We start from the raw sequence: 55567 nt of genomic DNA, 5'->3' as shown, positions 1-55567 counted from the left end.
CAACTTCCACAACAAGAGGAGTTTGACATTTACCGCTGTCTAGAACAAAAGTCCATTTTTGGGACGGATGTTTAACAAAACTTTAACTGGATCAAGCGCCCGTGAGCACTGACCTGCCAGGTGGCAAGCACGCCCTGAACAGAAGCTCTGCTACAGAGCGCCGTCCGGATCTGTCACGGCGCAACGCGTTGCGCGGGTAAGCAACTGTAAATGAAGGCCGAATAAACCGAGGCTTCGTAATTTGCTGTTATTTGCTGCCGTGCGGCAGGCCGGACGAATGCCGCTCCCGGCTCCTCCAAGTCATAAAGAGGGAGGAACCATGCTCAAATGACTGTTAACGATAGGTTTCGCCTTGGGCCTTTCCGGATGCGTCGTCGCACCGGCATACGGATATGCCCCCGGCTTCTACGCCGTCCCGAGTGTCAGCGTGGGTGTTGGCGTCGGCGGTTATTACGGCGGTCACGGAAGGTGGTAATTTCTGGCCGCGCTCATTCTTGGCCAAGTTCGTACCAGACAATCTCTCGGCACCGCCCGCATTAAGGGGAACCCCTCCCTCAACATCTCGCTCCCATGGTCGATATCAAGACTATCTGTGCTGTCAACACACGCCAGGGAGTCGCTCATGAAAGTCCGTACTTTAGCCGTTGCGTTGATTTGGGTTGCCGCGAGCACGGCCGTGTCATCCGCGTTTGCAGGCGCGTCGACGGCACCGTCCGACAACGATAGCGCAACGGTGTTCGGCTCGGCCACGCTGTCGAATCTGCAAGACGTAGGCGGCAGCGCGAAAGCTGGCGGGTCCGCAGCGACTGTGGGCGCGAATGCGCTGCGAGGCGCAAGCGGCAACATCGGCGTAAACCTCGCAGCCGGTGCGCTGAATGCGCAGGCCAACCAGATCGCCCTCATCACCACGCCGCAAGCCGCGATCACTTCACAACAGGATCTGCATACGGTCGCCCAGTTGACGGGCAGCACAACCGCCAAACTCGGTGCCGGCTCACTGGCGGCAGTGAGCGGCAACGTCGGCGTGAATATCGCGTCCGGTGTGGGCAATGCCCAGTTCAACGGGCTCATCATTCACTGAGGCTGCGACGCCTCGAATCCGCAGCCACGACTTAAACCAGCGCGGTCGCCTCGACCTCGACCTTCAATCCGTAGTGCAAATGAGGAACCGGCACGACGGCACGTGCCGGCCGAGCATCGCCGGCCCAACGCGCGTAAATCTGATTGAAGCTCGCCCAGTGTTCGACGTCGGCAATATAGACGCGCACCTGCACCAGTTGCGCAATACTGCTGCCGGCACCTTCGAGCGCAGCCTGCACGTTCGCCAGCACCTGCTCGGCCTGATCTTCGAACGAAGCGCTTGAGAGCTTCTCGCCCTGCGCGTTGATCGGCAACTGCCCCGAGACGAAAACAAAGCCGTTCGCGATCGCGACGTGACTGTAATGGCCGCCCGGTTTTGCCAACGCAGCGGGATTGTCCGTGTGCGGCAGATGCGGATCGTGCTGGCTAACAGCCATGTATACAACTCCAAAGTGGATGGCGCCTTCGCGGCGCATGGCAACGCGCCAGACGCCGCATGCGACTCACCGCGCGTGTCACACCGCGCATGTCACACGTTAAGCAGGCACGTCCAGCTTCTCACGCGCATCGGCGCAACGCCGATTCAGGTCGCGATGTATCAACTGGCTGTCGAGCAGCGCTGAAACATCAGACAAACCGTAATCAAAGCGCAAGACGTATTCGATGTCTGTGTAATCGTGATAGGCGCCGCTGTCTGCCAGCTTCTGCGCTTCGGCAAAGGCAGCATGTTGCCGCTCGCCGTTCATCAAATCTCTGATCGCCATGATTGCCGCTCCGAGGAACAGTGACTCCATCATAGCAATGCAATTCGAAACGCACGGTCGCGCGCGCGCAACACCTGGTGTTTTCCGTAGGCACGCTGGTTAGCGCGGGACGCAGAAGCAAGCTTGCTGCGCGTTTCGGCTAAGGAACAATGATCCGCCATTAGCGAAGGACTCCCGCCTCACAAAACGACACGCCATCTCAAACGGCAGCGACGGGCGCCTTCATTCCATGCCATTTGACGACCAGTATCCGGCCGACGTAACACAACACGCCCGCCACGCCCACGACGATGCCCATGCCCTTGGGCGAGCCATCCTGCCAGAGTCCGACGGCGAGGCTCGCCAACGCGCCGAGCGCCAACTGCACTGCGCCGAACACGGCGGCCGCGGCGCCGGCATTCATCGGATACCGATGCATCAGATCGGTCGTGCAGTTAGCGGACAATAGCCCCACCACGCCGACCACGAAGAACAACCCGAAGACGATCGACCACAAGCCGCCCCACCCCGTCAGCGAAACGAGACAAACGAACAAGGACGCGATGCAACTCACGGTCGCGGCAAAAGAAATGATCGGCAGCGAGCCGAGCCGGCCGACAAGGCGCGTATTCATCAAGTTACCGAACATGATGCCGACGATATTCAGCGCGAACAGAAAGCCGTAATGCTGCGCCGATACATGGAAATATTCGATGTACACGAACGGCGTCGCGGTGATGTAGGCGAACATCGCCGCGAACGCCATACCGCCGCACAGCATGTTGCCCCACGCCACCGGATCGCGCAGCAACTTGCCATAGGCACCGAACGATTTCAGCAGCGCCGAGTGCGCGCGCTTTTCGGGCGGCCACGTTTCCGGCACCTTGAGGAACGCGGTCACCGCGCATAGCGTGCCGAACAGCGTCAGCACGACAAAGACGACGCGCCAGCCGCCGATCAACAGCAACTGCCCGCCGATCAGCGGCGCGAGCAACGGTCCGATCGCCGTGACGATGGCAAGCATCGACAGCACGCGGGCGGCATCGGTCGGCCCATGCGCGTCGCGGGCGATCGCGCGCGCCAGCACCGAGGCCGCGCCCGCGCCGAGTGCCTGCACGAAGCGGAACGTCACCAGCGATCCGATCGAAAACGACAACGCGCAGGCCACGCTCGCCAGCGCGTACATGATGATGCCGCCGAGCAGCACAGGCCGGCGGCCATAGGTGTCGGACAGCGGACCATAGAGCAGCATGCCGATCGAAAAGCCGAACATGAAGCTGGTGAGCGTAGTTTGCGCGGCGCCGTTGCTGATGGCGAATGCCTGCGAGATGGTCGGCAGGCTCGGCAGATACATATCGATGGAAATCGGCCCGCATGCGGCAAGCGCACCGAGCAACAGAATCAGCCGGCCATCGGGCCGGCTTCTGGTGACGTGAGACATGGGAATCCAGATGAAGCGCCGCGCCGTCATCGGCAGCGAAACGCGGTGAAACCGGGAAAACAGCAGCTTGACGGCCCCAATTGTACGCGACGGTTAAACCATCCGCCGCGCTCGTGCCTGGCTGGGCGGCCCGCCCATGCTCCGCGACAAGCGCGCCGCCGATCGGTTAAGCTGCCGCCAGAACGCCCCGGCCGCCCCGGCGCGTGACGCCAGGCTGTCCGCTGCGCCCTTCCACACTACCCTGTCCCGCCCCTGACATGACTGCCTTCCTGTTGATCTGGAGCCCGAAGAAATGGCCGTGGCCCGAGCTGCCCGACGTGGCGAAGCGAGTCGCCGCAGGCGTAGCGGTGGCTGACGTGTGGGGTTGCGGATTTGCCCGCAGCATCCTGCCGGGCGATCGCGTGTTCCTGCACCGTGTCGCCCAGGAACCCAAGGGCATTTTCGGCTCGGGCTACGTCACGCGCGCGCCGTATGAAGTCCCCGACTCGGCGACGAAGCGCGGTTACCGGCTGTGCATCGACTTCGTGTACGACTGGGTGGTCGACGCACACGAGGGGGTCGTGATTCCACGGGAGATGTTGCGCACGCATCCGTTTTCCGTGCAGACGTGGGACGCGCAGAGTTCAGGCACCGTGATCAAGCCAATCGCCGAAGGCGCGCTCGAAAAGCGCTGGGCTGAACTCACTGGCAAGCGCAAACCGCCTCGGCTTGACGTACCGGGGGGCCTCATTCGCTCCAGCAAGGTAACGGCTCACAAGGCGGCGGCGGAGAAAACCGCGACAGAAGGTCGCGCGGGGACGCAGCCGGAGCTTCCGATGAAGAAATCAGCGGTAAAACGCACGCATAAGGTCTAAACGTCGGCGCGAGGTTGGTGAAGTACCGCTGCAGCGCGCGCAGCGCCGCTGGAAGTATGACTCCTTTGTCACGGGGGTTGAATGTGCGAGAAGACCGATTCCAGACGCACCACTACCGCGACTGCGCGAGGGACCCGCTTATGAGCTGGCGGTTTAAGCCGCTTTCTTTTGCCTACTTTTCTTTGCGGCAGGCAAAGAAAAGTAGGTGCCGCCCCGCACAGGGGCAACACTAATAGACCACCGGGAAATCAAGGATAGGCACAGGAAACAGCAACCCCGCCCCAGCAAGGTCAAACCCAAAACCTCTTCACGCTGACTCCGGTACAATTTCCCCACCAACCCCCAGCGCCGCGCGGAGCGCAAGAAACCGCACCCGTGCCGCTGCGCAACCCACATTCCAGCCATCGCCATGTCCAGAAATCAGACCCTCTTCGACCGCGCGCAGCGCACCATCCCGGGCGGCGTGAACTCGCCGGTCCGCGCATTCCGTTCGGTAGGCGGCACGCCGCGCTTCATCGAGCGCGCACAAGGCCCCTACTTCTGGGACGCGGACGGACAACGCTATACCGACTACATCGGCTCGTGGGGCCCGATGATCCTCGGCCACGTCCACCCGGAAGTGCTGGAAGCGGTTCAGCGCGTGCTGACCAACGGCTTCTCCTTCGGCGCGCCGACCGAATCGGAAGTGGAAATCGCCGAAGAAATCTGCAAACTCGTGCCGTCGATCGAACAGGTCCGCATGGTCTCGAGCGGCACCGAGGCGACCATGAGCGCGCTGCGCCTCGCGCGCGGCTTCACGAACCGCAGCCGCATCGTCAAGTTCGAAGGCTGCTATCACGGCCACGCGGACAGCCTGCTGGTCAAAGCCGGCTCCGGCCTGCTCACGTTCGGCAATCCGACTTCGGCGGGCGTGCCCGTCGATATCGCCAAGCACACCACGGTGCTCGAGTACAACAACGTCGTAGAACTCGAAGAAGCGTTCAAGGCGTTCGGTAATGAGATCGCTTCGGTGATCGTCGAGCCGGTGGCCGGCAACATGAACCTCGTGCGCGCCACGCCTGAATTCCTGCAAGCCTTGCGCCGCCTGTGCACCGAGTATGGCTCGGTACTGATTTTCGACGAAGTGATGTGCGGTTTCCGCGTCGCCCTGGGCGGTGCGCAAGAGGTCTACGGCATCACGCCGGATCTGACGTGTCTGGGCAAGGTGATCGGCGGCGGCATGCCGGCGGCGGCTTTCGGCGGCCGGCGCGACATCATGGCCCACCTCGCGCCGCTCGGCGGCGTCTACCAGGCGGGCACGTTGTCGGGCAATCCGATCGCGGTCGCCGCGGGCCTGAAGACGCTGCAACTGATCCAGGCGCCGGGCTTCTACGACACGCTCGCCGCCCGCACCACGCGTCTCGCGCAAGGTCTCGCGAACGTCGCGCGTGAGGCGAAGGTGCCATTCGCGGCCGATTCGCTCGGCGGCATGTTCGGCCTCTACTTCACGGAATCGGTTCCGACCAGTTTCGCCGAAGTCACGAAGAGCGATGTGCCGCGCTTCAATGCGTTCTTCCACAAGATGCTGGACGCGGGCGTGTACTTCGCGCCGTCGGCGTATGAAGCGGGCTTCGTTTCGATCGTGCACGACGACGCGATCATCGACGCCACAATCGACGCGGCGCGCGGCGCATTCGCCTCGCTCGCGGCCTGAGGCGGGCAAGACGCAGTGCCCGCCGAAAGTTGAAAATCAGGCTCAATACTGCCTAGCCACCGTACCGACCGGATACCGATGTTTTCGCAAACCGACTTCGTCCATATGGAGCGCGCGCTCGCGCTGGCCAAACGCGGCATGTATACGACCGACCCGAATCCGCGCGTCGGTTGCGTGCTCGTCAAGAACGGCGAGGTGATCGGCGAAGGCTTCACGCAACCGGCCGGCCAGGATCATGCCGAAGTGCGCGCGTTGAAGGACGCACGTTCGCGCGGCCATGATCTGCGCGGCGCCACGGCCTACGTGACGCTCGAGCCGTGCAGCCACTTCGGCCGCACGCCGCCGTGTGCGAATGCGCTGATCGAAGCGCAGGTCGAGCGTGTGGTCGCGGCAATGGAAGACCCCAATCCGCAAGTCTCGGGGCGTGGTCTCAAGATGCTGCGCGACGCCGGCATAGAGGTGCGTTGCGGGCTGCTCGCCAACGAAGCGCACGAACTGAACATCGGCTTCGTGTCGCGCATGACGCGGGGCCGCCCATGGGTACGCATGAAAGTGGCGGCCTCGCTGGACGGCCGCACCGGCTTGCCTTCGGGCGTCAGTCAATGGATTACCGGCGAAGCGGCGCGCGCCGACGGTCACGCGTGGCGCGCCCGCGCGTCGGCCATCCTGACGGGTATCGGCACCGTCCGGGAAGACAATCCGCGCATGACCGTGCGTGCCGTCGACACGCCGCGCCAGCCGCAACGCGTGCTGATCGACAACCAGCTCGACGTGCCGCCCGAAGCCCTGATTCTGGCCGGTGCACCCACACTGATCTTCTGCGGCAATCTCGATGAGCGTCACGCCGAACGCGCCAGCGCGCTGCGCGATCGCGGCGCGGAAATCGTGCAACTGGCGAACGCGGCGGGCAAAGTCGACCTGCCCGCCATGCTGAAAGTGCTCGGCGAGCGTCATGTGAACGAACTGCACGTCGAGGCAGGTTACAAGCTGAATGGCTCGCTGCTGCGCGAAGGCTGCGTCGATGAGCTGCTGGTTTATCTCGCGCCTAGCCTGCTCGGTATGGACTCGATGAGCATGTTCAATCTGAGCGCGCCGGAAACGCTCGAGGCCCGCCAGCACCTGAATTTTCACGCGGTGGATCGGATCGGCGACGATCTGCGGATTCTCGCGCGCTTTGTGCCCCATTCCGTGCCGCATCCGGCACCCGAAGCCGGGACCGAGCCCGCCCCCCAACCAACTTCGAATTAATCAAGGATTAACACGATGTTTACAGGAATCGTCGCGGCGGTGGGCCGCATCGAATCAGTCAACCCCCTCGGTACGGATGGCGACGCGGGCGTACGCCTGAACGTCGAAGCCGGCGGCCTCGATCTCGAAGACGTCCAGCTCGGCGACAGCATCACGATCCAGGGCGCCTGCATGACGGTCGTGGCAAAAACCGCGCATTCGTTCGAAGTCGACGTGTCGCGCGAAAGCCTGAACTGCACGGCGGGCCTGGGCGAGACCGGCGAGGTCAATCTCGAGAAGGCGCTGCGCGCGCATGACCGGCTCGGCGGGCATATCGTCTCCGGCCACGTGGACGGCCTCGGCACGGTCACGCATTTCGCGCCCGTAGGCGAATCGCACGAACTGCGCGTGCTGGCGCCGCGTGAGATCGGCCGCTATCTGGCCTACAAAGGTTCTATCACGGTCAACGGCGTGAGCCTGACGGTCAACTCGGTTAAAGATCGCGACGATGGCTGCGAGTTTTCGATCAACCTGATTCCGCACACGGTCGAAGTGACATCGCTAAAGAATTTGCGCGAGGGTTCGCCGGTCAATCTGGAGATCGATCTGATTGCGCGGTATGTGGAACGGATGCTGAACACGCCGAAATAACCTGCAGCAAAGCCCGCCGCGCATGGGCTGGCAGCGGCACCCTGCCGCTTTCAACCGGTTCATGCGTCCAACGTTTGATCAAGCATACCGTCGCCGGGCGGCGCAACACCAGTCGGCCAAACGGCCTATACCATTCGGCGGAAGCGACTTGGCGGCGCGCGTGGCGTAAAATACGCGCTTTCCCGAAAAACTCTCCGCCACCATGACGCTCGCCTCCACCCAAGAGATCATTGCCGAACTGAAAGCAGGCCGGATGGTGATCCTCGTCGACGAAGAAGACCGCGAAAACGAGGGCGACCTTGTAATCGCCGCCGAATTCGTTACACCGGAAGCGATCAACTTCATGGCCCGCTACGGCCGCGGCCTGATCTGTCTGACGCTCACGCAGGAACGCTGCAAGCAGCTGAACCTGCCGCTCATGACCTATCGCAACGGCACGCAGTACGGCACGGCGTTCACGGTGAGTATCGAAGCGGCCGAAGGCGTGACCACGGGCATCTCGGCGGCCGACCGTGCCCGCACGATCGCCGTTGCGGTCGCGCCGGACACCAAGGCCGAGCACATCGTGCAGCCGGGACACGTGTTCCCCATCATGGCGCAGCCCGGCGGCGTGCTGGTGCGGGCCGGCCATACCGAGGCCGGCTGCGACTTCACCGCGCTGGCAGGCCTCACGCCGGCCGCGGTGATCTGCGAAGTCATCAAGGACGACGGCACGATGGCCCGCCTGCCGGACCTGATGGAATTCGCCAAAGAGCACGATCTGAAGATCGGCACGATCGCGGATCTGATTCACTACCGCAGCCGCACCGAATCGATCGTCGAGCGCATTTGCGAGCGCACCATGCAAACCGCGCACGGCGCGTTTCGCGCGGTAATGTATCTCGACCAGCCGAGCGGCCAGCCGCATATCGCGCTGGTTCGCGGTACGCCGAACCCGGAGCACGACACGCCGGTGCGGGTGCACGAGCCGCTGTCAATGCTGGATCTGCTCGAAGTCGGCAAGTCGACTCACTCATGGACGCTTGACGCGGCCATGAAAGAGATCGCCCAGCGCGATCTCGGCGTGATCGTGCTGCTGAACTGCGGCGATTCGAAGGACCACCTGGTCGACGTCTTCAAAGCGTTCGACTCGAAAGAAAAGGCCGAGGCGCTCAAACGCCGGCCCGTTGACTTCAAAACGTACGGCATCGGCGCGCAGATTCTTCGCGAACTCGGTGTCGGCAAGATGCAGGTGCTGTCGAACCCGCGCAAGCTGGGCAGCATGTCGGGCTACGGCCTCGAAGTCACCGGCTTCGTACCGATGCCGGGCAGCGCCGCACAGGCTCCGCAACAAGGCTGATCCGACCATTCACGCGCTTAAGCGCCAACCCAAAACACTACGGAATTCACATGGAAATCGGACAATACCAACCGAATCTCGACGGCGACGGACTGCGTATCGGCATCGTGCAGGCGCGTTTTAACGAACCCGTCTGCAACGGCCTCGCGGATTCATGCATTGAAGAACTCGAACGCCTCGGCGTGACCGGCGAAGACGTGCTGCTGGTCACCGTACCGGGCGCACTGGAAATCCCGCTGGCGCTGCAAAAGCTCGCCGAAAGCGCGCAATTCGACGCACTGATCGCACTGGGCGCGGTGATTCGCGGCGAGACGTACCACTTCGAGCTGGTGTCGAACGAAAGCGGTGCGGGCATCACGCGTATCGGTCTCGACTTCGGCATTCCGGTCGCGAACGCCGTGCTGACCACGGAAACCGACGAGCAAGCCGTCGCGCGCATGACCGAGAAGGGTCGTGACGCAGCGCGCGTGGCCGTCGAAATGGCAAATCTCGCCGTCGCACTCGAACAACTCGGCGGTGACGACGAAGAAGAAGACGAAGAAGAGGAAGAGGCATGAAGAGCGCACGCCGACGCTCCCGCGAACTGGCCACGCAGGGGCTTTATCAGTGGCTGCTGTCGGGCTCGCCCGGCGGTGAAATCGACGCGCAGCTGCGCGGCGCGCAAGGCTTCGACAAGGCCGACCACGAACATCTGGACGCCATCCTGCACGGCGTGATCCGCGATTCGGAAACACTCTCCGCGGATATCGCACCGTGTCTCGACCGTCCGATCGAGCAGCTTTCACCTGTCGAACGCGCCGTGCTGCTGGTTGCCGCGTTCGAGTTGAAGAATCACGTCGATATTCCCTATCGCGTGGTCATCAACGAAGCGGTCGAACTCGCCAAGACATTTGGTGGGGCCGACGGCTACAAGTACGTGAATGGCGTGCTGGACAAGCTGTCCGCGCAACTGCGCGCTGCTGAAACGCAGGCGGCTCGCAAGCATTGAGCGTCAGGGTGCGTGACCTGTCATGCGCCTTGCGCTAACGCGGATTTGCCGGCCGCCGGATCATCCTCTGGCCGGTTGAGCCCAAAGCCGCACAATGCAGCCCCGCACTGGCGGGCGCTTGCAAGGACGCCGCCCACGCGCATGAACCTGTGCGCGAGGCGCTGTCCCGCTTTTGCTTCTGAACTGGATTGATCGTATGAACTCCGTGACCGAACCCTTGGTGCGGCTTGCTGCCCGCGTCGACGCCATCCAGCCTTTCTACGTGATGGAACTGGCCAAGGAAGCCGCGCAACTCGAGCGCGACGGGCGCGACATCATCCACATGGGAATCGGCGAACCCGATTTCACCGCGCCCGAGCCGGTCATCGAAGCAGCCGCGAACGCCCTGCGCCGCGGCGTCACGCAATACACCAATGCGCTCGGCCTGCACGCGCTGCGCGAGGCGATCTCGGCGCATTACGCCGAGGTCTACGGCGTCAGCGTCGATCCGGCGCGGATCGTGGTCACCGCCGGCGCTTCTGCCGCGCTGCTGCTGGCTTGCGCGGCGCTGGTCGATCGCGACGATGAAGTGCTGATGCCCGACCCGTGTTACCCGTGCAACCGCCACTTCGTGATTGCGGCCGAAGGCAAACCGGTGATGGTGCCAAGCGGGCCGGCCGAACGCTTCCAGCTGACCGCCGCCGACGTCGAGCGCCTATGGAACGAGCGCACCCGTGGCGTGCTGCTGGCGTCGCCGTCGAACCCGACCGGGACGTCGATCGAACCGGCTGAGCTCGAACGCATCGTCAAGACTGTGCGGGCGCGTGGCGGCTTTACGATCGTCGACGAGATCTACCAGGGCCTGAGCTACGACGCCAAGCCGGTCTCGGCGCTCTCGTTCGGTGACGATGTCATCACCGTCAACAGCTTCTCCAAGTACTTCAACATGACCGGCTGGCGTTTGGGTTGGCTGGTGGTGCCGCCCGGCATGGTCGGCGCCTTCGAAAAACTGGCGCAGAACCTGTTTATCTGCGCGTCGGCGCTCGCGCAGCACGCGGCGCTCGCCTGCTTCGAACCGGAAACGATCGCAATCTACGAAGCGCGCCGCCTCGAATTCAAGCGCCGCCGCGACTTCATTGCGCCAGCGCTCGAATCGCTGGGTTTCTCGGTGCCGGTGATGCCTGACGGCGCGTTCTATGTGTACGCCGATTGCCGCACGGTCGCGCATCAGGCGGCCGGAGACAGCGCGGCGCTCACCAAAGCGATGCTGCACGATGCGGGTGTGGTGTTGGTGCCAGGCATGGACTTCGGCACGCACGCGCCGAAGGACTACATCCGGTTGTCGTACGCAACCGCCCTGCCGAAGCTGGGAGAAGCGGTCGAGCGACTGGCGAAGCTCTTCGGACGGCACTGATCGAACGGAGGGATTAAGCATTGCGGCTTGGCGAGCCATCAAAGAACCCGTCAAGGCAGGTTGCTATGCCCGGCTCATGCGTCACAACCGCACGCGCCGCCGCAAATGCAAGCCGCAAAAGAAAAAAGGACACCAATGAGGGTGTCCTTTTTTATACCAGCCGCTCTCATGTCAGACGAGAACCGCGTTACCTGAATCTCAGGCGCCCAACTCCGCAGCCGATGCCACGTGCTTGGGCGCATTGGAACTGGCGTCGTCCTGCTCGGACACCGGCGTCTTAACCGGCGCTGCCGCGCTCAACGGATGGCCGGCATCCAGCGTCATCTGCACGCGCTTACCGTTCGCCGATGTTGCAGCAGGCGTAGCCGTATTCGACGCCGTCAGAACCGGCGCCTGCGGTGCATTGATCGGCACCTTGCGGCCACGCGCCACATCGCGCAGACGGCCACGCTCGGCCATGACCTTGGCGCCGTAGCCGCCGTCGTCCGGCGAGGTCGAGCCGACGTAGAGACGCAGGCCGCCTGGCAGCGAACCGCCGCGAACGATGCAATCCTTCAGCACCAGCGCACCCACCTTGATGTTCGCAACCGGTTCGAGCGCTGCGCTCTGGCCGCCAAAATACTGGAATTTGTCCGAGTGAACCTTGGACATCACCTGCATCAGGCCTTGCGCGCCCACGCCGCTCTCGGCGTACGGGTTGAAGCCCGATTCGATTGCCATCACGGAGAGCAGGAGAAGCGGGTCGAGACCGACTTCGCGGCCGGTGTCGAACGCTGCCTTCACGAGCTCGCCAACGGGCTCCTGGGCGACGCGATAACGCCGCGCCAAGTACGACGAAACCAGATCCTGCTCGCGGGTCGAGACCAGCACGCGATCGTCGCGCGCGTCGGCCGAGACGCGCTGCGCCGGAATCAGCCGCGCCAGCGCGGAGACGCTCTGCATGGTGCGCGGGTCGAGGCCGTTCAGCGCAGCCACGCCCATACCGGTCGTGCTCGTGCTGTCGAAGGCGCCGTCGTAGCTGGTGTTGCTGGCAGTGACGCCATTGTTCGCGCCGCTAGCGGTGTCGCTACTGGTCGGATTTGCGGCCAGCGAGTCGTCAGAGGACGCGCCAGGCGGCCCGAAAGCCGGCAGCGGGTGGCCCTGCAGCAGACGGGCGGGACCGGCTTGCACAGCGGCGGAAATGACCGGCATCAGCTTGGCGGCGAGGGTGCCGCGCAGGGCCGGCATCAGCCACAACGTGAGTGCCAGCACGACAGCGATACCGCCGACGATGCTGAACAGGTGATGACTCATTCGCGTCCCGCGACGCAACGCACCACGCACAACTTGCGCAATACGTTCATCGGGACGCCACGATAACCAGGCGTTCATTCAGATCTCCCATGTTGCATGATCCGCGAACTCCGCCAGTTGAACAGGCGGTAACACACGTTCGCAGAGTCAAGACATCGCGCGCTCTGTCTGGTTAGGGCAGCAGCGACGTCGGGAAAACGGTAAATACCGTTTGTGGGGAGCCATCTTGAAAAGATGGCCCGCGGCATGCCAAAAAAGCACGCAGGCGGTAGCTCCCACGCGAAAAACCAGCGTCAGATGGCGCTGGCGAGGACTTCAGTAAGGCCGTCAGATACCGTGCAGGGGGTCGGTAAACGGTGACGCGTTGCGTCAAAAGGGACCGGGGGCAGTGGTAAAAAGGTTCACGCCCTGCAACCAATGTGGACGGATTCTATGCAGGGTTTTATAGATCGTCAACACTATAGATAGGCAAATGTATAACTAATTGTAATAATGAACAGTGTTCAGTCGGTGCAAAACCGCGCGGCGCGCGCCTCTTGAGCTATCTCAATTACTCCTTCGGATGTAGGTCGTTTGGCCAATCTACGTGCGTCAGCCGACACAGGTAAAATCGACAATCGTTCTGGCGCCGCGCAGTCTTACGGTGCCTTCCTTTTTTGCCGCTTGCGCGGCTCTCTTCCGCACCAGATGAAATACAAAGACCTGCGCGACTTTGTCGGCCGTCTCGAAACGATCGGTGAACTGCGCCGCATCTCGCAAAACGTCTCGCCCGTCCTGGAAATGACCGAGCTGTGCGACCGCGTCCTGCGCGCGGGCGGTCCGGCGATACTGTTCGAGAGCCGGCAGCAGCACGCATTTCCGGTCCTCGGCAACCTGTTCGGCACGCCGCGCCGCGTTGCGCTTGGCATGGGTATCGACGCAGAAGCAGGCGCGGGCGATAGCGCGGCGCTGGAGTCGCTGCGCGACGTCGGCCGTCTGCTTTCAGCCTTGAAGGAACCGGAACCGCCGAAGGGGCTCAAGGACGCCGGAAAACTGTTCTCGCTCGCAAAGGCGGTTTGGGACATGGCGCCCAAAACGGTGAGCGCGCCGCCCTGCCAGGAAATCGTCTGGGAGGGCAACGACGTCGACCTCGGAAAGCTCCCGATTCAGACCTGCTGGCCGGGCGACGCAGGACCGCTGATCACGTGGGGCCTGACCGTCACAAAAGGCCCGAACAAGAGCCGACAAAATTTAGGCATCTATCGCCAGCAACTGATCGGACGTAACAAACTGATCATGCGATGGCTCGCGCATCGCGGCGGCGCACTGGATTTCCGCGAATTCGCGCTGCAGAATCCGGGCAAGCCGTATCCGGTGGCGGTGGTGCTGGGCGCCGATCCAGCCACCATCCTCGGGGCGGTCACGCCGGTGCCCGACACGCTCTCGGAATACCAGTTCGCCGGGCTGCTGCGCGGCGGCCGCACTGAACTCGCGAAGTGCATCACGCCGGGCGTCGACGGTTTGCAGGTGCCCGCGCGCGCCGAGATCGTTCTGGAAGGCTTCATCTATCCGCAGGAAGGCACGCCCCCGCCCGCCCCCGCAGGTGCGCCGCCGCGCCCGGCGAAGGGTGCATCGGCCGCTTACGAACACGCGCTGGAAGGTCCCTACGGCGACCACACCGGCTACTACAACGAGCAGGAGTGGTTTCCCGTCTTCACGGTCGAGCGCATCACGATGCGGCGCGACGCGATCTATCACTCCACCTACACCGGCAAACCGCCCGATGAGCCCGCCGTGCTCGGCGTCGCGCTCAACGAGGTGTTCGTGCCGCTGTTGCAGAAGCAGTTCACCGAAATCACCGATTTCTATCTGCCGCCCGAGGGATGCAGCTACCGGATGGCGATCGTGCAGATGAAGAAGAGCTACCCCGGTCACGCCAAACGCGTGATGTTCGGCGTGTGGAGCTTCCTGCGGCAATTCATGTATACGAAGTTCATCGTCGTGGTCGACGAGGACGTGAATATCCGCGACTGGAAAGAAGTGATCTGGGCGATCACCACGCGTATCGATCCGGTGCGCGACACCGTGCTGGTCGATCGCACGCCGATCGACTATCTGGATTTCGCCTCGCCGGTAGCCGGCCTCGGATCGAAAATGGGACTCGACGCGACCAATAAATGGCCCGGCGAAACCGATCGCGAATGGGGCCGCCCGATCGAGATGGACGGCGCGGTCAAACAGCGCATCGACACCTTGTGGAATGAGTTGGGACTGTAAAAACAGGCCTCGAATCACACCATTGAATTTTTAGGATTCTGTCGGCATCGAAGCGATCCGGTCATCAGCCGGGTCGCTCGCGCTCGAACAAGTCTGAATAACAAAACTGATGGAGCAGTTGCGCGGATGCATGCCTTTTCAATGATGTCGGATGGCTTTTTTCTGTCGTTGTCCTTGTGCCTGGATATCGGTCTCGTCAACGTCGCGATGATTTCGCTGACGCTCTCGCACGGCTTCAAACCGGGCTTCTGGCTGGGCCTCGGTTCCTGTTTCGGCGATCTGGTTTATGCGGCGCTCGCGCTCGCGGGAATGGCGGCGCTGCTGCAATTCGAATCGGTGCGCTGGGTCGTGTGGATCGGCGGCGCGGCAATCCTGCTGTTTCTCACGTGGAAGATGGCGCGTGAAGCAATGTTCCCCGCATCGGCACCCGCGGTTGCCGGAGAAGCGGATGCCAAAGCGCCGCATCTTTCCGCATGGCGCGGTTTCGCGCGCGGTGTGTTGCTGGCCATGTCGTCGCCTTCGGCGATTCTGTGGTTCGCCGCAGTCGGTGGCGCGTTGATTGCGAAAGCCGGCGCCACCAGTGTGACGACTGCCCCCGTATTCCTCGGCGGCTTTTTCCTCGGCGGATTGTGCTGGACGATCTTTATCTGTGGACTCGGCAGCCACGGGCGCAAACGCGCCGGCACCGGTTTGCTGCGCGCGTGCCATGTGTTGTCGGCGCTGCTGTTCGCGTACTTCTCGTATAGCGTGATCGTGAACGGATATCGCGATCTGATCGTGCAGACCGCACAGGTCGCGAGCTAGAAAAAACGGCCCGCCTGAGCGAGCCGTTTTCCATCGATTTCAACGTGCGCAGCGCTTCGTCGAACCTGTCAGGCGAGATACTGCGCCAGCTTTTCCAGATCGACGTTGCCGCCGCTCACCACTACGCCCACGCGCTTGCCCTTCACCGGCACGATGCCGTTGAGCACGGCAGCCGCGGCGAGGCAACCCGTCGGCTCGACGACGATCTTCATGCGCTGTGCGAAAAAACGCAGGGTGTCGATCAACTGCGCGTCGCTAACCGTTTCGATCTGGGCGACCAGCTTCTGAATGATCGCGAACGTGTAGTCGCCGAGATGCGTGGAGGCAGCGCCATCAGCGATCGTGCGCGGCGCATCGATGTGCACGATCTCGCCGCGAGCAAGCGATTGCTGGCCGTCGTTGCCCGCTTCCGGCTCCACGCCAATCACCGTGCACGCCGGGCTCAATGCCGCCGCCGACAATGCGCTGCCGCCGATCAGCCCACCGCCGCCGAGGCAAACGAACAGCATGTCGAGCGGGCCGGTTTCTTCGATCAACTCCTTCACTGCCGTGCCCTGCCCCGCAATCACGTGTGGATGGTCGTACGGCGGAATCAGCGTCATGCCACGCTCTTCCGCAAGCCGCCGGCCGATCTCCTCGCGATTCTCGGTGTAGCGGTCGTAGCTGATTACTTCGCCGCCATAGCCCTTGGTCGCCGCGACTTTGGCGGCGGGTGCGTCGTGCGGCATGATGATCGTCGCGTGAATGCCGGCGAGGCGCGCCGACAGTGCGATTGCTTGCGCATGATTACCCGACGAATACGTCAGCACACCCGCTTTGCGTTGCTCCGCGTCGAAATGCGAAATCGCGTTGTACGCACCGCGAAACTTGAAGGCGCCCATACGCTGAAAATTTTCACACTTGAAGAACACTGACGCGCCCGTGCGCTCATTGAACGTGCTTGAGGTGAGGACGGGGGTACGGTGGGCGACGCCTTCAAGACGCGCAGCGGCGTCGAGTACGTCGTCGAAAGTGGGAGCGGGAAGCGCTTGCATCGGCGAAACTCTCCAGGAGCGGTGGCGAAACAGCCATTCTCCCAGCTTCGACAGTGCTTTGGTATGCCGCTGTAGAAACACAAAAGGCGTAACCCGGCGATCAAGCCGGCGTTACGCCATCAATACATCCGCGCGCTTCTTGCGATCAGCGGCGATAGTAGCCGTGGCCGTAGTAACCGCGGTAGTAGCCATGGTGATAATAAGGACGGCCATAGCCACCGTAATACCCACCCACCACGACTGCCGGCGGTGCGTAATAGCCCGGCGCGTACACCACCGGCGGAGGCGGCGGCGCGTAATAGACCGGCGGCGGCGCGGCATAAACCGGGTACGCCGGCGCGATCGGAATGCCAATACCGATACCGACGGAAACGTGCGCCTCTGCAGCAGCCGCGAACCCCATGCCGAGTGCGGCGGCAACGACAAACGGAACGATCTTTTTCACTTTTATTCTCCTGGCGCGGCCCACTAAGGTCGCCGACATCGCATGCCTTGCATGCTATGAAATCAATGTATCGAAAAAGACCGCGCGTAGATGTTCGCATTTGTTGCAAATTGCAATTGGCGGCAATAGGTCGGAATTCGCGTCGGCGCGGCGCGGCCCGGACGCGCTGCGTAATGGACTGAGAATGGACTGAGAACTCAGGGTTTGCGAGCGGCCGCGCGGGTGCGGATCCCCTGCTTTGCGGCTCTTGCGGCTTCAGGCGCTCACTTGCCGGTAATCTTTGATTACAAATTAGCTTCAATCCTGACGGCCGAAATGAAAAATGCCCGGCGCAATCGCGCCAGGCATTTCTTACCCATGAGCAAACGGTATTTTCAGCCTACCTTCACGTAGGCGAATTCTCTGGAGACGTTGGGCGGGACGTACGAGCCGCTGATGCGTACGCGTGGCGTCAAGCGCTTCTTCTGGTCCCACCAGCGACGGCGCTGCGAGTGCGTCAAGAACCGCAAGTGCTTTCGGTAAGAAAAAATATTCATCGTTACCTCCCGAATCTGACTGCGAGACGAAAAACCCAGAACAGCAACTGCAAAACCGGCTCAGGAAAAGAAATTGTGAGCAGTTTTCGGACCCGCGGGGCGCGCGACGCCGGATGACTGACCGGAGGCGCCATATCGCGCGCGCACTGATCAGAGGAATGCCGGCACCGGGACGCGCCACCGCAGGACGGATGCGCGATACTTCTGGTTTCCCGTTCAAGCATTCCGTCTGGAGCAGGCAACCATGTCCCAGCCCTCTCTGCCGCGCCTCGGCTTTATCGGTGCGGGTCGGCTCGCGCGCTGTCTCGCGCTGAGCTTTTCGCGCGCCGGTTATCCCGTCACGGCGGTGGCGAGCCGCACGGCAGCCTCGGCCAGCCGGCTCGCCAGTCAAATCGAATATTGCGCGGCATTCGACGATCCACAACAGGTCGTCGACGCCGCAGACATCGTCTTTTTAGCCGTTCCCGACGACAGCATCGGTACGACAGCGCACACACTGCGGTTCGTGGCGGACGCGGCAGGCGGCCCACACGGCAAAGCGCTCGTGCATTGCAGCGGCGCCTCGCCGGTGGAATTGCTAGCGCCGGCGCGCGACCAAGGCGCTGCGATCGGCGGCTTTCACCCACTGTACCTCTTTGGCGGCGATCTCGCAGACATCGACCGGATCGCCGGCTGCTCGGTGACGATCGAGGCCGACGGCGCGCTCAAGGAGGCGCTGACGGCACTGGCGGTCGCGCTGCATTGCCATCCGCTGTCGATTCCGGCGGGCGGACGCATGCTGTACCACGCCGCGGCGCATTACGCCGCGAGCTTCGCGCTGTGCAGCCTCGCTGAATGCGTCGCACTATGGCGCACGCTGGGCTTTGCCGAAGACGACGCGCTGCGCGCACTGCTGCCGATGCTCTCCGGCACGATCGAAACCGCCCGCGACAAAGGGCTGCCTGGCGCGCTCGCCGGCCCCGTTTCGCGCGGCGATACAGGCGTCGTAGAGAAGCAGTTGGCGTTACTGGAAGGCCTCGGCGGCGACCATGCCGCACTGTATGGTTTGCTGTCGCGGCGCGCGGTCGGATTGGCCGAACGCCGCGCCAAACCGCCGGTCGCGATCGAGGCGATTGCCGAGGTGGTGGAAGAATCGCTCAACCGGTCGCTGAATCAGGCCGCAGCAGGTGCAAGCGTCAAGTAAGGCGTGATAATGTGACGTCCGGCGCCGCGCGCAATCCGCCAGCGCCGCGCTTCAGGATCAACAGACGAGAACGCACAATGATCAAGGTCAGCATCCTCTATCCGTATCGGGAAAACGGCCACTTCGACGTGGACTATTACTGCGTCACGCATATGCCGCTCGCGGCCAGGCTGTTCGGGCCGTCGCTGAAAGGCTGGTCGGTCGATGTCGGCATCAATGCCGGGCCGCCGGGAACGCCGCCGCCGTATGTCGCCGCAGGTCACTTCCTGTTCGATAGCGCGGACGACTTCTACAAAGTCTTCAAGTCCGCCTCGGAGCAGTTGGTTGCCGACATTCCGAATTACACCGACGGCGGCAACGGTACGATTCTGATTAGCGAAATCAAGGTTTCTGTGTGATGTCCCGTGGCCGGGTGCGGCACGCGGTTCGCCGGTTGGCCTGATTCGAACATCTGGAAATTGAACCACTGCGTCCCCATTTGTGACGCGTAACGCGCCCTCCTCCGGGAAGGGCGCTGGCAATCCAAATGAACCCGCCGGCGCACCGATCGGTCAGCGCCGGCACCCTGCGGCCGATCGACGGCCGCCTTCCGAAGGATAAGGACACGAGATGTTTGGCGATATCGCCCGTTTTCTGCTCAATACCGTCTTTACGCTGTTCGGCGCCGCGTTGCTGCTGCGCGCATGGCTTCAGGTCGTGCGCATGCCGCCGTACAACCCCGTCACGAACGCCGTGCTGCAAGCCACCAACTGGATCGTGCTGCCTTTGCGGCACATTCTGCACAGCACCCGCAACATCGACTGGGCGAGTCTGGTCGCGGCTCTGATCGCGGCAATTGTTTACGTGGTGCTGATGGTGGTGCTCACGGGCGCCGATCCGCTCACGCTCGTGCCGACGCTGCTGATCGTCGCCGTGCTGACCGTCATCAAGTGGGCGTTGAATCTGATCATCTGGATGACGATCCTGATGGCGCTGCTGTCGTGGCTCAATCCGCGCTCGCCGGCCATGCCGATCCTGTATCAGCTGACCGCGCCGTTCCTGAATCCGCTGCGCCGCGTGGTGCCGCAACTCGGCGGCATCGACCTTTCGCCGATCCTGCTGTTCGTGATCGTGCAGGTCCTGCTGATGGTGGTGACGCGTGCGGCTGTTCAGCTGACCTACTTTGTGATCTGAAGGGCGTTCTTTTCGGCTTGCAGGCAAGGGGCGGCGGCGCGATTTGCGCTAACTGCCCCTTCCCGAGGAAAACGGTCCGTCCTGCGGGCGTTGTATAACGGTAAGACTCTAGCTTCCCAAGCACCGGCGCGTTAATCGAAATCACTATTCACGCACGTTCTCACGTCACGTTTTCTGCCGGCTCCCTTTACACTCGATCAACTCGCTCTCAGTACGTGATCGAGTTATCCTCACAAATCATCAAAATTAAATAGCCGATATGACCACGAGCACAAAAATCATTCACGATGCTTTTCTTGCGGAGCATGAAGCGAAGCACGCAAAGCACTTCCATCACACATCAAAACTCAAAGAAGTACACAACTCACTAAGAGATATATACGAAGATATAATAAAAAACGATTTTTATTCAAAAAATTCTGCTTTGAAACAAATCGAATTCCTCGTTCTACTATCGGCCATCGACGAAATTAACGAGAGCATGATCTCCAATCTGGAAGAACGACGCTTCAGTGCAGCAGAAGCCCTCGCCAGAATAGCGCTCGAACATAGTATAAACTTCATTTACATCGTCAACGATCCGACCAATGATCGTGCGATGTCGCTTTTAAAACAACATTTCTTCGGCGCTCGTGAACGGGCAAAGAAATGGCATAACTATCTGCAAGGCGCTAAGAATATTGAGTCGGCCCTGCAAAATTCAGTTTGCTTGATGCACGACGCCGATGAGGCATTTTGTCGGAGCGGGAAGGTTGAGCGGCCGGAAGCGTTTCCGGTGCGCAAACAGCGGATGCGACGGCACATTGACGATCCAATGCAGCCAGGCGAGGATAAAAAAGATGGGCCCCAGACCCAGGCGAACAATCGCACGCAACAGCCAGCGCAGGTTGTAGCCCGTGGCGCACAGCACGGCATGCAGCGCATCGCCGGTTTGCCCTTTGAGCCAGCAACGATGCATACCGTGGTCGTGCTTCACATGGCCGATGATCGGTTCAATCGCCTGTCGTCGCTTGAGCCAGCGGCGCTGTGTGCTGGTCAGTGTCCTGTGTTTTCCGCGATGAATAAGGTGTACTGATGATACTTCCGGGTCGACGCCGCGAAAGCCGAGATCGACCAATACGGTCTTCGGCTGCGGTGTACCGGGCAGGTCCTGCAACAGAATGGAACTCTGTTCGAGTTGCTCGGCCAGCGTATGGCCGTCATAGGGGTTGCCGGGGAACGACCGCGCACCGATGATCAACCCTTGTTTCTCCGTGATCGCGAGGCTCACCTTGACGCCGAACTCGTAGGGCTGGCGCGCCTTTCCTTTCCCAATGCATTCAACTTCAGGCGCATGCAGTGCGTAGAGTTTGTTCTTGTCCTTTGGACGTTGGCGGCAAATGCGCCAGGCCCGCTCAAGCCAGACACGCAGTTGTGCCTGCCGTTCGTCCGAAGCTCCAGACAGCTTGCGTTCGATATCGCGCAGCAACCGTCCCAAGACTGTGCGCTGACGTTTGAGTACACGACGCAGGCGCTTGAACTGCTTCGCATGGGCATAGCCGCCTGCGCGGCGCCGCAGCCGCTTGCCTTCGCGCTCGTAGGTTTGCTTCAACGCCAACCCGGCGCGCTGCGCCAGCTGCACGAGTCTGGCCCGTGACACCTCAAGCAGACGGCTGTCGGTCGGATACGCAATCGCCTTCTCCTGCACCGTGGTGTCGACGATCACGCGCTCGAATTCAACCGGCGTCACCGCCTTCATCTGCACCGCAGCCGCGATCGTCGCCGCAAGCAGCTCCTCGACACCGGCTTCGCCCAGCGCCTGTCGAAAGCGCACCAGGTTGGTCGGGTCGCACGGGAGGCGCGGCTGGAAATACTCCTCGCCGCAGAAGAACTGGAAGTACACGTCCTGCGCCCAGCGCTCGCACACCGTTTCGTCACTTTCGTTGTAGGCGTGCTTCAGGTACAGCAGACCCACCATCAGCCGCATAGGCAAGCGCGGACGTCCAGCCGCACTGACGCCACCCGCAAGTTCCAGCGAGTTCGAGCCAAACAGGTCATCCGCTTCGCTCACCCGCCCATCGCGTGAGCGTCGCTCGAACAGGGGAGCAAGCGTCGTTTCGATTGAAGCCCACGACATCTTCGTTGCCAACACGGCAAGCGGGTGAAGCAGATCAATCATCGCGTCCAGACGGCTACGAAAGAAATCAGGCGTGCTCATTGGCGACCACTCCGAAACTCCCAGAATCTTTATCAGATCGATATTCGTTCTGGGAGTTCTCTTACCCGCCGACAAACTGCATCGCCAAGTCAGGCGGGGCCTCACGAACTTCTGCAAGGCCGACTATTGAGGGAGTCGAAGTTGCAAAAGCACGCTTGCACCACCTTAATGTAACGGAGAAACTCGTTCCAGGTGTAGAAAAGGCTCATCCATGGCCAGATGCACGGCGCCGCTTTCAAGCCCTAGGGTTTGAACACTTCTACCATGACCTGTTTACGCCAGCGTCAGACTCCGTACATACGCTTGGAGAAGATATCTTTAATCTTCTCCTTGCCAATAGTGACGACACCGATATTCGATCTCTTTCAATTCGCTCGGTATTTTCAGACAAGATGTCTTTTTCGGTATACGTATGCGCAAGCGTTCTCACATTTTACGTAGAAGCGATATATCAATTTTCGCGACATATCAAGAATGAGGCAATGGAGATTAAAGCAGAAGAGTTGGCAGAAATAGTTAACAAGATTACCCGATCCATGAATGACGACACCATTTCAGATCTGCTAACTGTTTACCCAAGCTCGATTACCGATAATATTGCCCCCGCCTAACACGCGCCCACTCCAGTGCTCGGCGATGGCCAGAAAACGATCAATTCCCGAATGTGCGTGACTTGATATTTGGAACGGGATGCCAGTCGACGCCATTGCCTAATAGGCGACGATCGCGTGGTCAGACGATGATACGCACACAGCTGTCCCGGTCGCACGAGCCGCTTGACGGCCTCGCGTGACGTCCGCGAACAACCCCGAATTCCGCTGCGACGCAGCGATGCCATGGGAAAACTCCAAAATGCGCACATTTTTCACGCCACCCACCACGATCCCGACTCCCCAAAACGCTGAAACCCCTGTAAAATAGCGGGCTCTGCGGGCGTCGTATAATGGTAATACCCTAGCTTCCCAAGCTAGAGCCGTGGGTTCGATTCCCATCGCCCGCTCCAGATTCTTTCAGCCAGCCTGGCAATTGACCGGGCGGCTTCGCGGAAGGATCTGAATCTGCCGCATTTTCCGCCCGCTACACATTCCCCGTCTGTCATCCAGCAGGTCGCAAAGGCGCACAAACGCGCGATGAACACCGAGCGATGTCCACCACGCCATTGCGCCAATTGCCACTAGTTCTTCGTAGCCTTCTCGACAGCCTTGACCAGCTTGAAATCGTCTTTATCCAACGCGTAGTAGTACGTCCCGCCACCCTCTTCATTCCTGCTGCCGTGAACTACCAGCAGCCGGCTGTCGCGCCGGAATTCGAGCGGTTCCTTCACATCCACGTCCCAGCAGCACACCGTAAAGGGCAACCAGGTGACGCGTCCGGTCTTCGAGTCGATCGCCACGCTGGACACGCAGGACGCCCCGCAGCCCCAGCTTGCCAGCACATAGTGCCCGGCGAAGTTCGGCTTCTGCCGGCTGGCTTCGCGGATACGCGTCGCGTATTCCTTGTCGTCCGCGGACACGAGCCGCACTTTCGCCGCTTTGCCCGCAAAGGTGTCGCTCACCGCGAAATCTTCAAAGCGCGGCACGCCGGCATCAGCGGCTTGCGCTACGCCCATCCAGCACATGGCCGAAACGAAGCCCAACAATAGAAACTTGTTCAATTCTCAACACCAGTTGTTTGCTTCCCATGCGAGCCGCGCTGATGCAGCCGTGTGATACCGCCCGAGAATATAGCGAATCCCGCCCTGACATTCTTCAACCGCATTGCCGAACGATTTTTCGCCATTCGGATTCAATTCATATTGAGGCCGCAGCAACTGATAAAGCCCACGCGCGGACGATTTGCCATTGCGCACGTCCACCACGCCGCTCGACTCCTGCGCCATGAGCCACAGTAAATCGTTGAATTGCGTGAGCGCCACGCCTTCAATGGCCATGGCTTTGCGCAGTGCATTCTGGGAGGTAGTCGGAACCGCAGTTGGATCGGTAGCGACCCAATCCGTTTTGGCGGCTTTGGCCTGCCGATGATTGTGTGCGTATTTGCCCATGGTGGATTTTCGTTTTGATAATCGTTGCGACGGATGGCTTACAACGCGATTAAATCATACGAATCACAATCACGGTTATGAAAACGTAATCTTGATGCCGGTTTCGACTCCCATCAAAGCGGCCACCGTCTGGACGCACCCTTTTCGGGTGTGCTACCTTACGCGCACTTGCAACGCCCGCTCCACCTTCCTGCTGAGCCGTCAGCAGAATCCAGCACGAGCCGCCTCCCTTGAAGGCGGCTTTTTTGTAGTGGCAGCGGCTAGCCTGGCGATTCGAGCAAACCGCGCCCGCCAACCGCGGCCCGTGCCGCGCACGCGCAACAGGCGCCTCGCAAGACGCCATGCAAGCCGCCAAGCCCTCACCCTTGTAGCAGCATCGACAATGATCCACGATCCAAACGACGCCGGCCTGCCGGACGAACTCCCGACGCCTTCCATCGAAACTGAAGACCAACCAGCCGATGCCGGCACCGACGCCCCGCCGGAAGGAGCCTTGCATCGACGCCGCATCCGCAGCTTTGTCACGCGTGCGGGTCGCGTATCGACCGGCCAGCGCCGCGCGATGGACGAACTCGGCCCGCGTTTTGTCATGCCCTTCACCCCGCAGCAGCCCGACTGGACTAGCGTGTTCGGCCGTGCAGCGCCGCGTGTGCTGGAAATCGGCTTCGGCATGGGCGCGACCACCGCGGAGATCGCCTCGCACCGTCCCGGCGACGACTTCCTCGGCGTCGAAGTGCATGAGCCGGGCGTCGGCGCGCTGCTGAAGCTGATGGGCGAGCAGGCGCTGTCGAATATCCGCATCATTCAGCACGACGCCGTCGAAGTGCTCGAACAGATGATCGCACCGGACAGCCTCGACGGCGTCCACATCTTCTTTCCCGACCCTTGGCACAAGGCGCGCCACCATAAGCGCCGGCTGATTCAGCCGAAGTTTGTCGCATTGCTGGTTTCGCGTCTGAAGCCGGGCGCGTATCTGCATTGCGCAACTGACTGGCAGAACTACGCCGAGCAGATGCTCGAAGTCCTGGGCGCCGATCCCGCTCTGGAAAATACCGCCGACGGCTACGCGCCGCGCCCCGAATATCGTCCGGTGACGAAGTTCGAACGTCGCGGGCTACGGCTTGGGCATGGCGTGTGGGATCTGGTGTTCAGGAAGCGCGGCGCGGCGTAAACCGCACGCTATAGCTCGCTCGCCATAAGAAAAAGGTCCGCAAACGCGGACCTTTTTTCATGATTCGAAAGACACGCGAAGACTCAGTCCGCCCAGCTCAATGCGCCGCTATAGCCGACCAGCAGAATCAGCAGCCCGAAACCGATCCGGTACCACGCGAACACGGTGAAATCGTGCGCGGAGATATACCGCAGCAGCCAGCGCACGCAGGCGAAGGCGCTGACAAAGGCCGCCAGGAAGCCGAGCGCGAAACTGCCAAGCGCGTCGACAGACAGCAAATGCCAGTCTTTATAAAGCTCGTAAGCCGTCGCGCCGAAGATGATCGGAATCGCGAGGAAGAACGAGAACTCGGTGGCGACACGCCGTTCGAGACCAAACAGCATCCCGCCGATGATCGTCGAACCCGAGCGCGACATGCCCGGGATCAGCGCGAAACATTGAGCGAGACCGACCTTCAACGCATCCAGCGGGCTCAAATCGTCGACGTGTTGAACGCGCGTGGCCGCAGCGCCTTGCGCGCGCTGGCGCGCTTCGGCCCACAGGATCACCACCCCGCCCACCACCAGCGCGAACGCGACCGGCACCGGCGAAAACAGCGCCGCCTTGATGGCCTTCTCGAATAGCAAGCCGAGCACGACCGCCGGAATCGTCGCGATAATCACGTTCAGCGTGAAGCGCCTGGCGTCGGGCCGGCTGGGCAAGCCGGCCACTACGCTGCCGATACGCCGGCGAAACTCCCAGCACACGGCCAGAATTGCGCCAAGCTGGATCACGACATCGAAGGTTTTCGCGTGGTCATCAGTGAAATTGAGCAGGCTGCCCGCGACGATCAAATGCCCGGTGCTCGACACCGGCAAAAATTCCGTCAACCCTTCGACGACGCCCAGAATCAGCGCCTTGCAAGCCATTAGCCAGTCCATCCGTGACCCTCATCGCTGTAGATAGTCGAAACGAACAGGGTCGGCACAGTTCGCGCGCGGCCCCGACGGCCGCGCGCAGCGTCATTTCTCGACGATTTGCACGCGTATGCCGTTTGTAAGGATGGTGATTGTACCGGGTTCGTAATTCACCCCGGCAAATTGCAACTGTTCGGGCTTGAAGGTGTAGATCGGATAGTTAGTCAGCAACTGCGTGGCGAGCGCGGCCGCTGCGGCATTGATCTGCTGCGTGTAGGCCTGCGCCTGCCCGCTCACGCTGACGTTGTCGACGTTCGGCGACTTCAGCACGACCGATTTGCTGGCGGCGTCGTAGGCCAGTTCGCTCGACAGCGTGAAAACGCCGTCGACCGGTTGCGGCATGAACGGGCTCGCAAAGCGTGCATCGAGCTTCACCGAAACGCGGTTCGCGTCCGGCAGGAAACCGACCACCGGATTGGTCAGCGCGACCTCGAACACCTGCGAAACCGTGCGTTGATAAGGGAATTTGCGCTGCACCGCGTCCTGTACCTGCTGCTGCGAGAACGTGTAGTGCGAGGGGATGAACGGAAAGATCGGCGTCGCGCAGGCCGCCAGCGACACGGTGATGCCAAGCGCGGTGGTGCCTGTCAGCGCTGCAAGCAGGAAGCGGCGCCGGGTCGGCGCAGCGGGTCGAGTCATGCGAAATCTCCTGTGGAAGCCTTCTCGAGCATGCGGTTACGTTGGGTTGTTTGCCAGAGCCGATGAGCTGGCGGAATCGTTATGCGGGCGATCGGCGCACCGCCGGTTGCGGTTGCGTCAGCGTTTCCAGCTGGGTGAGCCACGCGAGTGCTTCGCTGCGGCTCGTGCCGCACATGTCCATCTGCGGCTGCAAACCGGAACAACACGCCGGTCGCTCCGGCTGTCCGAAGATCGCGCAGCGCAGATCGTCGCCGAGTTGCACGCAGCGCACGCCGGCCGGTTTGCCATTCGGCATACCCGGGATCGGGCTCGAAATCGACGGCGCGATGCAGCACGCGCCGCAATCGGGGCGGCACGCATGACCGGCCACCTGGAACGGGGATTCGCGCTTCAGCACGCTGTTCGGCACATCACTCACGACATTTTTCCTGAACTCGACAACAGACAACACAACAGGCAATACGGCGGGCAACGCAACGCCAGACCCGCATTGTGCCATCGCATCCCGTGCGACCTTTTTACACAATCGGGCGGAGGGTCGCTCACGTAAACTTGATGGCTACGAAAGGCCACGCTAAAGAGGCGTTTGCGCTGTTCGATCCGGTCTCGAGAAGCCGCCGGTTCGTGCCTCTTCAAGGGTGGCTGTCAAACCCGAGCGCCCCATGACCACCGCCAACACGCTATTCCGCCCCGACCTGCTCGCCAGATACAACGCGAACGGTCCACGGTATACGTCCTATCCAACCGCCTTGCAGTTCCGCGACGCGTTCGATCCCGCCGACTATTTACGTGCCGCCGCGGACCCTGGCGCCTCGGCCACCGAGCTCTCGCTGTACTTCCACATCCCCTTTTGCGACACCGTGTGCTTCTATTGCGGTTGCAACAAGGTCGCCACGAAAAACCGCGCGCACGCGCGTCCTTACGTCGCACACCTGAAGCGCGAAATGGCGTTGCAGGCGGCATGTTTCGACACGCGGCGCCCCGTTTCGCAACTGCATTGGGGCGGTGGCACGCCCACGTTCCTGTCGCACGATGAAATGGCGGAATTGATGGCAGCGGCACGCGAACACTTCACGTTAGTGCCCGATACTGAAGGCGAATATTCGATCGAAGTCGATCCGCGCGAGGCATCGCCCGAGACCGTTGCGCATTTGCGCACGCTAGGCTTCAACCGGCTCAGTCTCGGGGTACAGGATTTTGATCCGGTGGTGCAGCAGGCGATCAATCGCATTCAGCCGCTCGAGATGACGGCCTCGGTGATGCAGGCCGCGCGCGACACGGGGTTCCACTCGATCGGCGTCGATCTGATTTACGGGCTGCCGCATCAAACGGTCGATAGCTTCAGCCGCACGCTCGACACGATGATCGAGCTCGCGCCCGATCGCCTTTCGGTGTTCGCCTATGCGCACATGCCGCAGCTCTTCAAGATGCAACGGCAGATGGATGCGGCCACGTTGCCTTCGCCGGCCATGCGCCTCGCGATCCTGCAACGGGTGGTCGAGCGGCTCACGGGCGCGGGCTATGTCTACATCGGTATGGATCACTTCGCGCTGCCCACCGACGAACTCGCGCGCGCACAGGCGCAGCGTACGTTGCATCGTAATTTCCAGGGGTACAGCACGCGCGCGGAATGTGACCTGATCGGCTTCGGCGCGTCGTCGATCGGCAAGGTCGGCGACGTGTACGCGCAGAATGTTAAAGACCTGCCCGGCTATGCCGCGGCCATCGATGCAGGCAAGCTCGCGATCACGCGCGGCGTGCGCCTCACCGCTGACGACCGTCTGCGTCGCGATGTCATCACGCAGTTGATGTGCAATCTGGAACTGCGCTTCGATGAATTCGAGGCCGCGTACGGCATCCGCTTCGCCGATACATTCGAGCCGGAACTCGAACGCTTACGTGGCTTCGAGCAGGACGGGCTGGTATCGGTGAGCGGCAGCAAGCTCGAAGTGCAGATGGCCGGACGCATGCTCGTGCGTAACATCGCCATGGTGTTCGACCGCTATCTCGGCCAGCAGTCGCTCGAACGGTTTTCACGCACGGTATGAGAGCCGGACGGGTGAAGAAGGCAGGCGGCTTGCCCGCCGTCGAATTTTCCGCCATAATCTGCGTCTTCGCCGCGCGCCGTACTCTGGCACGTGTGCTGCAGGACCTGCCCAGGTGGTGAAATTGGTAGACGCAGGGGACTCAAAATCCCCCGCCGCAAGGCGTGCCGGTTCGATTCCGGCCCTGGGCACCATCAGATGGTCCGGCAAAAACCGAAGTATTCCGAGAAACCCCGTAAGATCAATGTCTTACGGGGTTTTTTTATTCCCTAGCGATCCGGGTTTGCGTTCTTCGTTTCGTCGTATCCTGGAGCGCGTAGCGAAGCGCACTGGCCGATATATCCATACCTGCTTCCTTCGCCTGATCGATCAGGCGCTCAAGCGACTACCCCTTTGCACGAGCTGCATTGATATGTGCGCGAAACTTCGGCATTGCATCGCACACGGTAACGCGCTGTTCCGATGGCGGTTTTTCCGTTAGTGCATCGAGCCGTCGGGCAAACTCGTCTCATTGCGCTTTCGTGTAAGTCTTCGATGCGGGCATGACGACCTTCCGTTTGCATTTGGTGATGGGAGGGTTTGAGTCAATCGCCTACCCCGACGCGCTTTATCCGCTGCTGGGCGCGGCAATCTTTGTATGGGCGCGCTCGGCGCCACCATCGTGGCGCCGATCATTGGCGTGAGCATCGAGTGCGGCACCGGCATCGTCGGGGCGCTCGGCGTGTCGCTGTGCGGCCGATCAGACATGCCGGGCGATCATCGGCCGGCAGATCAACAGTCGGCCACGATAAAGCGGCGCAATTGACGCACGAACTCCGCGCGGGCGGCGGCAGGCAGTTGCCGTCCGACGGGAATACGCTGCCAGCCGTCGCAAAGGTAGACGGCGCCATCGCTGTCGCCGAAAGACACGGCCAAGCGGGCAGCATTCATCCGATGCGTCGTGCGGCGTCCGCGCTCGTGTACTTCGACGATCACGAACGGCGGCGCGAACGTCAGCACCTCGCCGTCCGTCGCGTGCCTGGAGTAGACGATAAAGGCGATGCCGACGGCCACGGCGCAAAGCATCGAGAAGAGCAGCGTGAGCCACGCGCCGAATGCGAATGCCACTACCACGCCGATCGCGAGGTCGAGCGCCATGAGGAACACGGTCGCGGCGAGCGACTGCCGCGGCGTGAGGGAGCAGTTGCGCTTGATGCGCCACTCGCGGCTCGGCACACCTCCCTCGCCGTCGAAAGAGCCAGGCCCGTACGACCGCCTGAAGTATGCGTACATCATGTTGTTGCGCGGCGAGCCTTTTCTGCTCCGGAGACCGGTCGATCAACCCGGCACCGGACTACGATGGGCCGCCCGCGTCCGCCTTGACCCCGCGGGATGTGTTGCGCTCCAGTCTCATGTACATGTTCGCCGCCACGATACCGAAGACGATGTGAGCGAACAGGCTGGCCCCGTTGCGTGCTTCTGCGAACCACGGAAAAAACTGTGTCATGCCGTAGAAATTAATCACATAAACGGCTGCAGCGAAAGCGCCACCCGCCAGTGAAGCCATCCCCATGCTCGAGTCAAGGTTGAATGACGTCATGATCAGACCGAGGACAAGCGCGAATACGATGGCAAGGGCAAAATGCGCCACAAAGGCCGCGAGCACGATGCCAATTGAGAATGCTTGCGGCGATTGCAATGCACCTCGTCCCAGCATGATCGCGGCGACCATACGCGGGGGCTCCAGCAGACTTGCGCCCGTCATCAGTGCCATCAGGACAACCCCTAACGCCAGGAACACAACGCCCGCGATGACGCCTGCCAGCACGGCTGCCCGCCAGTCAGGATGGCCGTGTGTGAAATGATGGGAATCCATGTGAAGTTCCACAATTTCTCTCCCGATTGATTCGGATAATTCATTCTAGTACTCCAGCTCGCGGGACTGATAGCGCCGCATGGCTATCGCCACCCCGACGGATGATCCTCGTTCTGGCGACGACGTGGCGTGATGAACAGTAAACGCATGGCTAACAGTCTGAACGGGAGGTGGCGGTGCTCGCCGTCGACGGCTTCGATGCAGACGTTCTACCAGGCGGCGAGGTGAACGCCGACACGATCCGGTTGCTGCCGCAGGCCCAGGCTTTCGTCAAGGCCGACGATGCGCAATTGAAGGCCGCAGGCACGCACGCGTTGCCGACCATCAAACCTCACCTCGCGACGGCGCGGCAACTCGCTGGCGCAATGAAGGGTTCGCCATGAGTGCAAGCGATCGACCAGAACGGCGGCAAAGGAGTAATGTTACATAGCGGACCGTTCAGCGTGGACGGCATGGAACCCGATCGCGGCACCACGGCATAGTCCCGGCGCGTGCCACCGCATGCATCTCTGTCTCGGCGCGGGTAAGGTGGGGCGGCATAGTCTGCAACCGCTAGTCAACGATGGAAGGAGGACACATGTCACTCATCGTCGCAGCACGCTTTACGACTTTCCCCGCCGCTGAAGACGCGGCGCAACGACTCTTCAATGCCGGTTTTGTCGAGGAGGACGTCACACTGTTTTTCGTCAATCCGATCGGCCAGCACGCACGTTTTCGACCCGGCGGCGATATCAGCGCCGACGCAAACGCGAGGGAGGCGCCGAAGGGTGCCGAGATGGGCATCACGATTGGCGCAGCGGTTGGCGCCGTGGTCGGCGTCGGGATCTTCGCGGCGTTTTCGGCGCCGCTTATCATGTCGCTGATCGCGGCCGGGGTAAGTGCGTATGTCGGTTCATTGGTCGGCGCGATGATGCGCACGCATGAAGCCAGCGACGAAGAAACCCGTGATTCCGGCGTGCTGGTGGCCGTACACGTGTCGCCGGACAGCCAGTTGGACGCCGCACGCGTGCTGCGCGATGCGGGAGGCGCGGCGATCGAACGCGCGACCGGCCGCTGGCAACAAGGGCGGTGGGCCGACTTCGATCCGCTCGCGCAGCCTGTGCCGCTCAACGAATTCAGTGAAAAGCACGCCTGATTTGCAGGTGTTTTTCGTCGAGATTTTCAGCGAGCCAGGAAACAAAAACGGCCCGGCATTTGTCGGGTCGTTTTGTATTCAGAGCGGTGCGTTCCACGCACACCCCATGCAGATAGATCCATGAACCCCGCTGCTGCGTTCTATGGCCTTCGACTTCATTAACTCCGCATCTCCATCAGTGGAAGAAGAGTTCCCGCATGCCGAAGGTGTGATGCGCTTCGGCAGCCATCAGCACCATCAGCACCAGCAGGCCCAAGGGCGGTATCAGGATGGCGTACACCAGCGCCAGCCGCTCCCACATCATGTGCATGAAAATCGACACGATCAGCCCGGCCTTGGCGATCATCAACACGACGATCAGCGTCCAGCGCAGCACGCCCTGCACGTGAAAGTAATCCACCATGTACGACATCGTGCTCAGTACGAACAGCAGGGCCCAGATCTTCAGATAGATGCCGATCGGATGCTGCTGGCCGTGCGCGGCGTCGGGTCGATGGGCGGGATCGGTGTGGTCCATGGTCTGCCTCACCACAAATAGAACAGCGCAAAGATGAACACCCACACCAGGTCGACGAAGTGCCAGTACAAGCCGGCAATCTCGACGATCTGGAAGTTGCCGTGCTCGGTGAACCCCGGCTGCAGGATCTTGCGTGCGATCAGCAGCAGGTAGATCACACCGCAGCTAACGTGAAAGCCGTGGAACCCGGTGATCATGAAGAAGCACGCGCCAAACTGCGCCGCGCCCACCGGGTTGCCCCACGGGCGGATACCTTCATGGACGATCAGCTTGGTCCATTCGAAGGCCTGCATCGACACGAAGGTCGCGCCCAGCAGCGCGGTCGCCAGCAACAGTACGGCGGCGCGCTTTGCGTTGCGGCGGTAGCCAAAGTTGACGGCCATCGCCATGGTGCCGCTGCTGGTGATCAGGGTGAACGTCATGATGGCGATCAGCAGCAAGGGCACATCCACGCCGCCCACAGTGAGCCCGAACACCTTGGAAGTGTCCGGCCACGGCACCGTGGTCGACATGCGCACCGTCATGTAGCCGATCAGGAAACTGCTGAAGATGAAGGTGTCCGATAGCAGGAAGATCCACATCATCGCCTTGCCCCACGGCACCTTGAAGGCTTCGCGGTCGGCCGACCAGTCCGTGACGATGCCGCGCCAGCCGTCAGGCCCGGCGTCGGTGGGCGTGGTGGCAGTGGTGGCAGCGGATTCGGTGGGGAGCGTGGGCGTAGTCATGGCGCGGCTCCATACGGCGGCCCGCAGATGGCGGCGACGAACTCAGGGGTGATCCACCACATCGCCGCCAGCAGCACGAGCCAGACGGCCAGCAGGAAATGCCAGTAGATGGCGCAAAGCGCGATGGCGCGGTGGGCTCGGAAGGGGTCCGCTCGCTGGAGAAGCGCGATCGTCACGGCCCAGGCCACCAGCCCGCCCAGCACATGCAACCCGTGCAGGCCGGTGAGCAGGTAGAGGAAGCTATTGGAAGGATTGACGGTGACGGTCTCCCCGGCCGCCGACAGCGTGCGCCAGACGGTCAGTTGTCCGATCACGAACACGGCCGCCAGCACACCGCTGGACACCAGCCACACCGCGCGGTGTAAGGTAATCTGCCGGGCACGCTGCATGGCAATGCTTGCCAGCACCAGCGCGCCGGTGTTCCACCACAGCAGCGCCGGATGCGGGATCGGCTGCCAGTCGGGCTCGCGCATACGCATTGCATAGGCGAACAGCAGCAGTGAAAACAATGCCGTTGCCACCGCCATGAAGACGATCAGGCCGATGCGGCTCGCATTCGGCGAGACAGGTGGCGTGTCAGGAACGAAGGAGCGGGGCAATGTGGTCATTCGCGTGCCTCGCCGGGTTGAAGCGTCGGGTGGGCGGCCGGTTCAGGCGCCGTCGCAGGCGGCTGGTTTTGCGGGACGAAGTCTTCCTCCTGCCCCGGCGGGCTGTATTCGTAGGCCCCGCGGTAAACGACGGGCAGTACGGCGCCCCAGTTGCCATGCACTGGCGGCGTTTGCGGCGTCTGCCATTCCAGCGTGGTGGCCCGCCAAGGGTTGCTGTCGGCACGCTTGCCGCGCACCAGGCTCCACGCCAGGTTGTACAGGAACAGCAACTGCGCCACTGCAACGATCAGCGCAATGACGGTGATGAACGTGTTGAGTGTCTGCGCCGAAGATGGAATGAAGCTGTAGCCCTCATACGCGTAATACCGCCGCGGCATGCCCAGGATGCCGAGATAGTGCATCGGGAAGTAGATCGCATAGGTGCCGAGGAAGGTGACCCAGAAGTGCGCGCGCCCGAGCGTGTCGTTGAGCATGCGGCCCGTCACCTTCGGATACCAGTGGTAGATGCCGCCAAACACCACCAGGATCGGCGACACGGCCATCACCATATGGAAGTGCGCCACCACGAAGTACGTATTCGACAGCGGAATGTCCACGCTCACGTTGCCGAGAAAGAGCCCGGTCAGCCCACCCAGGACGAAAGTGCTGATGAATCCGATGGCAAACAGCATCGGCACGGTCAGGTGGATATCGCCGCGCCACAGCGTCAGCACCCAGTTGTAGACCTTGAGGGCAGTCGGGATGGCGATGATGAGCGTGGTGGTGGCAAAGAAGAAGCCGAAGTACGGATTCATGCCGGCGATGAACATGTGGTGCGCCCAGACCACGAAGCTCAGCGCACCGATGACGATGATGGCCCACACCATCATCTTGTAGCCGAAGATGCTCTTGCGCGCGTGCGTGCTGATGAGGTCCGACGCAATGCCAAAGGCCGGCAGCGCGACGATGTAGACCTCCGGATGCCCGAAGAACCAGAACAGGTGCTGGAACAGCAGCGGGCTGCCGCCGGCATGCTTGAGCGGCTGCCCCATCGACACCACGGCCGGTATGAAGAAACTGGTGCCGAGTGTCCTGTCGAGTAGCATCATCACCGCCGACACGAACAGCGCCGGAAACGCCAGCAGTGCCAGGATGGTCGCGATGAAGATGCCCCACACCGTGAGCGGCATGCGCATGAGCGTCATGCCGCGCGTACGCGCCTGCAGCGTGGTGGTGACGTAATTCAAACCGCCCATCGTTGCCGCGACAATGAAGATCGCCAGCGACACCAGCATCAACACGATGCCCCATTCCGCGCCCGGCGTGCCCGGCAGGATGGCCTGGGGTGGATACAGCGTCCAGCCCGCGCCGGTCGGCCCGCCTGGCACGAAGAAGCTCGCCACCAGCACCAGCACGGCCAGCAGGTAGACCCAGTAGCTCAGCATGTTGAGAAACGGGAACACCATGTCGCGCGCGCCCAGCATCAGCGGGATCAGGTAATTGCCGAAGCCGCCCAGAAACAGCGCCGTCAGCAGGTAGATCACCATGATCATCCCGTGCATGGTGACGAACTGGTAGTAGTGGTTGGCGTCGATGAAACTGAACTTGCCCGGAAAGCCGAGCTGCAACCGCATCAGGTCCGACAGCACAAGGCCGACCAGGCCGATGGCGATGGCCGTCAGCGAATACTGCACCGCGATGACCTTGTGGTCCTGGCTCCAGACATAGCGGGTCCAGAAGCTTTGCTGGGCGTGGTTGGTGTGCGCGTAGGGCATTGCGTCTGCTCCGCTAGGGTTTGGCTGCGCTGATGGCGGCCGGGCCGCCTTGCGATTCGATGTAGGCCACCAGCGCGGTCAGCTCCTGCTCGCTCAGGTCGAAGGTCGGCATGATGGGTGCGAAGCCCTCCACGACGCGGGCCTTCGGGTTACGGATAAAGGCGCGCAGATAGGCTTCGTCCACCTTCGCGGTACTGCCGTCGGCCATCGTTTCGGTCTTGCCGTACAGGCCCTTCCAGGTGGGGCCCACACGCGGACTGCCGTCCACGGTATGGCAGGCGAAGCAGCCCTTGGCCCCTGCGAGCGTCTTGCCCTGGTCAGCGAGCGCCTGGGCGCTGCCGCCTGCAGCGGCGGGTGCGGCCTGCACCCTGGCCTGCTGCCGCTGCGCGAACGTGCTCTGCTGCGCGAGCCAGCGCGAGAACGATGCTTCGTCTTCCACCACCACCACGCCGCGCATGTTGGAGTGCCCGATACCGCAAAGCTGCGCGCACAGGATGTCGTAACGCCCTGCCTTGGTCGGCGTGAACCAGAAGGTCGTCACCATGCCGGGCACCATGTTCATGCGCGCACGGAACGGCGGTACGTAGAAGTCGTGCAGCACGTCGAGCGACCGTGTCAGGACCTGGATCGGCCGGTTGAGCGGCAGGTGTAGCTCGGGCGTCTCGATCAGGTAGTTGTCACGGCCGTTGGGGTCGCCGGGGTTCAGGCCGAAGGGGTTGTCGTTGCTGACGTAGCGCACGTCCGTCGTGCCCAGCTTGCCCCCGGGGCCGGCAAAGCGGAAGCGCCATTGCCATTGCTGGCCGAGCACTTCCATCTGCAGTACGTTGGGCGGCGGCCGTACGAAGTCTGCGTAGACGAAGAGCCCCGGTGCCAGCAACGCTGCCACGCCGACAGTGGTCAGGCCGATCAACCACCATTCCAGCCGCTTGTTGTGCGGCTCGTAAGCAGCGCGATGACCCTTGCGGTGGCGGTAGCGCACCAGTGCGATCACGATGAACAGGTTGATCGCGATGAAGAGCGCGCCGGTGATGACGAGCGTGATCGTCAGCATGTCGTCCATGCGCACCCAGTTCGAGGCGATCGGCGTTATCCACCAGGGACTGGCAAAGTGAAACCCTACCGCCAATACGATGATCAGGCTCAGGGCAATCGCAAGCGCCATAGTCCACCTCGCCGCGCGTCATTCGCTGGAGCCGCTAACAAAAAAGGCTCCTGGCAGAAGTGCCGCCTTGCCGGACTTCGTACTGCCTGCGCCGGCACTTCTGCCAAAACCGCTTCGCTGTGAATTGCAAGCGGCCCTAAAGCAAAGGTAGTCCTCTCCTTTGCATCGTGCAAGGCAGCGCCAGGGGGAAGCGCACCCCATATACGGATCGCGCGAATGGAGGAGTCACTTGCCGCGATGCAATGCAAAACGGCCGCCTCCAGCATGGGTTGCCGAGGCGGCCGTCTCCCAAGGGCGCCGGGTGTTTAGGGTCTGTTCACGTGTGCGACGTGCGGACGACGACTTGCTGCCGGCGCGGATCACATCGCGACATATCCATGTCCTCGCGAATCACCGTGTCGCACTCGAACAGTGACCCGAGGCATCCTTGCTGCAAAGCAGCGACGTCGTGCACTCGCTCGAACGCGGCGTGGCGCTCGGCGCTGCGACCGGCGCGCTTCCCGGCCTCGTGGCACGGGTGTACCCTCCCGCGGAGCTCGCCATTGCGGGCGGCGCCGTCGTCGCATTGACGTTGGCAGGTGCGGGCTTCGGGGCCTGGACGGCCACGATGATCGGCGTCGACGAACCGAATGCACGACTCGAGCGCTTGACAGAATGGCCAGCCAAAAGCACGTGAATGCCTTGGCACCCACGCCGCCAACATGCCCTACTGCCCTGCCATCCGCGCACCGCCATGCATCGCCGCACGCCGCCGCTTGAACACATAGCCGGCCCACATCGCGACCAGCCATGCGGGCACGAGCCACACCGAGACCGAGAGGCCCGGCGTCATTGCCAGAATCACGAGGATCAGCGCCATGAAGGCGAGGCAGATCCAGTTGCTGACCGGGAACCAGAACGACTTGAACACGAGCGTTTCACCCGCTGCCACCATCGCCTTGCGCGACTTCAGGTGCGTCAGGCTGATCAGCGCCCAGTTCAGCACGAGCGCGGCCACCACCAGCGCCATCAGCAAACCGAGCGCTTCGGCCGGAATCAGATAGTTGATGATCACGCACGTGAACGTGGCGAGCGCCGACAAACCGATCGCCATATACGGCACACCGCGCCGGTCGACCTTCATCAGCGCGCGCGGCGCGTTACCCTGTTCCGCGAGACCGTAGAGCATGCGGCTATTCGCATACACGCCGCTGTTGTACACGGAGAGCGCCGCGGTCAGGACCACCACGTTGAGCACGTTCGCGGTCAGCGTCGAGCCGATCTGCGAGAAGATCATCACGAACGGGCTGCCGCCGGCCGCTACCTGACTCCACGGGTACAACGAAAGCAGCACCGCCAGCGAGCAGATGTAGAAAATCAGAATCCGGTAGATCACCTGATTCACGGCCTTCGGAATGCTCTTCTGCGGGTCGGCCGCTTCCGCGGCGGTAATGCCGATCAACTCGAGGCCACCGAACGAGAACATGATGACCGCGAGCATCGTGAACAGGCCATGAAAACCGTGCGGGAAAAAGCCGCCGTCGGCCCAGAGATTGGTGATCGAAGCTTGCGGCCCACCATGGCCGCTGATCAGCAGGTAGCCGCCGAACAGGATCATGCCGATCACCGCCACCACCTTGATGATCGCAAACCAGAATTCGGTTTCGCCGTACGCTTTCACGTTGGCGAGATTGATCGCATTGATGATGGCGAAGCACACCAGTGCCGAGACCCACGTGGGCACCCCCGGCCACCAGTAATGTACGTAGGTGCCGACCGCGGTCAGCTCGGCCATGCTCACGAGCACATACAGCACCCAGTAATTCCAGCCGGACAGAAAGCCGGGAAAGTCTCCCCAATACTTGTAGGCGAAGTGGCTGAACGAACCGGCCACCGGCTCCTGCGCGACCATTTCGCCGAGCTGCCGCATGATCATGAAGGCGATGATGCCGCCGATCGCGTAGCCGAGAATCATCGACGGGCCGGCTGCTTTCAACACGCTAGCGGAGCCGAGAAACAAGCCGGTTCCAATTGCCCCGCCCAGCGCAATCAGCTGGATGTGGCGATTCTTAAGCCCGCGCTTCAGGCCATCTTGCTGCTGTGCACTATTCAAAATTGCGCCCCAGTGTATGGATATCGATCACCCGATCAGACTTATGGTCTGCCCCGGCAGAACCTGAAATTTTACCGCGGCCGATATTAGCTAAATACTGGGACCAACCCGCGCTTGGTTCTGCGCCGCACTTAACGGCGAGGATAGTGATTGTCACTGGCGTGGTGCTTCTGTATGTTGCCCTAGTCGAGGTTTCCGCCTTCGGAGATTCAACATGTCGCCCAAACGCCTGCTTTGCGCCGCTGCTATGTGTCTCTGCTTCGCTGGGGCCGGCGCCCTCGCGCAAACCGCGGCGCCCGCGGCGGAACCCGCGGCCGAACCGGCGGACATGCCCGGCATGGAGTCAAGCGCACCTGAAGCACCGGCCCCGCCGTCCGCCGCGCCGGCCGTGGTCCCCGCGCCGCCTGCCGCCACCGCCCCCACACCCGCCGCACCCGCCACCCCAATGGCAAGCGCGCCCAAACCACCCACGGCGCCAATGACAGGCCCCGTGCGCAACGTCGTGCTGGTTCATGGCGCTTTCGTCGACGGGTCGAGCTGGAACGGTGTCGTCGCGAAGTTGCAGCAGAAGGGATATCACGTGAGTTCGGTACAGAACCCGCTCACGTCGCTCGCGGACGATGTCGCGGCCACCCGCCGCGTCCTTGCGCGCCAGCAGGGCCCGACCATCCTGGTGGGCCACTCGTGGGGTGGCGTCGTGATCACCGAAGCGGGCGCGAACGCGCCGAACGTTGCAGGTCTCGTGTACATCGCGGCGATTGCGCCGGATCTGCATGAGTCCACGGCAGATCTTATGAAACGCGCGGCGCCGATGCCCGCGGCCCAAGGCATCATCGCGGACTCCAGCGGTTTCCTCTGGGTCGACCGCACGAAATACCACGCCGACCTCGCCGCAGACGTGCCCGAAAACCTCACCCGCGTTCTGTCCGCCGCGCAAGTTCCGATCGCCGCGACGGCATTCAACGAAACCGTCAATCACGTCGCGTGGAAAGAGAAGCCATCGTGGTATGTGGTGACGACCCGGGATCGCGCGGTGTCGCCCGAAGTCGAAAAATTCATGGCCGAGCGGATGAATGCAAGAGTCGTGTCGATGTCATCAAGCCATCTCGCACCGGTGTCGCATGCTGGCGCAGTCGCAGACGTGATCGATCGCGCGGCGCGGGAGTGGAGCCGGCAACAGTAAGCAAGGTCCGACTTGATGCGTATGCGCGAGACTTGTCGCGCATACGCTGCTGAAAGCAAAGGCTCTGGCGCCTAAGCGCAATCAAGCATCCAGGCACACTCAAACACCAAGGCGGAACTGAAGCGCTAACCCGCTACGGCTCCAACGCTCCTCACCGCAGGTTCGTCGTCGCCAATTCAACGACCTCGTCGCCGCGGCCATTGAGCACCGCTCGCAACATATACAGGCTGAACCCCTTCGCTTGCGCCCATTGAATCTTCGGCGGCAACGCGAGCTCGTGCTTCGCCGTCACCACATCGATCACTGCGGGCCCAGGATGCGCGAATGCCTCGCGCAACGCGGGCTCGATGTTTTCCGACAATTCGATCCTCGCCCCGTAGATGCCCGCGCCGCGCGCAATCGCCGCGAAGTCGGTGGAGACGAGATCGGTGCCGCTTTCGAGGTAGCCACCCGCCTTCATCTCCATCGCGACAAAGCCGAGCGTGCTGTTGTTGAACACAACCACCTTGATCGGCAGATTCAGTTGGCGCGCGGTGAGCAGATCGCCGAGCAACATCGACAAACCGCCGTCGCCCGATAGCGAAATCACCTGGCGCTGCGGGTGCGCCGCTTGCGCGCCCAGCGCCTGCGGCATCGCATTGGCCATCGAGCCGTGATTGAACGAGCCATGCAGACTGCGCTTGCCATTCATCGTCAGATAACGCGCGGCCCAAAGTGTCGGCGTGCCGACGTCGGCGGAAAACACGGCGTCTTCGTTCGCCACTTTGTCGATGATGCTGGTCAGATATTGCGGATGAATCGCGCGCCCCGGATCAGACGGGCGGGCGAGATCGTCGAGGCCCTTGCGCGTATCGGCGTAGTGCTTGCGGGCGTTCTCGAGGAAGCGCCGATCGGTCTTGCGATCGATCATCGGGAGCAGTGCCTGCAAGGTCGCCTTGACGTCGCCAACGAGGCCCAGCTTCAACGGCGCGCGCTTGCCGAGCGCGGAGCCGCGGCGATCGATCTGCACCACGTTGCCATGCGACGGATAGAAGTTGCGATACGGGAAATCGGTGCCGAGCATCACGAGCGTGTCGCACGACATCATCGCGTGATAACCGGAGCTGAAGCCGATCAGCCCAGTCATGCCGACATCGAACGGGTTGTCCCACTCCACGTATTGCTTGCCGCGCAATGCATGCACGGTGGGCGCGCCAAGCTGGCCGGCGAAGGCCACCACTTCGTCGTGCGCGTCCGCGCAGCCGCTGCCGCACAGCAGCGTCACGCCGCCGGCCTGATTCAGCATATCGGCGAGCCGGTCGAGATCCGCGCCGGAGGGCACCACCGTCGAGCGTTCGAGCGTACCGGCCCACGCCGGCGTTTCGTCCGGTGCTTCGTCGAGCGCGACATCGCCGGGCAGCACGATTACCGCGACGCCACGCTCTTCGATCGCGGTGCGCATCGCACGCGCCAGCACGCGTGGGAACTGCGACGGGTTCGTCACCAGCTCGGCGTAGTGGCTGCACTCCTTGAACAACTCCTGCGGGTGGGTTTCCTGGAAGTAACCGAGGCCGATCTCCGAGGAGGGAATGTGCGCGGCGATCGCGAGCACGGGCTGATGATTGCGATGACAGTCGTACAGGCCGTTGATCAGATGCAGGTTGCCTGGACCGCAACTGCCCGCGCAGACGGCGAGCTTGCCGGTAGCGGCGGCATCGGCGCCGGCGGCGAAGGCCGCGACCTCTTCGTGGCGCGTATGCATCCAGCGAATCGAACCGAGCCGTTGCAAGCTATCCGACAGGCCGTTCAGGCTGTCGCCGGTCACGCCCCAGATCCGTTCGACGTCTGCTGCCGCCAGTGTTCTGGCCAGATAATCCGCGATAGTCTGCTTACCCATGCTGTACTCCGCTAAGTGAGAAAGACGGTACCTCTGGAATGCCAGAGAGTACCGCGTCCTCGCGAGACCTGTCCCAGAGGGGGCAGCGTTTTATCGAAGCGTAATCATGGGGGATGGCCGCGCTCGCCGGGCTACCCTCTGCGCCTCGCGCGTGACGTCGAGCGCGGTGGCCGGCTGATCGGCGATCAACAGCGCGGGCTTGCACGACAGCGCCGTCGCGATCATCACGCCTTGACGCTTGCCGCCAGATCTAACGGTAATTCAAACGAAAATTCAAGCGACAGCGCAGCGGGACCGCAACGAGCGCGCGTTAGCGATAGATCGCCGTCACCGGCGTTTCGCCGATCCGTGCGAATCCGCGGTACATGCCCTCGGTATTGAACGGCAGCGTGACGTTGCCGCGCGCATCGACGGCGACCAGACCGCCGCGTCCATCGATCTTCGGCAAACGGTTCATCACCACGTCGTGCGCCGCTTCTTCGAGCGAGACATTGCGGTACGCCATCTGCGCCGCGACGTCGTACGCAGCCACCATGCGCATGAACATCTCGCCGGAGCCGGTGGTCGAGACCGCGCAGGTTGCGTCGTCCGCATAGCAGCCCGCGCCGATCAGCGGCGTATCGCCGACCCGGCCGACCTGCTTGTTGGTAACGCCACCCGTCGAGGTCGCAGCGGCTACGTGGCCATGCTGATCGAGCGCGACCGCGCCCACGGTGCCGAACTTGCGATTCGGATCGATCGGCTCGTGCGGCGTGGGATCGTCATTGTTCGAGACCAGCGTCGCGCCGTCGTGATCGAGCATGGCGCGCTGCTGACCGCGCGCGAGTTGCCATTGGCGATAGCGCGCTTCGGTATGGAAATAATCAGGCTCAACGAATTCGAGACCCTGCGCGGCCGCGAAGGCTTCCGCACCTTCGCCCGTAAACAGCACGTGTTCACTGTGCTCCAGTACACGGCGCGCCGCCAGAATCGGATTGCGTACGCGCTTCACGCAGCAGACCGCGCCCGCGTCGAGCGTGCTGCCGTCCATGATGGCCGCGTCGAGTTCATGCGTGCCGGCCGCCGTGTAAACCGCGCCACGTCCGGCGTTGAAGAGCGGGCAGTCTTCGAGCAGGCGCACGGCCTCGCTGACGGCGTCGAGCGCACTGCCGCCGTCGGCGAGGACGCGCTGTCCGGCGCTCAGCACGGCATGCAAGGCAGCCTGATAGTCGGCTTCGGCGCTGGCCGACATCGATGCGCGCAGGATCGTGCCTGCCCCGCCATGAATGGCGATGACTGCGTTGGTGTTCATTTTTTGGCTTTGGTCGTGCGGGGGGTACGAGTAGAAACGCTCAGGGACTGCACGCTTGAGCCAACGGCAGCGGCTTGCGGATCGGTGAGCCACGGCAGCACGAATTCGCTGACTTCGGCGGCGGCCTGCACCGAACGTTTCGCCCGGTAGGCGACCGAGTCGCACAGCGCTTCGATCACGGCCAGTACGGCCGAATCGGCATTGGCCGCGAGCCGCCGCTCGGAACGGATATAGAGCGAAAGATCGGCGAATTGCGCGAGCGGCGAGTGCGGACCGTCGGTCAGCGCAAGCACGCGTGCCCCGCGGCTTGCCGCGCGCCGCGCGAGTTCGATCGTGTCTTCGACGTAACGTGGAAACGCGATCCCGATCACCAGATCGCCTTCATTCGAAGCGAACAAACGTCGCGCGGCATGCGACGGTCCGCCGACGAACGCGAGCGACTGCACGTTGTCGTGATACGTCATCAGGCCATGCTCCATCAGGCCCGCGAGGAACGCGCTCGAACCCGCGCCAAGCACGAAGACGCGACGCGCGGAGATGATCGCGTCCACGGCGGCCTCGGCGGCCGTGCTGTCGATCGCCGAGCGAGTGGATTGCAGATTGATGGCGGCCTGCCCGAGCGACGCGTCGATCAGATCGTTGCCGGAAGCGCGCGATTCCTGCGCGCTACGCAGCCGCTCGACGGGGGCGAGCGTCGCTTCGAAGCCGCGTACCAGCGCTTCGCGAAACTGCGGATAGCCGTCGAAGCCGAGCGCGCGGGCGAAGCGATTCGCCGTTGCCACCGACGCACCGACCACGCTCGCCAGTTCGTCGATCCGCATGGTCGCCGCGCGGAACAGGTTCGCCAGCACGTATTCGCCCATGCGCCGATGGATCGGCGTGAGGCTCGGCATCGCTGCGGCAATGCGCGCGGCGATGGCCTGCTCGGCGGGGTTGGAAGCAACGGACGAGTGATGGATCATGCGAGCAAGCCGGTGTGATGGTGTAAGCAAAATGCATGAAAGTATATTTACATAGAAATCCTGTAGAAAAAAATTCATTTTCATTTTTGAGGGTTTCCCCTGACGATCGCGAGCACTTCGGCACGCAACACAGCCGTTCGATGAAAACCGGTTTTCATTGAGCGATCGCGGCGCCCTCGGGAATACGGGCGAGCCGTGCCGCCGGCGACATGACGATGATCAACGCCTGCGCAAGGAAGGCCGCCGCAGCAGCGACCAGACACGCCTCCATCCCCCAGCGCGCGCTGATCGCCGCACCGAGCAACGCGCCCAGCGGCCGCGCGCCAAAGGTCGCGGTGCTGTTGAGCGCCGAGACGCGGCCCATCATCCGTTCAGGCGTGATCGCCTGACGCAGCGTGGTCGAGCCCACCACCCACAGAATCGGTCCCGCGCCGAGCAGGAAGAAGCTCAGCATCGCCAGCCAGAACGACGGCGTGACGATCGTCGCCACCATCACGAGCGAGGCGAGCAAACCGCATGACGGCCCGATAATCAGCACGCGGCCGAACGCGAGGCGCCGCGCGATGGCCGGTGCGGCGAGCGCACCGCACACCATGCCGACGCCGTACGCGCCGAGCGTCACGCCGACCATCGACGCGCTCAATCCCAAACGATGCACGGCGTACGGCACATACACCGCTTGCAGCACGAAGAAACCGAGATTGAAGAAGATCGCGGTGGCGAGCATCGGACGCAGCAACGCATCGCGCAGCACGAAGCGCGTACCGTCGCGCAGTTCCAGCATGAAGTGACGCTGGGCGGCAGCCGCTCGCGGCGGTTCGCGCAGCCCCGCGAGCAAGGCGACGGCCAGCGCCGATAGCCCGGCCGCGCAGCCATACGCCCAGCCCGCGCCGATCCAGCCGACCAGCAGCCCGCCAAGCGCCGGGCCCGCCGAATACGCGACGCTGCGCGCCAGTTCGAGCCGGCCGTTCGCCTGGGCGTACGCCTCGCGCGGCACGATCGAAGGCACCAGCGAAGGCGCTGCCACGTTGTAGGCCACCGTACCGGTCGCGGCGATGAAGCCGAGCGCGGCAAGCAGCGGCAAGCTCAGCGCATGCGTCAGCACGAGCAGCAGCACGCACAGCATCGCGACCACGCGCACGCTCTCGGCGAGCGCCATCAACGTGCGGCGCGAGCGGCGGTCGGCCCATACGCCGAACGGGATCGACAACAACAGGAACGGCAGCGTCTGCGCGGTTTGCAACAGGCCGGTCTCGCGCGCGCCGGCGCCGAGTGCGAACACGGCGACGAGCGGCGCGGCGGCGAGGCTGATCTGCTCAGCGGATTGCGCGACCAGATTCGACCATGCGAGCCGCTGGAATGCGGCCGGCAGACGGATTGCGGATGAAGACGATGAAGCGGAAGAGGAAGCGGCGCGCATCGATGAACTCCTGCGACGGAACGGGGAGAGCCCATCGTGGCCGCTATGGCGCTGCGCGGCGCTCCGCTTCTTGCGGTGTTATTCTTCGCTCGCCATGAATCTCGAAAGCATCCTCTTCACTCAAGGTTTCGGCTCGCGCCGCCAATGCCGGGCGCTGATCGGCGACGGCCGCGTGAGCATCGACGGCTCGGTCCGCGCCGATGCCGACGCCGATTTCCCAACCCATGACGGCACGTTCTGCTTCAGTGTGGACGGCGTCGTCTGGCCGTATCGCGAGCACGCCTATCTGCTGCTGAACAAGCCCGCCGGCTACGAATGTTCGCGCGACCCGCAGCATCATCTGAGCGTGTTCAGTCTGCTGCCGCCGCAGTTCGCCGAGCGCGGCGTGCAATGCGTGGGCCGCCTCGATCAGGACACCACCGGCTTGCTGCTGCTCTCCGACGACGGCAAGTTCGTTCACATGTTCACGTCACCGAAACGCAAAGTACCGAAGCTGTACATCGCCACCACGCGCCATCCCATCGACGACACCCAGTTGAGCGCTTTGCGCGACGGTGTGCTGCTGCACGGCGAGCCCAAACCGATCGCCGCCGTCGAGGCCCAGGCGCGCGGCGAGCACGCGCTCGCCCTCACCGTGATGGAAGGCAAATATCACCAGGTCAAACGGATGATCGCGGCGGCCGGCAACCGTTGCGAAGCGCTGCATCGCGAGCGGATCGGCGGACTCTCATTGCCTGCGACACTCGCTGAAGGGGCGTGGCAATGGCTCGACGAAACCGACCTCGGATCTTTACGGAGCGGGTAAACCGGTAGAGCCCTTTTAAAGCCTTGATGCATCAGGATATTCGTGTGCGCCCCCGCACATAGGCCCCAGCGGGCACCCGATTACGCGCTGCAGCGCAGCATGCTCTCCCTTACAACTCGCCCTATACTCGTTTAAACAAAGACTACAAAGGGTTCAAGGAGGGGCGCCATGGTCATCCACGACACCATCGCAATTTCGAATGTGATGATCGCTTTCGTGTGCCTCGGCCTGGTTTTGATCGGCGGACTGCTGGTCATGATGCGGCTACGGCACAAATATCATCCGAACCTGATCGGCGCACTGATCGGTGCAATGCTGTGCTTCCTGTTGCTGGAGGCGTTACCTGCATTGACCTGAACCTACGGGGTCCCGCGGAAAAAATCCTCGACGCTTGGATACCGCAGGCGCACGTGCAATTCCGCTTTGAGGCGGCGGTTCACAAGCCGCCTCGATTCACGCATGAAGGACAGCAAGGTCGCCTCGATCTGCTGCTCTGCTTCGGCACGCGTGATGCGCGGCGCGCGTTCAAGGCCGAACGCATCGGCCACCACATCGAAGTACGCTCCCATTTTCAACGTCGTATCGTCGGATGCGTGGATTGCGCGCCCCGGCCGCCCGTGCGTGGCGAGGCGTACGAGAATCGCGGCGAGGTCGTCGGCGTGGATATGGTTGGTGTAGACGTCGTCGGCATCGATCAAGGCCGGGGTGCGCTTTTCCAGCCGCGCGAGCGGCAAGCGGTTGCTCGCGTAGATGCCTGGAATTCGCGCGATGCTTGCGGCGACCGCGCCTCGCGCCGTGGCGCTCCGCAATTGCCGCTCGGCCGACACGCGGCGTTTTGCGCGCGCATTGGCCGGCTGCGATGCGCGCGTCTCGTCGATCCATGCGCCGCCGCAATCCCCGTAGACGCCCGTTGTGCTCGCGTACACCAGCTTCACTGGTGCCTGCGGAGCGGCGGTCCAGCGCACCCTGTCGGGTACAATATTGGCTGCTTCAGATTCCGCCCACGAGGCACTCATGTTGCGTAACCCGCGGCGCAGTCGCCCCACCGGCGCCACCGCGCCGCGCGCGGCACGCAGCGCCCGATCGCGGCGCGCGCTCAGCGTAGCGAGCAAGGCACGGGTACGGCGGTCGTCGTCGCCGGTCTTTTGCGGCGGTGCGAGATGCAGCACCGTCGGCGCGAGGCCGGCAAGCCGTTTCAGGCTGCGGCGCGCGTCGAGGTCGCCGACCAGCGGCGTGACCCCCGCGGCGCGCAATTCGGCGCTGCGTTCGGCGTGGCTGGTGAGCGCGAAAACATGCGCGCGTGGCCGCAACAAGGGCACGCAGCGCATCCCGACGTCACCGCAGCCTACTATCAGCACGCGCGGACGGCGTAAATTTCGTGTCGCTTTCATGGTGGACGCATTGTAGCCGCCAAGCGCGGCAGGTACCGCACAGTTGCACCGCGGGTCCGATAACGATTACCGACTTTTCGAATTCGAACACTCTATGGCATTTAACGTCACGCTCCGGCAAAGCGGCCGGCAGTTTCAGGTAGAACAGGACGAACCGGTCCTGATCGCGGCCTTGCGCCAGGGCATCGGCCTGCCGTACGGCTGCAAGAACGGCGCCTGCGGCTCATGCAAAGGCACCGTGGTCAGCGGTCAGATCGAACAGCGCCAGCATTCGTCGTCGGCCTTGTCGAACGACGAAAAGACGCGCGGCATGGCCCTCTTCTGCTGCGCGACGGCATGCTCCGATCTCGAAGTGGATATCCGCGAAGTGGCCGGCGTGGGCGACGTGCAGGTCAAGAAACTGCCGTGCCGCGTGAACGCCATCGAGCGCAAAGCCGACGACGTCGTCGTGCTGAAGCTGCAGTTGCCCGCCAACGAACGTCTGCAATATCTGGCCGGCCAGTACCTCGAATTCATTCTGAAGGACGGCAAGCGCCGCAGCTATTCGATGGCGAATGCGCCGCACGCGGAAGGCCCGATCGAATTGCACATCCGTCACATGCCCGGTGGCGCGTTCACCGATCACGTCTTCAATACGATCAAGGAGCGCGACATCCTGCGCTTCGAAGCCCCGCTCGGCACCTTCTTCCTGCGTGAAGATTCGGACAAGCCGATCGTGCTGCTGGCCTCGGGCACGGGCTTCGCGCCGCTGAAAGCGATCGTCGAACATGCGGTGTTCAAGAACCTGAACCGTCCGATGACGCTTTACTGGGGCGCGCGCCGCAAGAAGGATCTATATCTGCTCGAACTCGCCGAGCAATGGGCTCGCGAGATCCCGAACTTCAAGTTCGTGCCGGTGTTGTCGGAGCCGGACGCGGGCGATGCGTGGAGGGGCCGTGTGGGCTTCGTGCATCGCGCGGTGATCGAAGATCTGCCGGACCTGTCGCCGTATCAGGTGTACGCGTGCGGCGCACCGGTGATGGTCGAATCGGCGCAGCGCGATTTCACCCAGCATCATGCGCTGCCGGAAGACGAGTTCTACGCGGATTCGTTCACGAGCGCGGCGGATTTGGCGAACGCGGTTTGAGAGCGCGCGTGGCATCGGCGCAGACGCGTCGATGCTCGCGAAGCGGTGTTCTGAAAGTGCGGCCGTGCAAATGGCCGTGCTTTGAGCATGTGTGATTTGCGCCGACGAAAGCGTCGATTCTGATCTGCAAGGCATGCGCTTGATTTTCTAGCGTCGCGTGCTCAGGCCGGAGCATTTTGCGCAATGGCGTGCATCCATCGCTGTCGGCTACGCCCAGATTTGAAACGACAAAATCGACTGCGGCCAGCGTATCGAAAAGCCTTCGGCCATACACCGGCTCGTGGTGCGCAACGCGATTACGCGTCTGGTAGATGTGCTCCAATTGCGTGGCTATCGCCGACCGATCAACCCGCTTGTCCGGGAAAACGCGCTTGAGCGAGGATCTCCATAAGGTCTGTTCGTAGTCGCTGGAAAACAGCCGCTTCCAGAAGTACATCGTGAGTTGAGTGATGACCTGCCCGCTTCGAACGGCGATTGTTTTTTGCCGCGCGTTGAGTCTGAACTCGTGACGCAACCCCGGCGGCACGCCGCGACGGAACGCCACCTCATCGAGGGCGCGTTTCTCGGACGAGTTCAGTTTGGCGTAGGAGGCACGCTGCGCACTGCGAACCGCCACTTCGATCTTGCCACGCTCCTCGTCCTTCCATGCAAAAGGCGCCGGTGGCCGACGCAACCAACCCTCAACACCGAAATACTCTGTCAGCTTGTCGCACACCGCGTTGCGCAGTGCGATTTCGACCACAGCAGTGACGCTCATCAGTGCGCCAGCAAGCTGCAACAACTCCTGATGAAGAGCGACGGCTGCGCGAGTGTTCCCCGCCATTGCCTGAAACGTACCGAGGCGTTCGCCCGAAAGCAATGCGGCAACTGCCGTAATTTCTTCATCTGTCAGGTGTTCCATTGACCTTTGGCTCCTGCGCTTTTAAAATTGTTGGCGATAAGTCGGGATCAGCGTCGGCAGCTATCTTCGGATGGGCGGACCCCCGGCTTCCTGATTAAGAATGGGCGCTCTCTTGAGCGCCCATTCGCATTTCCGGTGGTCATTTGTCCTGGTTCGTTCCGTCTACCTGACGGGCAACTCAAACAAGCGCCGTCACATTTTAGTCAGCCAAACATCTCATAATCAGCGTTCAAGCCAAGTTGGCGCGTCGGACAAAAATATCGGTCCAATGCAAATTCATGGTTTACACCAGCGCTTTCCTTGTCGTATTCTTTCGCGCATGAACCGCATCCAGTCCGAACTTCGACGTCGCCGCTCGCCGCTCCCTTAGGGACGCCGCTGGCTTCGTCACGGATTCGCGCCGCACAAGGGCGCAAGCAGTTCGAATCATGAAAGCCACGGCATGCCGTGGCTTTTTTGTTTGCTTTTTCGCTTTCCCCTGGCCGCCGCTTCGTAAGTGGCCCACCGCTCATTAATCCTTCACCCCGCTGTCTGGAGCCTGCCGTCATGAATTTCAATGAGTACCCGATCGAGTCGCTGATGTATATCACCAACCGGCCCGAAATCGTTTTCACGCACGGCAAGGGCTCGTGGCTCTACGACAATAACGGCAAGCGATATCTGGACTTCATCCAGGGCTGGGCCGTCAACAGCCTCGGCCATTGCAACGACGGCATGATCGAAGCGCTGAACAAGCAGGCGCAACTGCTGCTCAATCCGTCGCCGGCTTTCTACAACGGCCCGATGGCGCAACTCGCGGGCCTGCTCACGCAGCACAGCTGTTTCGACAAAGTGTTCTTCGCGAACAGCGGCGCGGAAGCGAACGAAGGCGCGATCAAGCTCGCGCGCAAGTGGGGCAAGAAGTTCAGGGACGGCGCGTTCGAAATCATCACGTTCGATCACAGCTTCCACGGCCGCACGCTCGCCACTATGTCCGCAAGCGGCAAGCCGGGCTGGGACACGATCTACGCGCCGCAAGTGCCGGGCTTCCCGAAAGCGGATCTGAACGACATCGCGTCGGTTGAAAAGCTCATCAACGCGAAGACCGTCGCGGTGATGCTCGAGCCGATTCAGGGCGAAGGCGGCGTGATTCCCGCCACGCGCGAATTCATGCAGCAACTGCGCGCGCTGACCAAACAGCACAACCTGCTGCTGATCGTCGACGAAGTGCAAAGCGGTTGTGGCCGCGCCGGCACCCTGTTCGCCTACGAACTGTCGGGCATCGAGCCGGACATCATGACGCTCGGCAAGGGCATCGGCGGCGGTGTGCCGCTCGCGGCGTTGCTCGCGAAAGCCGACATCGCCGTGTTCGAACCAGGCGACCAGGGTGGCACGTACAACGGCAATCCGTTGATGACCGCGGTCGGCTACTCGGTGATCTCGCAGCTGACCGCGCCGGGTTTCCTCGAAGGCGTGCGTGCGCGCGGCGAGTATCTGCGCGCGAAGCTGCTCGAACTGTCGGAAGAGCGCGGCTTCGAAGGCGAACGCGGTGAAGGTCTGCTGCGTGCCCTGCTGCTCGGCAAGGACATCGGCAACCAGATCGTCGAGAGGGCGCGCGTGATGCAGCCCGACGGCCTGCTGCTGAACGCCGCGCGCCCGAACCTGCTGCGCTTCATGCCGGCGCTGAACGTCACGAACGAAGAAATCGACCAGATGATGGCGATGCTGCGTTCAATTCTCGACACGCTTTAATCACGCAGGAAAGCGCGTATGACGACGACCGCAACGCTATCGATCCGCCGCTTCGACGTGAGCGACACCGACGCCGTGGTCGCACTGTGGCAGGAAGCGTTCCCCGAGTATCGGGACGTGACGCGGCCGCAGCGCAATCCGCATCTGTCGATCGCTAATAAGCTGGCGACGCAACCGGAGCTGTTCTTTGTCGCGGTGTTCGGCGAGCGTATTGTCGGCACGGTGATGGGTGGCTACGACGGGCACCGAGGCTGGCTGTATTCGCTCGCGGTGGATGAATCGTTGCGTCGTCACGGTATCGGCACGCGTCTGGTCGCGCAGGTTGAAAACGCGTTGACCGAACGCGGATGCCCGAAGCTGAACCTGCAGGTGTTGTCCGCGAAGGCCGACGTGCGCGCGTTCTATGAGGCGCTCGGTTATCGCGCGGATGCCGTGATCAGTCTCGGCAAACGCCTTGGCGAACTGGCGGAGACGCCGGCTGCTTAGGCGTCAGGAAAGCGCCTGAAAAGAGAAAGGCCGCATGCGCGATTGAAGCGCATGCGGCCTTTTTTACAGCTAAGCCAAACTTAGTCCGGGCTTATTCACCCAGATAAGCCGCCCGAACCTTCGGATCATCCAGCATCTGCTTCGCGTCGCCGGACATCGTCACCAGACCCGAGTCCATCACATAGCCGCGGTTCGCCGCCTGCAACGCGAGACGCGCGTTCTGCTCGACCAGCAGCACCGTCATGCCTTCAGCGGAAATCGCCCGCACCACTTCGAAGATCTTCTCGACCATGATCGGCGACAGACCCATCGACGGCTCATCCAGCAACAACAGCTTAGGCTTGCTGATGATCGCGCGCGCCATCGCCAGCATCTGCTGTTCGCCACCGGACAAAGTGCCCGCATATTGCGTCGCGCGTTCCTTCAGGCGCGGGAAGAAGCCGAACATGCGATCGACGTCCGCCTTGATGGCATCCGTGTCGTTACGCAGATAAGCACCCATCTGCATGTTCTCGACGATCGACATGCGCGAGAAAATGCCACGGCCTTCCGGCACCATCGCCAGACCGCGCTTGAGCAGTTCGTGCGCCGGGATGCCCTTGATCGACTCGCCCATGTACTCGATGTCGCCTGCGGCGTACGGCTTCAGACCCGTGATCGCCTTCATCGTCGTGGTCTTGCCTGCGCCGTTCGCGCCGATCAGCGTGACCAGTTCGCCCTGTGCAACTTCGAGGTCGATACCCTTGACTGCCTGGATGCCGCCGTAATTGACCTGCAGGCCCTTGATTTTCAACATTGCCGTAGCCATCAGTGGACCCCCGCACCCAGATAAGCTTCAATCACCTTCGGGTCCTTCTGCACATCATGCGGCAGACCCTGAGCAATCACCTTGCCGTAATCGAGCACTGTCATCTGATTGCACAGGCCCATCACCAGTTTCACGTCGTGTTCGATCAGCAGGATCGTCTTGCCGTCGCTGCGGATCTTGTCGAGCAACTTGGTCAGTTCGACCTTTTCCGTTGCGTTCATGCCGGCCGCCGGTTCGTCCAGCGCGAGCAGCTTCGGATCCGTTGCCAGTGCGCGAGCAATTTCCAGACGACGCTGGTGACCATACGACAGATTGCGCGACGTGTAGTCCGCGTACTGCGCAATGCCGACGTATTCCAGCAGTTCGACTGCGCGTTCCTTGATCTCGCGCTCTTCCTTGCGCTCAGCCGGCGTCTGGAACACGGCACCCAGCAAGCCGTGCTTCGTGCGCACGTGACGGCCGACCATCACGTTTTCCAGTGCGGTCATGCCACCGAACAAACGGATGTTCTGGAACGTACGGGCAATACCCGCCTTCGCCACCTGATACACAGCGGTCGGCGTGTATTCCGTGCCGTCGAGCTTGAACTCGCCCGAATCCGGCGTGTACAGACCCGTGATCACGTTGAAGAAGGTCGTCTTGCCGGCGCCGTTCGGACCGATCAGGCCATAAATCTGGCCCGACTTGATCTGCAGGCCGACGTCAGACAATGCCTGCAAGCCGCCGAAGCGCTTGTTCACGCCTTTCACCGACAGGCGGATCTGATCGCTGCCCACGTTGTTGCTTACGTTATCGCTCATATGAGTTCTCCCCGGACCTTAAGCACGCACCGGCTTCTTGCCGCTGCGCTTCGCCAGTTTCGCAATCTTGTCTTCGTGCTTCGGCGACGGCCACAGGCCTTCCGAGCGGTACAGCATGATCACGACCATCGCGAGGCCGTACAGCAACTGACGGATCACTTCGGTATCGACGATTTCGTGGCCGAAGATCGCGTTCTGCAGCGGACCCATCGTCGAGCGCAGGAATTCCGGGAACACGGCGAGCAGCACCGCACCGAGAATCACGCCGGGGATGTGGCCCATACCGCCCAGCACCACGCACGCCAGCACCACGACCGATTCCCAGAAGGTGAACGATTCCGGCGACACGAAGCCCTGGAACGAACCGAACATCGCGCCCGACAGGCCGCCGAACGATGCGCCCATCGCGAAGGCCAGCAACTTCACGTTACGGGTGTTGATGCCCATCGCCTTGGCGGCGATTTCGTCTTCGCGGATCGCGGCCCATGCACGGCCGATACGCGAGTGCTGCAAACGCGTACAGGTCCAGATCACGAACAGCGCGCACAACACGAACAGGTAGTAATACATGTACACCGACGGGAACGAGAACCCGAGGAACGTGTGCGTCTGCGCCAGACTGAAGCCGCCCACCGACACTGGATCGATCCCCGTGACCCCCTTCGGGCCGTTGGTGATGTTCACCGGACGGTCGAGGTTATTCATGAAGATCCGCACGATTTCCCCGAAGCCCAAGGTCACGATCGCGAGGTAGTCGCCACGCAGACGCAGCGTCGGCGCACCGAGCAGGACACCGAACGTCGCGGCGAGCCCCATGGCGATCGGTACGATGACCCAGATCGGCGCATGCAGGCCGTTCGGGAACAGGTGCGCGATCCACTCGAACTGCGAGGTCAGGTGCGGTGAACTCAACAGTGCCGCAACGTACGCGCCGATGGCGTAGAACGCGATGTAGCCCAAGTCCAGCAGGCCGGCGAAGCCGACCACCACGTTCAGGCCCAGCGCGAGCATCACGTACAGCATCGCGAAGTCGAGCACGCGGACCCAGTAGTTGCCGCCTGCGGCACCGATGATCATCGGTGCCGCAATCACGAAGATCGCGGTGATGATGCCGACGGTCAGCGTCTTCGTCAGGTTCTTTTCAGGGATGAGCGTCGTGGACGGCTCGATCGGTTGAATTGAGGTCATGTCTGTTTACTCCTTATGGCCCGGGATCAAGCGCGATCCGCAACACGTTCGCCGAGCAGACCCGACGGACGGAACACCAGCACGACGATCAGCACGATGAATGCGAACACGTCCTGATAGTTACTGCCGAACACACCGCCGGTCAGGTTGCCGATATAGCCGGCCCCCAACTGTTCGATCAGGCCGAGCAGCACGCCGCCCACCATCGCCCCGCCGAGATTGCCGATCCCGCCCAGCACCGCCGCGGTAAAGGCCTTCAGACCTGGGATGAAGCCCATATAGAAGTGTGCGTTACCGTATTCGGACGCGATCATCACGCCGGCGAGCGCGGCCAGCGCCGAGCCGATCATGAAGGTCGCCGAAATCACGAAGTTCGGGTTCACGCCCATCAGGCTGGCGACGCCCGGGTTTTCAGCAATCGCACGCATCGCGCGGCCGAGCTTGGTCTTGTGAACCAGCAGCAGCAGACCGCCCATCACGAGGAACGCCACCACGATGATCACGATTTCGGTCATCGAGATCACGGCGCCAGGCGTCGTGTCGGTGGCCTTGATCACGTTGATCGGGTC

Annotated in this window: 55 protein-coding genes, 2 tRNA genes and 4 pseudogenes; 30 read left to right on the top strand and 31 right to left on the bottom strand. The window is 62.3% G+C overall.

What is annotated here, in order from left to right; genetic code table 11:
* The first annotated feature begins 622 nt into the window (after positions 1-622).
* On the top strand, positions 623-1081 hold the full coding sequence (locus tag KHO23_RS30870) for a hypothetical protein (RefSeq protein ID WP_211616262.1): 459 nt from the start codon (positions 623-625) through the stop codon (positions 1079-1081).
* A gap of 31 nt (positions 1082-1112) precedes the next feature.
* Here the strand turns inward: KHO23_RS30870 and KHO23_RS30865 are convergent, their stop codons facing one another.
* The 3 genes from KHO23_RS30865 to KHO23_RS30855 form a co-directional block, all read right to left on the bottom strand.
* Complete coding sequence (locus KHO23_RS30865) at positions 1113-1517, bottom strand: RidA family protein (RefSeq protein ID WP_211616260.1); 405 nt, start codon at positions 1515-1517, stop codon at positions 1113-1115.
* A 99-nt stretch (positions 1518-1616) separates the two neighbouring features.
* Entirely contained in the window at positions 1617-1844 is a 228-nt protein-coding gene (locus KHO23_RS30860) for a hypothetical protein (protein ID WP_172310606.1), read from the bottom strand.
* Between the two features lie 199 nt (positions 1845-2043).
* Positions 2044-3264 (bottom strand): Bcr/CflA family multidrug efflux MFS transporter, encoded by a 1221-nt coding sequence (locus tag KHO23_RS30855; protein WP_211616258.1) that lies wholly within the window; start codon positions 3262-3264, stop codon positions 2044-2046.
* Between the two features lie 257 nt (positions 3265-3521).
* Here KHO23_RS30855 and KHO23_RS30850 point away from each other — a divergent pair, with 257 nt between their 5' ends.
* The 8 genes from KHO23_RS30850 (at position 3522) to KHO23_RS30815 (ending at position 11409) form a co-directional block, all read left to right on the top strand.
* Entirely contained in the window at positions 3522-4118 is a 597-nt protein-coding gene (locus KHO23_RS30850; RefSeq protein WP_211616256.1) for a hypothetical protein, read from the top strand.
* Positions 4119-4527: 409 nt separating this feature from the next.
* Positions 4528-5811 (top strand): glutamate-1-semialdehyde 2,1-aminomutase, encoded by a 1284-nt coding sequence (hemL, locus tag KHO23_RS30845; protein ID WP_211616254.1) that lies wholly within the window; start codon positions 4528-4530, stop codon positions 5809-5811.
* Between the two features lie 78 nt (positions 5812-5889).
* Entirely contained in the window at positions 5890-7059 is a 1170-nt protein-coding gene (gene ribD, locus KHO23_RS30840) for a bifunctional diaminohydroxyphosphoribosylaminopyrimidine deaminase/5-amino-6-(5-phosphoribosylamino)uracil reductase RibD (protein WP_211616252.1), read from the top strand.
* A gap of 15 nt (positions 7060-7074) precedes the next feature.
* On the top strand, positions 7075-7689 hold the full coding sequence (locus tag KHO23_RS30835; protein WP_211616250.1) for a riboflavin synthase: 615 nt from the start codon (positions 7075-7077) through the stop codon (positions 7687-7689).
* Between the two features lie 202 nt (positions 7690-7891).
* Positions 7892-9028, top strand: coding sequence for a bifunctional 3,4-dihydroxy-2-butanone-4-phosphate synthase/GTP cyclohydrolase II (gene ribBA / locus KHO23_RS30830; protein ID WP_211616248.1), 1137 nt, complete (start codon positions 7892-7894; stop codon positions 9026-9028).
* A 50-nt stretch (positions 9029-9078) separates the two neighbouring features.
* Positions 9079-9585 (top strand): 6,7-dimethyl-8-ribityllumazine synthase, encoded by a 507-nt coding sequence (gene ribH, locus KHO23_RS30825; RefSeq protein WP_115098789.1) that lies wholly within the window; start codon positions 9079-9081, stop codon positions 9583-9585.
* The gene (nusB, locus tag KHO23_RS30820; protein ID WP_211616246.1) at positions 9582-10016 is read left to right on the top strand and encodes a transcription antitermination factor NusB; all 435 of its coding nucleotides are present in this window, start codon (positions 9582-9584) and stop codon (positions 10014-10016) included. The genes ribH and nusB overlap by 4 nt, the downstream gene beginning before the upstream one ends.
* 196 nt (positions 10017-10212) lie before the next feature.
* Entirely contained in the window at positions 10213-11409 is a 1197-nt protein-coding gene (locus KHO23_RS30815) for a pyridoxal phosphate-dependent aminotransferase (RefSeq protein WP_211616244.1), read from the top strand.
* Positions 11410-11607: 198 nt separating this feature from the next.
* Here KHO23_RS30815 and KHO23_RS30810 read toward each other — a convergent pair whose 3' ends face one another.
* A complete protein-coding gene (locus tag KHO23_RS30810) occupies positions 11608-12780 on the bottom strand; it encodes a lytic transglycosylase domain-containing protein (RefSeq protein ID WP_211616242.1) in 1173 nt (390 codons plus the stop codon).
* A 609-nt stretch (positions 12781-13389) separates the two neighbouring features.
* Here KHO23_RS30810 and KHO23_RS30805 point away from each other — a divergent pair.
* Positions 13390-14958: a UbiD family decarboxylase gene (locus KHO23_RS30805; protein ID WP_211616240.1), complete on the top strand. Its 1569-nt coding sequence runs from the start codon at positions 13390-13392 to the stop codon at positions 14956-14958.
* Between the two features lie 126 nt (positions 14959-15084).
* Complete coding sequence (locus KHO23_RS30800) at positions 15085-15762, top strand: LysE family translocator (RefSeq protein WP_211616238.1); 678 nt, start codon at positions 15085-15087, stop codon at positions 15760-15762.
* Positions 15763-15830: 68 nt separating this feature from the next.
* Here the strand turns inward: KHO23_RS30800 and KHO23_RS30795 are convergent, their stop codons facing one another.
* Both KHO23_RS30795 and KHO23_RS30790 read right to left on the bottom strand, forming a co-directional pair.
* Positions 15831-16796, bottom strand: coding sequence for a threo-3-hydroxy-L-aspartate ammonia-lyase (locus KHO23_RS30795; RefSeq protein ID WP_211616236.1), 966 nt, complete (start codon positions 16794-16796; stop codon positions 15831-15833).
* A gap of 145 nt (positions 16797-16941) precedes the next feature.
* Positions 16942-17241, bottom strand: a complete 300-nt coding sequence (locus KHO23_RS30790) for a hypothetical protein (protein WP_211616234.1) — start codon at positions 17239-17241, stop codon at positions 16942-16944.
* A 780-nt stretch (positions 17242-18021) separates the two neighbouring features.
* Between KHO23_RS30790 and KHO23_RS30785 the strand changes: the two genes are divergently transcribed.
* The 4 genes and pseudogenes from KHO23_RS30785 to KHO23_RS35720 all read left to right on the top strand — a co-directional run.
* A complete protein-coding gene (locus KHO23_RS30785; RefSeq protein WP_211616232.1) occupies positions 18022-18960 on the top strand; it encodes a Rossmann-like and DUF2520 domain-containing protein in 939 nt (312 codons plus the stop codon).
* A gap of 77 nt (positions 18961-19037) precedes the next feature.
* A complete protein-coding gene (locus tag KHO23_RS30780) occupies positions 19038-19358 on the top strand; it encodes an EthD family reductase (RefSeq protein ID WP_211616230.1) in 321 nt (106 codons plus the stop codon).
* 211 nt (positions 19359-19569) lie between these two features.
* Positions 19570-20133 carry a YggT family protein gene (locus tag KHO23_RS30775; protein WP_093638987.1) on the top strand — a complete coding sequence of 188 codons (564 nt, stop codon included), beginning with the start codon at positions 19570-19572 and terminating at the stop codon, positions 20131-20133.
* A gap of 259 nt (positions 20134-20392) precedes the next feature.
* A pseudogene (locus KHO23_RS35720) lies at positions 20393-20809 on the top strand (DUF5677 domain-containing protein); the annotation flags it as partial.
* Between the two features lie 24 nt (positions 20810-20833).
* On the opposite strand, the gene KHO23_RS30770 reads toward KHO23_RS35720, so the two are convergent.
* The gene (locus KHO23_RS30770; RefSeq protein WP_236067058.1) at positions 20834-22330 is read right to left on the bottom strand and encodes an IS5 family transposase; all 1497 of its coding nucleotides are present in this window, start codon (positions 22328-22330) and stop codon (positions 20834-20836) included.
* Between KHO23_RS30770 and KHO23_RS30765 the strand changes: the two genes are divergently transcribed.
* Both KHO23_RS30765 and KHO23_RS30760 read left to right on the top strand, forming a co-directional pair.
* The gene (locus KHO23_RS30765) at positions 22330-22941 is read left to right on the top strand and encodes a hypothetical protein (RefSeq protein ID WP_211616280.1); all 612 of its coding nucleotides are present in this window, start codon (positions 22330-22332) and stop codon (positions 22939-22941) included. The two genes, KHO23_RS30770 and KHO23_RS30765, sit on opposite strands and share 1 nt — an antisense overlap.
* Positions 22942-23259: 318 nt before the next feature.
* Positions 23260-23333, top strand: a tRNA-Gly gene (locus KHO23_RS30760).
* Between the two features lie 171 nt (positions 23334-23504).
* Here KHO23_RS30760 and KHO23_RS30755 read toward each other — a convergent pair.
* Together KHO23_RS30755 and KHO23_RS30750 are read right to left on the bottom strand one after the other, a co-directional pair.
* Entirely contained in the window at positions 23505-23984 is a 480-nt protein-coding gene (locus tag KHO23_RS30755) for a hypothetical protein (RefSeq protein WP_211616228.1), read from the bottom strand.
* 3 nt (positions 23985-23987) lie between these two features.
* Complete coding sequence (locus KHO23_RS30750) at positions 23988-24371, bottom strand: aggregation-promoting factor C-terminal-like domain-containing protein (protein ID WP_211616226.1); 384 nt, start codon at positions 24369-24371, stop codon at positions 23988-23990.
* 382 nt (positions 24372-24753) lie between these two features.
* On the opposite strand from KHO23_RS30750, the gene trmB reads away from it, so the two are divergent.
* A complete protein-coding gene (gene trmB / locus KHO23_RS30745; protein ID WP_211616224.1) occupies positions 24754-25542 on the top strand; it encodes a tRNA (guanosine(46)-N7)-methyltransferase TrmB in 789 nt (262 codons plus the stop codon).
* Between the two features lie 83 nt (positions 25543-25625).
* Here the strand turns inward: trmB and KHO23_RS30740 are convergent, their stop codons facing one another.
* The 3 genes from KHO23_RS30740 to KHO23_RS30730 all read right to left on the bottom strand — a co-directional run bounded on the left by KHO23_RS30740 (position 25626) and on the right by KHO23_RS30730 (position 27555).
* Positions 25626-26462 carry an undecaprenyl-diphosphate phosphatase gene (locus KHO23_RS30740; RefSeq protein ID WP_211616222.1) on the bottom strand — a complete coding sequence of 279 codons (837 nt, stop codon included), beginning with the start codon at positions 26460-26462 and terminating at the stop codon, positions 25626-25628.
* A gap of 81 nt (positions 26463-26543) precedes the next feature.
* A complete protein-coding gene (locus tag KHO23_RS30735) occupies positions 26544-27137 on the bottom strand; it encodes a DUF1439 domain-containing protein (RefSeq protein ID WP_211616220.1) in 594 nt (197 codons plus the stop codon).
* A 79-nt stretch (positions 27138-27216) separates the two neighbouring features.
* On the bottom strand, positions 27217-27555 hold the full coding sequence (locus KHO23_RS30730) for a YkgJ family cysteine cluster protein (RefSeq protein WP_211616218.1): 339 nt from the start codon (positions 27553-27555) through the stop codon (positions 27217-27219).
* 244 nt (positions 27556-27799) lie between these two features.
* Between KHO23_RS30730 and hemN the strand changes: the two genes are divergently transcribed.
* From hemN to KHO23_RS30715, 3 genes are all read left to right on the top strand, one after another.
* Positions 27800-29185, top strand: coding sequence for an oxygen-independent coproporphyrinogen III oxidase (hemN, locus tag KHO23_RS30725; protein ID WP_211616217.1), 1386 nt, complete (start codon positions 27800-27802; stop codon positions 29183-29185).
* Positions 29186-29291: 106 nt separating this feature from the next.
* A tRNA-Leu gene (locus KHO23_RS30720) sits at positions 29292-29376 on the top strand.
* Positions 29377-29819: 443 nt separating this feature from the next.
* The gene (locus KHO23_RS30715) at positions 29820-29987 is read left to right on the top strand and encodes a hypothetical protein (RefSeq protein WP_211616215.1); all 168 of its coding nucleotides are present in this window, start codon (positions 29820-29822) and stop codon (positions 29985-29987) included.
* Here the strand turns inward: KHO23_RS30715 and KHO23_RS30710 are convergent.
* Together KHO23_RS30710 and KHO23_RS30705 are read right to left on the bottom strand one after the other, a co-directional pair.
* Positions 29954-30457, bottom strand: coding sequence for a DUF2244 domain-containing protein (locus tag KHO23_RS30710; protein WP_211616213.1), 504 nt, complete (start codon positions 30455-30457; stop codon positions 29954-29956). The two genes, KHO23_RS30715 and KHO23_RS30710, sit on opposite strands and share 34 nt — an antisense overlap.
* Before the next feature lie 58 nt (positions 30458-30515).
* Positions 30516-31037 (bottom strand): hypothetical protein, encoded by a 522-nt coding sequence (locus tag KHO23_RS30705; RefSeq protein WP_211616211.1) that lies wholly within the window; start codon positions 31035-31037, stop codon positions 30516-30518.
* 188 nt (positions 31038-31225) lie between these two features.
* Here KHO23_RS30705 and KHO23_RS35275 point away from each other — a divergent pair.
* A pseudogene (locus KHO23_RS35275) lies at positions 31226-31420 on the top strand (hypothetical protein); the annotation flags it as partial.
* Between the two features lie 194 nt (positions 31421-31614).
* Positions 31615-32172: a hypothetical protein gene (locus KHO23_RS30690; protein WP_211616209.1), complete on the top strand. Its 558-nt coding sequence runs from the start codon at positions 31615-31617 to the stop codon at positions 32170-32172.
* Between the two features lie 175 nt (positions 32173-32347).
* On the opposite strand, the gene KHO23_RS30685 is transcribed toward KHO23_RS30690, so the two are convergent.
* From KHO23_RS30685 to KHO23_RS30665, 5 genes are read right to left on the bottom strand one after another with little or no spacing between them, the layout of a single operon-like run.
* On the bottom strand, positions 32348-32689 hold the full coding sequence (locus KHO23_RS30685) for a cytochrome C oxidase subunit IV family protein (protein WP_211616207.1): 342 nt from the start codon (positions 32687-32689) through the stop codon (positions 32348-32350).
* An 8-nt stretch (positions 32690-32697) separates the two neighbouring features.
* On the bottom strand, positions 32698-33414 hold the full coding sequence (locus KHO23_RS30680) for a heme-copper oxidase subunit III family protein (RefSeq protein ID WP_211616205.1): 717 nt from the start codon (positions 33412-33414) through the stop codon (positions 32698-32700).
* Positions 33411-34022 carry a cytochrome c oxidase subunit 3 family protein gene (locus KHO23_RS30675; RefSeq protein WP_211616203.1) on the bottom strand — a complete coding sequence of 204 codons (612 nt, stop codon included), beginning with the start codon at positions 34020-34022 and terminating at the stop codon, positions 33411-33413. Before KHO23_RS30675 ends, KHO23_RS30680 begins: the two co-directional genes overlap by 4 nt.
* The gene (gene ctaD, locus KHO23_RS30670; protein WP_211616201.1) at positions 34019-35776 is read right to left on the bottom strand and encodes a cytochrome c oxidase subunit I; all 1758 of its coding nucleotides are present in this window, start codon (positions 35774-35776) and stop codon (positions 34019-34021) included. The genes KHO23_RS30675 and ctaD overlap by 4 nt, the downstream gene beginning before the upstream one ends.
* A 13-nt stretch (positions 35777-35789) precedes the next feature.
* Positions 35790-36938, bottom strand: a complete 1149-nt coding sequence (locus tag KHO23_RS30665) for a c-type cytochrome (RefSeq protein ID WP_211616199.1) — start codon at positions 36936-36938, stop codon at positions 35790-35792.
* 301 nt (positions 36939-37239) lie between these two features.
* On the opposite strand from KHO23_RS30665, the pseudogene KHO23_RS35590 reads away from it, so the two are divergent.
* Positions 37240-37593: pseudogene (locus tag KHO23_RS35590) on the top strand (hypothetical protein); the annotation flags it as partial.
* A gap of 51 nt (positions 37594-37644) precedes the next feature.
* Here the strand turns inward: KHO23_RS35590 and KHO23_RS30655 are convergent.
* Positions 37645-39030, bottom strand: a complete 1386-nt coding sequence (locus tag KHO23_RS30655) for an amino acid permease (RefSeq protein ID WP_211616197.1) — start codon at positions 39028-39030, stop codon at positions 37645-37647.
* 214 nt (positions 39031-39244) lie between these two features.
* On the opposite strand from KHO23_RS30655, the gene KHO23_RS30650 reads away from it, so the two are divergent.
* Positions 39245-40213, top strand: a complete 969-nt coding sequence (locus KHO23_RS30650; protein ID WP_211616195.1) for an alpha/beta fold hydrolase — start codon at positions 39245-39247, stop codon at positions 40211-40213.
* Positions 40214-40364: 151 nt separating this feature from the next.
* Here the strand turns inward: KHO23_RS30650 and poxB are convergent, their stop codons facing one another.
* The 5 genes and pseudogenes from poxB to KHO23_RS30625 form a co-directional block, all read right to left on the bottom strand.
* Positions 40365-42089 (bottom strand): ubiquinone-dependent pyruvate dehydrogenase, encoded by a 1725-nt coding sequence (poxB, locus tag KHO23_RS30645; RefSeq protein ID WP_211616193.1) that lies wholly within the window; start codon positions 42087-42089, stop codon positions 40365-40367.
* A gap of 138 nt (positions 42090-42227) precedes the next feature.
* Positions 42228-42338 (bottom strand): annotated as a pseudogene (locus tag KHO23_RS30640) (ABC transporter ATP-binding protein); the annotation flags it as partial.
* Between the two features lie 61 nt (positions 42339-42399).
* Complete coding sequence (locus KHO23_RS30635; RefSeq protein WP_211616191.1) at positions 42400-43380, bottom strand: isoaspartyl peptidase/L-asparaginase family protein; 981 nt, start codon at positions 43378-43380, stop codon at positions 42400-42402.
* Complete coding sequence (locus KHO23_RS30630; RefSeq protein ID WP_211616189.1) at positions 43377-44342, bottom strand: MurR/RpiR family transcriptional regulator; 966 nt, start codon at positions 44340-44342, stop codon at positions 43377-43379. The genes KHO23_RS30635 and KHO23_RS30630 overlap by 4 nt, the downstream gene beginning before the upstream one ends.
* Before the next feature lie 154 nt (positions 44343-44496).
* Positions 44497-45762: an MFS transporter gene (locus tag KHO23_RS30625; RefSeq protein ID WP_211616187.1), complete on the bottom strand. Its 1266-nt coding sequence runs from the start codon at positions 45760-45762 to the stop codon at positions 44497-44499.
* A gap of 94 nt (positions 45763-45856) precedes the next feature.
* On the opposite strand from KHO23_RS30625, the gene KHO23_RS30620 reads away from it, so the two are divergent.
* Positions 45857-46567 carry a pseudouridine synthase gene (locus KHO23_RS30620; RefSeq protein ID WP_211616185.1) on the top strand — a complete coding sequence of 237 codons (711 nt, stop codon included), beginning with the start codon at positions 45857-45859 and terminating at the stop codon, positions 46565-46567.
* A 168-nt stretch (positions 46568-46735) separates the two neighbouring features.
* Positions 46736-46924, top strand: a complete 189-nt coding sequence (locus KHO23_RS30615) for a hypothetical protein (protein WP_211616183.1) — start codon at positions 46736-46738, stop codon at positions 46922-46924.
* 2 nt (positions 46925-46926) lie between these two features.
* Here KHO23_RS30615 and KHO23_RS30610 read toward each other — a convergent pair whose 3' ends face one another.
* Positions 46927-47958, bottom strand: coding sequence for an NAD-dependent epimerase/dehydratase family protein (locus KHO23_RS30610; RefSeq protein WP_211616181.1), 1032 nt, complete (start codon positions 47956-47958; stop codon positions 46927-46929).
* A gap of 94 nt (positions 47959-48052) precedes the next feature.
* Here KHO23_RS30610 and KHO23_RS30605 point away from each other — a divergent pair, with 94 nt between their 5' ends.
* On the top strand, positions 48053-49084 hold the full coding sequence (locus KHO23_RS30605) for a CDP-6-deoxy-delta-3,4-glucoseen reductase (RefSeq protein WP_211616179.1): 1032 nt from the start codon (positions 48053-48055) through the stop codon (positions 49082-49084).
* Here the strand turns inward: KHO23_RS30605 and KHO23_RS30600 are convergent.
* A complete protein-coding gene (locus KHO23_RS30600; RefSeq protein ID WP_211616177.1) occupies positions 49050-49985 on the bottom strand; it encodes a hypothetical protein in 936 nt (311 codons plus the stop codon). The two genes, KHO23_RS30605 and KHO23_RS30600, sit on opposite strands and share 35 nt — an antisense overlap.
* Before the next feature lie 546 nt (positions 49986-50531).
* On the opposite strand from KHO23_RS30600, the gene KHO23_RS30595 reads away from it, so the two are divergent.
* Complete coding sequence (locus KHO23_RS30595) at positions 50532-51716, top strand: acetylornithine transaminase (protein ID WP_211616175.1); 1185 nt, start codon at positions 50532-50534, stop codon at positions 51714-51716.
* Positions 51717-51734: 18 nt separating this feature from the next.
* Positions 51735-52202: a GNAT family acetyltransferase gene (locus KHO23_RS30590; RefSeq protein WP_211616173.1), complete on the top strand. Its 468-nt coding sequence runs from the start codon at positions 51735-51737 to the stop codon at positions 52200-52202.
* A 91-nt stretch (positions 52203-52293) separates the two neighbouring features.
* Here the strand turns inward: KHO23_RS30590 and KHO23_RS30585 are convergent, their stop codons facing one another.
* The 4 genes from KHO23_RS30585 to KHO23_RS30570 form a co-directional block, all read right to left on the bottom strand.
* Positions 52294-53010 carry an ABC transporter ATP-binding protein gene (locus tag KHO23_RS30585; RefSeq protein ID WP_211616171.1) on the bottom strand — a complete coding sequence of 239 codons (717 nt, stop codon included), beginning with the start codon at positions 53008-53010 and terminating at the stop codon, positions 52294-52296.
* Entirely contained in the window at positions 53010-53810 is an 801-nt protein-coding gene (locus tag KHO23_RS30580) for an ABC transporter ATP-binding protein (protein WP_211616169.1), read from the bottom strand. Before KHO23_RS30580 ends, KHO23_RS30585 begins: the two co-directional genes overlap by 1 nt.
* Positions 53811-53828: 18 nt before the next feature.
* Complete coding sequence (locus KHO23_RS30575) at positions 53829-54998, bottom strand: ABC transporter permease subunit (RefSeq protein WP_211616167.1); 1170 nt, start codon at positions 54996-54998, stop codon at positions 53829-53831.
* Positions 54999-55024: 26 nt separating this feature from the next.
* Positions 55025-55567: branched-chain amino acid ABC transporter permease (locus tag KHO23_RS30570; RefSeq protein ID WP_211616165.1), on the bottom strand; the 543-nt coding region annotated here is incomplete at its 5' end.

Source organism: Paraburkholderia haematera (assembly GCF_905220975.1).
GTDB classification, from domain to species: Bacteria; Pseudomonadota; Gammaproteobacteria; order Burkholderiales; family Burkholderiaceae; genus Paraburkholderia; species Paraburkholderia haematera.
The sequence above is the reverse complement of the archived record's forward strand: the minus strand, read 5'-3'. Positions and strand labels throughout refer to the sequence as shown.

Bases quoted from the DNA above. Each gene is read 5' to 3' on its own strand.
- KHO23_RS30870 (WP_211616262.1), top strand. From the start codon at position 623: ATGAAAGTCCGTACTTTAGCCGTTGCGTTGATTTGGGTTGCCGCGAGC.
- KHO23_RS30865 (WP_211616260.1), bottom strand. From the start codon at position 1,517: ATGGCTGTTAGCCAGCACGATCCGCATCTGCCGCACACGGACAATCCC.
- KHO23_RS30860 (WP_172310606.1), bottom strand. From the start codon at position 1,844: ATGGCGATCAGAGATTTGATGAACGGCGAGCGGCAACATGCTGCCTTT.
- KHO23_RS30855 (WP_211616258.1), bottom strand. From the start codon at position 3,264: ATGTCTCACGTCACCAGAAGCCGGCCCGATGGCCGGCTGATTCTGTTG.
- KHO23_RS30850 (WP_211616256.1), top strand. From the start codon at position 3,522: ATGACTGCCTTCCTGTTGATCTGGAGCCCGAAGAAATGGCCGTGGCCC.
- hemL (WP_211616254.1), top strand. From the start codon at position 4,528: ATGTCCAGAAATCAGACCCTCTTCGACCGCGCGCAGCGCACCATCCCG.
- ribD (WP_211616252.1), top strand. From the start codon at position 5,890: ATGTTTTCGCAAACCGACTTCGTCCATATGGAGCGCGCGCTCGCGCTG.
- KHO23_RS30835 (WP_211616250.1), top strand. From the start codon at position 7,075: ATGTTTACAGGAATCGTCGCGGCGGTGGGCCGCATCGAATCAGTCAAC.
- ribBA (WP_211616248.1), top strand. From the start codon at position 7,892: ATGACGCTCGCCTCCACCCAAGAGATCATTGCCGAACTGAAAGCAGGC.
- ribH (WP_115098789.1), top strand. From the start codon at position 9,079: ATGGAAATCGGACAATACCAACCGAATCTCGACGGCGACGGACTGCGT.
- nusB (WP_211616246.1), top strand. From the start codon at position 9,582: ATGAAGAGCGCACGCCGACGCTCCCGCGAACTGGCCACGCAGGGGCTT.
- KHO23_RS30815 (WP_211616244.1), top strand. From the start codon at position 10,213: ATGAACTCCGTGACCGAACCCTTGGTGCGGCTTGCTGCCCGCGTCGAC.
- KHO23_RS30810 (WP_211616242.1), bottom strand. From the start codon at position 12,780: ATGAACGCCTGGTTATCGTGGCGTCCCGATGAACGTATTGCGCAAGTT.
- KHO23_RS30805 (WP_211616240.1), top strand. From the start codon at position 13,390: ATGAAATACAAAGACCTGCGCGACTTTGTCGGCCGTCTCGAAACGATC.
- KHO23_RS30800 (WP_211616238.1), top strand. From the start codon at position 15,085: ATGCATGCCTTTTCAATGATGTCGGATGGCTTTTTTCTGTCGTTGTCC.
- KHO23_RS30795 (WP_211616236.1), bottom strand. From the start codon at position 16,796: ATGCAAGCGCTTCCCGCTCCCACTTTCGACGACGTACTCGACGCCGCT.
- KHO23_RS30785 (WP_211616232.1), top strand. From the start codon at position 18,022: ATGTCCCAGCCCTCTCTGCCGCGCCTCGGCTTTATCGGTGCGGGTCGG.
- KHO23_RS30780 (WP_211616230.1), top strand. From the start codon at position 19,038: ATGATCAAGGTCAGCATCCTCTATCCGTATCGGGAAAACGGCCACTTC.
- KHO23_RS30775 (WP_093638987.1), top strand. From the start codon at position 19,570: ATGTTTGGCGATATCGCCCGTTTTCTGCTCAATACCGTCTTTACGCTG.
- KHO23_RS30770 (WP_236067058.1), bottom strand. From the start codon at position 22,330: ATGAGCACGCCTGATTTCTTTCGTAGCCGTCTGGACGCGATGATTGAT.
- KHO23_RS30750 (WP_211616226.1), bottom strand. From the start codon at position 24,371: ATGGGCAAATACGCACACAATCATCGGCAGGCCAAAGCCGCCAAAACG.
- trmB (WP_211616224.1), top strand. From the start codon at position 24,754: ATGATCCACGATCCAAACGACGCCGGCCTGCCGGACGAACTCCCGACG.
- KHO23_RS30740 (WP_211616222.1), bottom strand. From the start codon at position 26,462: ATGGACTGGCTAATGGCTTGCAAGGCGCTGATTCTGGGCGTCGTCGAA.
- KHO23_RS30735 (WP_211616220.1), bottom strand. From the start codon at position 27,137: ATGACTCGACCCGCTGCGCCGACCCGGCGCCGCTTCCTGCTTGCAGCG.
- hemN (WP_211616217.1), top strand. From the start codon at position 27,800: ATGACCACCGCCAACACGCTATTCCGCCCCGACCTGCTCGCCAGATAC.
- KHO23_RS30715 (WP_211616215.1), top strand. From the start codon at position 29,820: ATGGGCGCGCTCGGCGCCACCATCGTGGCGCCGATCATTGGCGTGAGC.
- KHO23_RS30710 (WP_211616213.1), bottom strand. From the start codon at position 30,457: ATGATGTACGCATACTTCAGGCGGTCGTACGGGCCTGGCTCTTTCGAC.
- KHO23_RS30705 (WP_211616211.1), bottom strand. From the start codon at position 31,037: ATGGATTCCCATCATTTCACACACGGCCATCCTGACTGGCGGGCAGCC.
- KHO23_RS30690 (WP_211616209.1), top strand. From the start codon at position 31,615: ATGTCACTCATCGTCGCAGCACGCTTTACGACTTTCCCCGCCGCTGAA.
- KHO23_RS30685 (WP_211616207.1), bottom strand. From the start codon at position 32,689: ATGGACCACACCGATCCCGCCCATCGACCCGACGCCGCGCACGGCCAG.
- KHO23_RS30680 (WP_211616205.1), bottom strand. From the start codon at position 33,414: ATGACTACGCCCACGCTCCCCACCGAATCCGCTGCCACCACTGCCACC.
- KHO23_RS30675 (WP_211616203.1), bottom strand. From the start codon at position 34,022: ATGACCACATTGCCCCGCTCCTTCGTTCCTGACACGCCACCTGTCTCG.
- ctaD (WP_211616201.1), bottom strand. From the start codon at position 35,776: ATGCCCTACGCGCACACCAACCACGCCCAGCAAAGCTTCTGGACCCGC.
- KHO23_RS30665 (WP_211616199.1), bottom strand. From the start codon at position 36,938: ATGGCGCTTGCGATTGCCCTGAGCCTGATCATCGTATTGGCGGTAGGG.
- KHO23_RS30650 (WP_211616195.1), top strand. From the start codon at position 39,245: ATGTCGCCCAAACGCCTGCTTTGCGCCGCTGCTATGTGTCTCTGCTTC.
- poxB (WP_211616193.1), bottom strand. From the start codon at position 42,089: ATGGGTAAGCAGACTATCGCGGATTATCTGGCCAGAACACTGGCGGCA.
- KHO23_RS30635 (WP_211616191.1), bottom strand. From the start codon at position 43,380: ATGAACACCAACGCAGTCATCGCCATTCATGGCGGGGCAGGCACGATC.
- KHO23_RS30630 (WP_211616189.1), bottom strand. From the start codon at position 44,342: ATGATCCATCACTCGTCCGTTGCTTCCAACCCCGCCGAGCAGGCCATC.
- KHO23_RS30625 (WP_211616187.1), bottom strand. From the start codon at position 45,762: ATGCGCGCCGCTTCCTCTTCCGCTTCATCGTCTTCATCCGCAATCCGT.
- KHO23_RS30620 (WP_211616185.1), top strand. From the start codon at position 45,857: ATGAATCTCGAAAGCATCCTCTTCACTCAAGGTTTCGGCTCGCGCCGC.
- KHO23_RS30615 (WP_211616183.1), top strand. From the start codon at position 46,736: ATGGTCATCCACGACACCATCGCAATTTCGAATGTGATGATCGCTTTC.
- KHO23_RS30610 (WP_211616181.1), bottom strand. From the start codon at position 47,958: ATGAAAGCGACACGAAATTTACGCCGTCCGCGCGTGCTGATAGTAGGC.
- KHO23_RS30605 (WP_211616179.1), top strand. From the start codon at position 48,053: ATGGCATTTAACGTCACGCTCCGGCAAAGCGGCCGGCAGTTTCAGGTA.
- KHO23_RS30600 (WP_211616177.1), bottom strand. From the start codon at position 49,985: ATGGAACACCTGACAGATGAAGAAATTACGGCAGTTGCCGCATTGCTT.
- KHO23_RS30595 (WP_211616175.1), top strand. From the start codon at position 50,532: ATGAATTTCAATGAGTACCCGATCGAGTCGCTGATGTATATCACCAAC.
- KHO23_RS30590 (WP_211616173.1), top strand. From the start codon at position 51,735: ATGACGACGACCGCAACGCTATCGATCCGCCGCTTCGACGTGAGCGAC.
- KHO23_RS30585 (WP_211616171.1), bottom strand. From the start codon at position 53,010: ATGGCTACGGCAATGTTGAAAATCAAGGGCCTGCAGGTCAATTACGGC.
- KHO23_RS30580 (WP_211616169.1), bottom strand. From the start codon at position 53,810: ATGAGCGATAACGTAAGCAACAACGTGGGCAGCGATCAGATCCGCCTG.
- KHO23_RS30575 (WP_211616167.1), bottom strand. From the start codon at position 54,998: ATGACCTCAATTCAACCGATCGAGCCGTCCACGACGCTCATCCCTGAA.